The 55872-nt window shown below is 68.0% G+C and carries 51 protein-coding genes and 1 tRNA gene (1 of these 52 only partly in view); 30 read left to right on the top strand and 22 right to left on the bottom strand.

Translation table 11 applies throughout. The features are described 5' to 3' along the window. Positions 1 to 401, bottom strand: the 5' portion of a protein-coding gene (gene ruvC, locus ACK4IU_RS06600) for a crossover junction endodeoxyribonuclease RuvC (protein ID WP_409732869.1). The gene continues 109 nt to the left of window position 1, outside the view; 401 of the gene's 510 nt are visible here — the first part of the coding sequence; it begins with the start codon at positions 399 to 401; the stop codon falls past the left edge of the window. Positions 402 to 722: 321 nt separating this feature from the next. Between ruvC and ACK4IU_RS06595 the strand changes: the two genes are divergently transcribed. Then, positions 723 to 926 (top strand): DUF1127 domain-containing protein, encoded by a 204-nt coding sequence (locus ACK4IU_RS06595; protein WP_409732867.1) that lies wholly within the window; start codon positions 723 to 725, stop codon positions 924 to 926. A 121-nt stretch (positions 927 to 1047) separates the two neighbouring features. On the opposite strand, the gene ACK4IU_RS06590 is transcribed toward ACK4IU_RS06595, so the two are convergent. The 4 genes from ACK4IU_RS06590 to ACK4IU_RS06575 all read right to left on the bottom strand — a co-directional run bounded on the left by ACK4IU_RS06590 (position 1048) and on the right by ACK4IU_RS06575 (position 4417). Then, complete coding sequence (locus ACK4IU_RS06590) at positions 1048 to 1395, bottom strand: hypothetical protein (protein WP_409732865.1); 348 nt, start codon at positions 1393 to 1395, stop codon at positions 1048 to 1050. A gap of 119 nt (positions 1396 to 1514) precedes the next feature. Continuing rightward, positions 1515 to 2387: a 50S ribosomal protein L11 methyltransferase gene (locus tag ACK4IU_RS06585; protein ID WP_409732863.1), complete on the bottom strand. Its 873-nt coding sequence runs from the start codon at positions 2385 to 2387 to the stop codon at positions 1515 to 1517. Positions 2388 to 2475: 88 nt separating this feature from the next. Further along, complete coding sequence (msrA, locus tag ACK4IU_RS06580) at positions 2476 to 3129, bottom strand: peptide-methionine (S)-S-oxide reductase MsrA (protein ID WP_149588888.1); 654 nt, start codon at positions 3127 to 3129, stop codon at positions 2476 to 2478. A 52-nt stretch (positions 3130 to 3181) separates the two neighbouring features. Further along, entirely contained in the window at positions 3182 to 4417 is a 1236-nt protein-coding gene (locus tag ACK4IU_RS06575; RefSeq protein ID WP_409732860.1) for an MFS transporter, read from the bottom strand. A 158-nt stretch (positions 4418 to 4575) separates the two neighbouring features. Here ACK4IU_RS06575 and ACK4IU_RS06570 point away from each other — a divergent pair, with 158 nt between their 5' ends. From ACK4IU_RS06570 to ACK4IU_RS06560, 3 genes are all read left to right on the top strand, one after another. Continuing rightward, the gene (locus tag ACK4IU_RS06570) at positions 4576 to 5316 is read left to right on the top strand and encodes a YebC/PmpR family DNA-binding transcriptional regulator (RefSeq protein WP_409732858.1); all 741 of its coding nucleotides are present in this window, start codon (positions 4576 to 4578) and stop codon (positions 5314 to 5316) included. A 128-nt stretch (positions 5317 to 5444) separates the two neighbouring features. Further along, positions 5445 to 5861 (top strand): c-type cytochrome, encoded by a 417-nt coding sequence (locus ACK4IU_RS06565; RefSeq protein WP_409732976.1) that lies wholly within the window; start codon positions 5445 to 5447, stop codon positions 5859 to 5861. A 201-nt stretch (positions 5862 to 6062) separates the two neighbouring features. Further along, the gene (locus tag ACK4IU_RS06560; RefSeq protein WP_409732856.1) at positions 6063 to 6269 is read left to right on the top strand and encodes a cold-shock protein; all 207 of its coding nucleotides are present in this window, start codon (positions 6063 to 6065) and stop codon (positions 6267 to 6269) included. Between the two features lie 57 nt (positions 6270 to 6326). On the opposite strand, the gene ACK4IU_RS06555 is transcribed toward ACK4IU_RS06560, so the two are convergent. Continuing rightward, positions 6327 to 7202 carry a LysR family transcriptional regulator ArgP gene (locus ACK4IU_RS06555; protein ID WP_409732973.1) on the bottom strand — a complete coding sequence of 292 codons (876 nt, stop codon included), beginning with the start codon at positions 7200 to 7202 and terminating at the stop codon, positions 6327 to 6329. A gap of 82 nt (positions 7203 to 7284) precedes the next feature. Here ACK4IU_RS06555 and ACK4IU_RS06550 point away from each other — a divergent pair, with 82 nt between their 5' ends. From ACK4IU_RS06550 to ACK4IU_RS06525, 6 genes are all read left to right on the top strand, one after another. Beyond that, positions 7285 to 7665, top strand: a complete 381-nt coding sequence (locus ACK4IU_RS06550; RefSeq protein WP_409732854.1) for an ACT domain-containing protein — start codon at positions 7285 to 7287, stop codon at positions 7663 to 7665. A 22-nt stretch (positions 7666 to 7687) separates the two neighbouring features. After that, positions 7688 to 8260, top strand: a complete 573-nt coding sequence (locus tag ACK4IU_RS06545; protein WP_409732852.1) for a LysE/ArgO family amino acid transporter — start codon at positions 7688 to 7690, stop codon at positions 8258 to 8260. A gap of 21 nt (positions 8261 to 8281) precedes the next feature. Then, positions 8282 to 9175 carry a DMT family transporter gene (locus tag ACK4IU_RS06540; RefSeq protein ID WP_409732850.1) on the top strand — a complete coding sequence of 298 codons (894 nt, stop codon included), beginning with the start codon at positions 8282 to 8284 and terminating at the stop codon, positions 9173 to 9175. 227 nt (positions 9176 to 9402) lie between these two features. Further along, on the top strand, positions 9403 to 11877 hold the full coding sequence (locus tag ACK4IU_RS06535) for a DUF2793 domain-containing protein (protein WP_409732849.1): 2475 nt from the start codon (positions 9403 to 9405) through the stop codon (positions 11875 to 11877). Position 11878: 1 nt separating this feature from the next. Beyond that, positions 11879 to 12250, top strand: a complete 372-nt coding sequence (locus tag ACK4IU_RS06530) for a hypothetical protein (RefSeq protein WP_409732847.1) — start codon at positions 11879 to 11881, stop codon at positions 12248 to 12250. Positions 12251 to 12327: 77 nt separating this feature from the next. Continuing rightward, positions 12328 to 13632: a UDP-glucose dehydrogenase family protein gene (locus ACK4IU_RS06525; RefSeq protein WP_409732845.1), complete on the top strand. Its 1305-nt coding sequence runs from the start codon at positions 12328 to 12330 to the stop codon at positions 13630 to 13632. On the opposite strand, the gene ACK4IU_RS06520 is transcribed toward ACK4IU_RS06525, so the two are convergent. The 4 genes from ACK4IU_RS06520 to ACK4IU_RS06505 all read right to left on the bottom strand — a co-directional run bounded on the left by ACK4IU_RS06520 (position 13633) and on the right by ACK4IU_RS06505 (position 20091). Beyond that, on the bottom strand, positions 13633 to 14997 hold the full coding sequence (locus tag ACK4IU_RS06520; RefSeq protein ID WP_409732971.1) for a sigma-54-dependent transcriptional regulator: 1365 nt from the start codon (positions 14995 to 14997) through the stop codon (positions 13633 to 13635). Positions 14998 to 15059: 62 nt separating this feature from the next. After that, positions 15060 to 15578, bottom strand: coding sequence for a hypothetical protein (locus ACK4IU_RS06515; protein ID WP_409732843.1), 519 nt, complete (start codon positions 15576 to 15578; stop codon positions 15060 to 15062). Positions 15579 to 15664: 86 nt separating this feature from the next. Further along, a complete protein-coding gene (locus ACK4IU_RS06510) occupies positions 15665 to 17551 on the bottom strand; it encodes a propionyl-CoA synthetase (RefSeq protein WP_409732841.1) in 1887 nt (628 codons plus the stop codon). 260 nt (positions 17552 to 17811) lie between these two features. Further along, entirely contained in the window at positions 17812 to 20091 is a 2280-nt protein-coding gene (locus tag ACK4IU_RS06505) for an NADP-dependent malic enzyme (RefSeq protein ID WP_409732839.1), read from the bottom strand. A 128-nt stretch (positions 20092 to 20219) separates the two neighbouring features. On the opposite strand from ACK4IU_RS06505, the gene ACK4IU_RS06500 reads away from it, so the two are divergent. The 7 genes from ACK4IU_RS06500 to ACK4IU_RS06470 all read left to right on the top strand — a co-directional run bounded on the left by ACK4IU_RS06500 (position 20220) and on the right by ACK4IU_RS06470 (position 26603). After that, entirely contained in the window at positions 20220 to 21302 is a 1083-nt protein-coding gene (locus tag ACK4IU_RS06500) for a cupin domain-containing protein (protein ID WP_409732837.1), read from the top strand. A gap of 113 nt (positions 21303 to 21415) precedes the next feature. Beyond that, positions 21416 to 21829 carry a cytidine deaminase gene (locus tag ACK4IU_RS06495; protein WP_409732835.1) on the top strand — a complete coding sequence of 138 codons (414 nt, stop codon included), beginning with the start codon at positions 21416 to 21418 and terminating at the stop codon, positions 21827 to 21829. Continuing rightward, positions 21826 to 23136: a thymidine phosphorylase gene (locus ACK4IU_RS06490; RefSeq protein WP_409732833.1), complete on the top strand. Its 1311-nt coding sequence runs from the start codon at positions 21826 to 21828 to the stop codon at positions 23134 to 23136. Before ACK4IU_RS06495 ends, ACK4IU_RS06490 begins: the two co-directional genes overlap by 4 nt. Position 23137: 1 nt before the next feature. Continuing rightward, entirely contained in the window at positions 23138 to 24346 is a 1209-nt protein-coding gene (locus ACK4IU_RS06485) for a phosphopentomutase (RefSeq protein ID WP_409732831.1), read from the top strand. 73 nt (positions 24347 to 24419) lie between these two features. Further along, the gene (locus tag ACK4IU_RS06480) at positions 24420 to 25397 is read left to right on the top strand and encodes an adenosine deaminase (RefSeq protein ID WP_409732829.1); all 978 of its coding nucleotides are present in this window, start codon (positions 24420 to 24422) and stop codon (positions 25395 to 25397) included. A gap of 1 nt (position 25398) precedes the next feature. Continuing rightward, positions 25399 to 26031, top strand: a complete 633-nt coding sequence (gene upp, locus ACK4IU_RS06475; protein ID WP_149589358.1) for a uracil phosphoribosyltransferase — start codon at positions 25399 to 25401, stop codon at positions 26029 to 26031. Then, on the top strand, positions 26031 to 26603 hold the full coding sequence (locus ACK4IU_RS06470; protein WP_409732827.1) for an SPOR domain-containing protein: 573 nt from the start codon (positions 26031 to 26033) through the stop codon (positions 26601 to 26603). The genes upp and ACK4IU_RS06470 overlap by 1 nt, the downstream gene beginning before the upstream one ends. Positions 26604 to 26649: 46 nt before the next feature. Here ACK4IU_RS06470 and ACK4IU_RS06465 read toward each other — a convergent pair whose 3' ends face one another. Then, positions 26650 to 27672 (bottom strand): hypothetical protein, encoded by a 1023-nt coding sequence (locus ACK4IU_RS06465; protein ID WP_409732825.1) that lies wholly within the window; start codon positions 27670 to 27672, stop codon positions 26650 to 26652. A gap of 185 nt (positions 27673 to 27857) precedes the next feature. Here ACK4IU_RS06465 and ACK4IU_RS06460 point away from each other — a divergent pair, with 185 nt between their 5' ends. Then, positions 27858 to 28805, top strand: a complete 948-nt coding sequence (locus tag ACK4IU_RS06460; RefSeq protein ID WP_409732823.1) for a DMT family transporter — start codon at positions 27858 to 27860, stop codon at positions 28803 to 28805. Here ACK4IU_RS06460 and ACK4IU_RS06455 read toward each other — a convergent pair. Next, the gene (locus ACK4IU_RS06455; protein ID WP_409732821.1) at positions 28766 to 29356 is read right to left on the bottom strand and encodes a thymidine kinase; all 591 of its coding nucleotides are present in this window, start codon (positions 29354 to 29356) and stop codon (positions 28766 to 28768) included. The genes ACK4IU_RS06460 and ACK4IU_RS06455 overlap by 40 nt on opposite strands. A 365-nt stretch (positions 29357 to 29721) precedes the next feature. On the opposite strand from ACK4IU_RS06455, the gene ACK4IU_RS06450 reads away from it, so the two are divergent. Next, the gene (locus ACK4IU_RS06450; protein ID WP_409732819.1) at positions 29722 to 30174 is read left to right on the top strand and encodes a hypothetical protein; all 453 of its coding nucleotides are present in this window, start codon (positions 29722 to 29724) and stop codon (positions 30172 to 30174) included. 78 nt (positions 30175 to 30252) lie between these two features. Here the strand turns inward: ACK4IU_RS06450 and ACK4IU_RS06445 are convergent, their stop codons facing one another. Further along, positions 30253 to 31602 carry a DEAD/DEAH box helicase gene (locus ACK4IU_RS06445; RefSeq protein ID WP_409732817.1) on the bottom strand — a complete coding sequence of 450 codons (1350 nt, stop codon included), beginning with the start codon at positions 31600 to 31602 and terminating at the stop codon, positions 30253 to 30255. A gap of 342 nt (positions 31603 to 31944) precedes the next feature. Here ACK4IU_RS06445 and ACK4IU_RS06440 point away from each other — a divergent pair, with 342 nt between their 5' ends. Both ACK4IU_RS06440 and ACK4IU_RS06435 read left to right on the top strand, forming a co-directional pair. Then, complete coding sequence (locus tag ACK4IU_RS06440; RefSeq protein ID WP_409732815.1) at positions 31945 to 33042, top strand: efflux RND transporter periplasmic adaptor subunit; 1098 nt, start codon at positions 31945 to 31947, stop codon at positions 33040 to 33042. After that, positions 33039 to 36188 (top strand): efflux RND transporter permease subunit, encoded by a 3150-nt coding sequence (locus ACK4IU_RS06435; RefSeq protein WP_409732813.1) that lies wholly within the window; start codon positions 33039 to 33041, stop codon positions 36186 to 36188. The genes ACK4IU_RS06440 and ACK4IU_RS06435 overlap by 4 nt, the downstream gene beginning before the upstream one ends. 130 nt (positions 36189 to 36318) lie before the next feature. Here ACK4IU_RS06435 and ACK4IU_RS06430 read toward each other — a convergent pair. Next, positions 36319 to 36394 (bottom strand) — tRNA-Ala (locus ACK4IU_RS06430). 103 nt (positions 36395 to 36497) lie between these two features. Beyond that, a complete protein-coding gene (locus ACK4IU_RS06425) occupies positions 36498 to 36833 on the bottom strand; it encodes a TIGR02300 family protein (protein ID WP_409732811.1) in 336 nt (111 codons plus the stop codon). Between the two features lie 124 nt (positions 36834 to 36957). Here ACK4IU_RS06425 and ACK4IU_RS06420 point away from each other — a divergent pair, with 124 nt between their 5' ends. From ACK4IU_RS06420 to ACK4IU_RS06405, 4 genes are all read left to right on the top strand, one after another. Then, positions 36958 to 37650: a M48 family metallopeptidase gene (locus ACK4IU_RS06420; protein ID WP_409732809.1), complete on the top strand. Its 693-nt coding sequence runs from the start codon at positions 36958 to 36960 to the stop codon at positions 37648 to 37650. A gap of 31 nt (positions 37651 to 37681) precedes the next feature. Then, the gene (locus ACK4IU_RS06415; RefSeq protein ID WP_149589348.1) at positions 37682 to 38329 is read left to right on the top strand and encodes a GntR family transcriptional regulator; all 648 of its coding nucleotides are present in this window, start codon (positions 37682 to 37684) and stop codon (positions 38327 to 38329) included. A gap of 183 nt (positions 38330 to 38512) precedes the next feature. Further along, on the top strand, positions 38513 to 39424 hold the full coding sequence (locus ACK4IU_RS06410; RefSeq protein WP_409732807.1) for a pirin family protein: 912 nt from the start codon (positions 38513 to 38515) through the stop codon (positions 39422 to 39424). 117 nt (positions 39425 to 39541) lie between these two features. Next, complete coding sequence (locus tag ACK4IU_RS06405) at positions 39542 to 40288, top strand: class I SAM-dependent methyltransferase (protein WP_409732805.1); 747 nt, start codon at positions 39542 to 39544, stop codon at positions 40286 to 40288. On the opposite strand, the gene ACK4IU_RS06400 is transcribed toward ACK4IU_RS06405, so the two are convergent. Together ACK4IU_RS06400 and ACK4IU_RS06395 are read right to left on the bottom strand one after the other, a co-directional pair. Next, positions 40285 to 42798, bottom strand: a complete 2514-nt coding sequence (locus ACK4IU_RS06400; RefSeq protein WP_409732803.1) for an ABC transporter permease — start codon at positions 42796 to 42798, stop codon at positions 40285 to 40287. The genes ACK4IU_RS06405 and ACK4IU_RS06400 overlap by 4 nt on opposite strands. Next, a complete protein-coding gene (locus ACK4IU_RS06395; RefSeq protein WP_409732801.1) occupies positions 42795 to 43490 on the bottom strand; it encodes an ABC transporter ATP-binding protein in 696 nt (231 codons plus the stop codon). Before ACK4IU_RS06395 ends, ACK4IU_RS06400 begins: the two co-directional genes overlap by 4 nt. A 19-nt stretch (positions 43491 to 43509) precedes the next feature. Here ACK4IU_RS06395 and ACK4IU_RS06390 point away from each other — a divergent pair, with 19 nt between their 5' ends. The 3 genes from ACK4IU_RS06390 (at position 43510) to ACK4IU_RS06380 (ending at position 48605) form a co-directional block, all read left to right on the top strand. Then, positions 43510 to 44187, top strand: coding sequence for an arylesterase (locus ACK4IU_RS06390; RefSeq protein ID WP_409732799.1), 678 nt, complete (start codon positions 43510 to 43512; stop codon positions 44185 to 44187). Between the two features lie 64 nt (positions 44188 to 44251). Further along, entirely contained in the window at positions 44252 to 47830 is a 3579-nt protein-coding gene (locus ACK4IU_RS06385; protein WP_409732797.1) for a hydantoinase B/oxoprolinase family protein, read from the top strand. 85 nt (positions 47831 to 47915) lie between these two features. Then, entirely contained in the window at positions 47916 to 48605 is a 690-nt protein-coding gene (locus ACK4IU_RS06380; RefSeq protein WP_409732795.1) for a tellurite resistance TerB family protein, read from the top strand. On the opposite strand, the gene ACK4IU_RS06375 is transcribed toward ACK4IU_RS06380, so the two are convergent. Next, positions 48602 to 49432 carry an SDR family oxidoreductase gene (locus ACK4IU_RS06375; protein ID WP_409732793.1) on the bottom strand — a complete coding sequence of 277 codons (831 nt, stop codon included), beginning with the start codon at positions 49430 to 49432 and terminating at the stop codon, positions 48602 to 48604. The genes ACK4IU_RS06380 and ACK4IU_RS06375 overlap by 4 nt on opposite strands. A 26-nt stretch (positions 49433 to 49458) precedes the next feature. Beyond that, positions 49459 to 50097, bottom strand: coding sequence for an SH3 domain-containing protein (locus ACK4IU_RS06370; RefSeq protein ID WP_409732791.1), 639 nt, complete (start codon positions 50095 to 50097; stop codon positions 49459 to 49461). Positions 50098 to 50238: 141 nt separating this feature from the next. Here ACK4IU_RS06370 and parC point away from each other — a divergent pair, with 141 nt between their 5' ends. Next, entirely contained in the window at positions 50239 to 52554 is a 2316-nt protein-coding gene (gene parC / locus ACK4IU_RS06365; RefSeq protein WP_409732789.1) for a DNA topoisomerase IV subunit A, read from the top strand. A gap of 3 nt (positions 52555 to 52557) precedes the next feature. On the opposite strand, the gene ACK4IU_RS06360 is transcribed toward parC, so the two are convergent. From ACK4IU_RS06360 to ACK4IU_RS06350, 3 genes are all read right to left on the bottom strand, one after another. Beyond that, entirely contained in the window at positions 52558 to 53217 is a 660-nt protein-coding gene (locus tag ACK4IU_RS06360; protein WP_409732787.1) for a Fe2+-dependent dioxygenase, read from the bottom strand. 3 nt (positions 53218 to 53220) lie between these two features. Next, on the bottom strand, positions 53221 to 54069 hold the full coding sequence (locus tag ACK4IU_RS06355) for a hypothetical protein (RefSeq protein WP_409732785.1): 849 nt from the start codon (positions 54067 to 54069) through the stop codon (positions 53221 to 53223). Positions 54070 to 54227: 158 nt separating this feature from the next. Further along, positions 54228 to 55586 (bottom strand): cytochrome P450, encoded by a 1359-nt coding sequence (locus ACK4IU_RS06350; RefSeq protein ID WP_409732783.1) that lies wholly within the window; start codon positions 55584 to 55586, stop codon positions 54228 to 54230. 165 nt (positions 55587 to 55751) lie between these two features. Here ACK4IU_RS06350 and ACK4IU_RS06345 point away from each other — a divergent pair. Then, the coding region (locus ACK4IU_RS06345) for a GTP-binding protein (protein ID WP_409732969.1) at positions 55752 to 55872 on the top strand (121 nt) is incomplete at its 3' end.

Raw genomic sequence — 55872 nt, 5'->3', positions numbered from 1 at the left:
ACCCCCGGCAGATGCAGCCTCACCATGTGATCCACCTGCACCTTCGCCGCATGCCCCACGCCCACGACCGTCTTCTTCACCGCATTCGGCGCGTATTCGCCGACCGAAAGGCCGAACTGCGCCGGCACCAGAAGCGCGATGCCCCGCGCCTGGCCCAGTTTCAGCGTCGCCACCGCATCCTTGTTGACGAAAGTATGCTCCACCGCCGCTGCCTCGGGTTGCCAGCGCCGAAGAACCTCGGTCAGCTGGGCATGCAGCGACATCAGCCGCACCGCCAGATCGCCCTCGGACCCCTCCGAGTGACAGATCCCGTTGGCGACGTGGGTCAGGCGCGACCCCGCAACGTCGATGACCCCCCAGCCCAGGTTCCTCAGCCCCGGATCGATGCCTATGACCCGCATCTTGTCCCCGTGTTCCTGCCTGCCACAACGGCTAGCACGAAAAGGGAACATCCGCCAATGGGTTTCGCGGATCCCGCACGATGTGGCTGCTGCATTTTGCACTTGCAGAATGCGACTGGCTGTCGCAGAACTACGACGCAGTCAGGAGGTTCTTTCGGAACCAACTGAAAAAATGGACAAAATTTTGCCACACGTCATGCGTCTGCTGCATGGCGGAGTTGCCTTGGCCGCGCTTGCTTTGCGCATGCAGCAACACTATCTGGCGATGCGTGAGGGAATGAGCCCTCATTCTGAGCAGTATGTGAACAAGGAAGAACCGCCATGGCCGCTGTCGAGACGACCCGCCCGGCGCCCTACGGCGCCATCACCACCTACCGTGCCATCAATGCCCTGTCGAACGTCGCGCTGGCGTTCCGGGCCTGGAACGATGCCCGCGTTACCCGCAAGGCGCTGAACAAGCTGTCCGACCGCGAGCTGGACGATATCGGCCTGTGCCGCGGCGACATCGAGTTCATCGGTCGCTGAGTTCTGAGCCGCCGGCGTCCGTCACCGGCGCAAGCGTTGTGATCTAAAAGAAACACGAAATCGGGCCGCATCGAGTGATGCGGCCCTTCGTCACTGAATACGCTACAACAAAACCGGACGATCAGCGCGGAAGCAGGGACTGCAACTGCGACGAGACCATCAGCGTCACGGGGTCGGCATGCATCAGCCATGCGCCCACCGGATCGAAACCGTCACCCGCTGCCAGCGCGCTGACCCGGTTCTCGTAGGTCTGTGCGCCAACGAAGTAGTGGATGACGCCCTTGATCCCGATACCCATGGCAAGGACGAGGACAACCGGTTTGACAAGCTTCAGAAGGCGGCTTCCGCCCCGACCAGCCGCCTTGCGACCAACCGTGCCCGCCGCCTCGAAGCCGTAGCCCTTGGCGTGAGACTTCTCGATCCGCGCGACGCGGCTGTAAAAGTCATTAAGATTCGGATCAACCCACATATCTCTCACCCAGAGTAGCAGCTCTGATGTTTAATTTCTGCCGCATGCTTATGGCGAAATTGCGGCGTATTCGTCAGGCTGGGATCAGTCCCGTGTAGAGTCAAGAATTGTCCACGATTTCAGGCCCGTTGTAGAACAAGCGTCGACCATTCGCCGATATCGTCCCTATTTTCCAAACAAAGTCCGGCGGCCTGATAGGCGGCGATGACCGAATCTGCTTGCACAGCGAGAAGGCCGGACAGGATCGCTCTGCCCCCGGTTGCAAGGTGAGTCGAAATTGCGGGGGCAAGTTCGATCAGGGGGCCTTTCAGGATGTTGGCGAAGATCAGATCGAAGGGTGCGGCCGCCACAATCCTGCGGTGATCGAGGCCGGCGGCCTCCAGACACTCCAAGCGCCCCTGGAGGCCATTGATCGCCACATTCGCCTCGGCCACGTCCACGGCCACCCGATCGATGTCACTGGCGATGACGAGCGCGTCGGGCAGCGTTGCCGCCGCCGCCATGGCCAGGACGGCGGTGCCGCAGCCGATGTCCGCCACCTTCGCCGGCCTCCAGCCCTCGGTCAGCAGGCGGTCGAAGGCCAGAAGGCAACCCAGCGTCGTGCCATGATGCCCAGTCCCGAACGCGACCGTCGCCTCGATCTGCAACGGCACCCGCCCGGCCGGAACCTTGTCGGCGTCGTGCGAGCCATAGACGAAGAAGCGCCCGGCATCGACCGGCGCCAGTTCCCTTCGCACCTTGGCGACCCAGTCGATGTCGGGCAGTTCGGACAGCGCAAACGGCCGGGCACCGAAAGCGGTGGCGAGCACCTCCAGCATCACCTCGTCCGGCGGTTCCAGGAAATAGGCGCCGACTTCCCAGAGGCCGGAACCGTCCTCGATCTCGAAGACACCGACGCCGGTCGGCTCGGGGTCCATCCGCTCCATCGCGGCAGCCAGGGCCTGCGCTGGGTCTTCACCGGGCAGGGTCGTCAGGGCGGAATAGGTGGGCATCGGCAGGCACTCCTTTGCCTTGGCCCTTACGCCGCCGAAGGCAGGGAGACAAGCACGGAGCGGCCTGGGGACCGGCCAGAGGAGCCGGTCAGGCCCGGACGCCGGTCCCGATCGGGCAGGTCACGCCCGTGCCGCCGACGCCGCAATAGCCGCCGGGGTTCTTGGCCAGATACTGCTGGTGGTAGTCCTCGGCGAAGTAGAAGGTCGGTGCGGGCAGGATCTCGGTGGTGATCGGACCCATGCCGGCGGCCCGAAGAGCTTGGGCATAGACGGCCTTCGAGGCCTTCGCGGCCGCCATCTGCGCCTCGTCGTAGCAGTAGATGCCCGAGCGGTAGGTCGAGCCCACGTCGTTCCCTTGCCGCATGCCCTGAGTCGGGTCATGGCCTTCCCAGAACACCTTGAGCAGGTCTTCGTAGCTGACGACCGCCGGGTCGTAGATCAGCCGGACCACCTCGTTGTGGCCGGTCAGCTGGGTGCAGGTTTCCTTGTAGGTCGGGTTCGGCGTGTAGCCCCCGGCATAGCCGACCATGGTCAGCCAGACGCCCGGTATCTGCCAGAACTTCCGCTCGACCCCCCAGAAGCAGCCCATTCCGAACATGGCCTCTGACATGCCCTCGGGCACCGGCGATTTCAGCGGGATGCCCGACAGGAAATGCGTCTCTGCCGTCGGGATCGGCTCGGCCCGCCCGGGCAGCGCCTTGTCCGGTGTGACCATTTCGGTGGACTTGCGGGTGAAGAACATGGCGGACCTCCGTTTCCGTGCGAATATAGGGCGCGCCGGTCCGGGTGCCAGCCTACTCTGCCGGCTGCGGCAGGCCGCGGGAAAAGACCGTCTCGTATCCGGGCGAGGGATTCCGGGGGATCAGGCAGATCAGGGCAAAGGCGAACAGGGCCATTCCCGCGCCCAGAAGGAAGACGTTGTCGGGCGAACGGGCCCAGAGATAGCCAAGCGCGGCGGGCAGGAACACGGCCGCGATATGGTTGATCGTGAAGGCCACCGCCGCCGTGGGGGCGATGTCGCGCGGATCGGCGATCTTCTGGAAATAGGTCTTGAGGCTGAAGGACAGGGCAAAGAAGAGCTGATCGAGGATGTAGAGCCCCCCGGCGATCACCAGACCCCAACCGAACCAGTAGAGCCCGCCATAGGCCAGGAACACCAGCGTCAGGCCGATGTACTCGAACCCCATCACGTTGCGTTCGCCATAGCGGCCAAGCGCACGGCCCATCGCCGGGGCAACCGCCATGTTGATGAGGTAGTTCACGAGAAGAAGGGCCGTCATCTCGGAAACCTTCATCCCGAAGCGTTCCACCATCATGAAACCCGCGAAGACGACAAAGATCTGCCGCCGGGCGCCGGCCATGAACTGCAGCGCGTAGTAAAGCCAGTAGCGCCGGCGCAGGACCATGTGCCTGTGCTGCGGATGCGGCGACTGGAACTGCGGGTAGGCGAGGGCTGCAAACAGCACGATCAGCAGCGTCAGCCCGCCCGAGGCCAGGTAGACCGTATTGTAATCCAGCCCCAGCGCATCCCACAGCGCAACGATCGCACCATAGGCGGCCAGTGACGCACCCGCGCCCACCGCCACGATCCGGCCCAGCACGATCGGCGCGTGGTCCTTGTCGATCCATTGCAGTTGCAGCGACTGGTTCACCGTCTCGAAGTAATGAAATCCGATCGAGGACAGAAGCGTGCAGACCAGAAGCCCGGTGAAGGAGGGAAACCAGGCCGTGACCGCCGTCGCTGCCCCGAGAAGCGCCAGCGCGATCAGGGCCAGCACCTGTTCCCGCATGACCAGAAGGATCAGGATCACCCCGATGGCCAGGAAGCCCGGAATCTCGCGCTCCGTGTGCAGCCAGCCGATCTCCTTTCCGGTAAAACTGGCGACCTCGATGACGAAATTGTTCAGAAGCGCCGACCAGGTGGCAAAGCTCAGCGGCATCGCCGCGGCCATGAGGTAGAGCAGCGCCTCGGGCCGCTGCCAGCGCGGCAGGGTCCGGGTTTCCGAAAGGGGCATCAGCGAGCGGGTCATCGTTCCGCAATACAGGCCCCTGCGCCGCTGGCAAAGCCAAAGCTTGTCACGGGAACAATCCGCGGCTGCGGCCCCGGGGTGTCCGGGGGCGGGGTTGCCCTTCTGCCCGTGCCGGGTGTAGAGGGGCGCATCACCGAAACGGGACCGAGGGTAGGGCCATGGCAGGCCATTCGAAATGGGCGAACATCCAGCATCGCAAGGGCAAGCAGGACAAGCTGCGCTCGAAGATGTTTTCCAAGCTGTCGAAGGAAATCACCGTCGCGGCCAAGATGGGTATGCCCGACCCCGACATGAACCCGCGCCTGCGTCTGGCGGTCAAGGCGGCGAAGGCGGCCTCGATGCCGAAGGACGTGATCGACCGGGCGATCAAGAAATCCCAGATGGGCGACGGGGCTGACTACACGGAGATCCGCTATGAGGGCTATGGCGTGAACGGCATCGCGATCATCGTCGAGGCGATGACCGACAACCTGAACCGCACCGCCTCGAATGTCCGAAGCTATTTCACGAAGTGCGGCGGCAACCTTGGGACGACCGGCTCGGTCAGCCACAGCTTCGACAGGGTGGGCGAGATTTCCTATCCGGCTTCGGTCGGCTCGGCCGACGACGTAATGATGGCGGCGCTGGAGGCAGGCGCGGACGACGTGGAATCGGACGAGGACGGCCATTGGATCTATTGCAAGGTCGAGAACCTGTCCGAGGTCTCGGATGCGCTGGAAAAGACTCTGGGGGAGTCGACGGAATCCAAGCTGGTCTGGAAACCTCAAAGCCGGACCGAGGTCGATCTGGAAACCGCGCAAAAGCTGATGCGGCTGATCGACCTTCTGGAAGAGGACGACGACGTGCAGACGGTGACGCACAACTTCGACGTCCCCGAGGACGTGGCTGCCCAGCTCTGATTGCGTGCCAAGCCGTAACGGAAGGCCCCCTCGACGGGGGCCTTTTGCATTTCCCGGAATGACCTGCGTCAAGGACCGTGCCGCCGGGTGGCGCTATCCTTTTTTGGGTGGCCTTCACGCGGGAGGGGATGATGCGCGGGATCGGAATGGTGGCGGTTCTGGTCGGGCTGGGCGGCATGGCCTGCGCCGAAGGCGAAACGCAGGTCGGCGATGCGGTGGCGGGCGAGTCCCTCTACCAGGTGCATTGTGCGGTCTGTCACGGCACGAAGGCCGATGGTCGCGGGCCTATGGCCCCGGTGCTTCTGGTCCAGCCTGCCGATCTGACGACGCTTGCTGCGCGGCACGGTGGGGCCTTCCCGCTGGAGCGGGTGACCGCGCGGATCGACGGCCGCGACCCGCTGGTGTCGCACGGCAGCGACATGCCGATCTACGGGCAGTTTTTCGAAGGTCGGGACGTGACCCTGCGCACCGACGCGGGCCAGCCGATGCTGACCAGCCAGCCGATCGCCGACCTTGTGGCGTGGCTGCGGACGATCCAGCAGTAACTGATGCCCGCCGCGTCCAGCCGGGGCAGCGGTGAGCTTTCTTTTCGAATGTCCTTGCAATCCCCTGCTGGAAGGCGTATCTGCGCCGGGCAAGGTTTCTTCTTTCGTCTTCTGTCTGCTTCGGCCTTCAGCTTCGATCGACACGACACTTGGGCCGGGCCACCGCATGTCGCGGGTGGCAAAATGACAGGAGTTATCACGATGGCCAATGGCACCGTGAAATGGTTCAACGCCACCAAGGGTTTCGGCTTCATCGCCCCCTCAGGCGGATCCAAGGACGTTTTCGTCCACATCACCGCTCTGGAACGCGCGGGCATCCGCTCGCTGCCCGACGGGCAGGCCGTGACCTATGACATCGAGCAGGATCGCAACGGCCGTGAATCGGCCGTGAACCTCGCTCTGGCATAAGCCTTCCCGTTCGTCGGGAGCGATCCGGGGGTGGCGCAGGCCGCCCCCGTTTCCGTTTCAGACCAGCATTTCTGCCGCCGCCCTGCGGATGGCCTGCGTCAGCGGCGCCAGCGCCGGGGCGGCAAGGCGGGTGAACTGCCAGTAGAGCGCCACGTCCAGTGCTGTTCCCGGCACCAGCTCGACCAGCGCCCCCGAGGCCAGATGTGGCGCAACCAGCGGCTCGGGGTTCATGCTCCATGCCATCCCCAGCAGGCAGGCGGTGACGAAGGCCTGCGACGATGCCATGCGGTGGGTCGGCAGGACCGGCGGATCAAGACCGCGCGCGGCGGCCCAGAGCGTCTGCAGGCGGTCGTTGTCGGAAAAGGTCAGGGCAGGGGCACGGGTGAGGGTCTCGGTGGCCACGCCGTCCGGGAACCAGCGCGCCATGAAGGCGGGCGAGGCGGTGGCCCGATAGCGCAGCGCACCCAGGGGGATCGTGTCGCAGCCTTGCAGCGGGCCGGGATGGGCGGTGATCGCCGCCACGACTTCGCCGCGCCGCAGCCACTCCTGGCTGACGTCCTGATCGTCGATCACCAGGTCGAACAGAAAGCCCGGCGTTGCGGCCAGAGCGGGCAGAGCCCAGGTCGCAAGGCTGTCGGCATTGACCGCGATCCGCAAGGTCGAGGGGCCGGAGGACAGGCCGGGCAGATCCTCGGCCAGCGTCTGCTCCAGCAGTGCTATCTCGTCATAATGCCGGATCAGGCGCAGCCCGGCCTCGGTCGCCCGGCAGGGCTGGCCCCGGCGGACCAGAAGCGCGCCGGACTTCTCTTCCAGCGCCTTGATCCGTTGGCTGACAGCCGACGGGGTCACATGCAGCTCGGCCGCCGCAAGCTCGAATGAGCCGCGCCGGTGGACGGCGGCAAGCGCGGCAAGCTGCGCGGGGTCCAGCATCAGTTTCGCTAATTCGTTCACAAAAGGATTAACTTGATTGTGGCAGCCTTCCTTGCGAGGTCAAGCAGGATCGGGAGGATTGGACATGGCCGAAAGCGATCTGGCGACCCTCTTGCAGACACTGGAGCCCGTGCTCTTTCCGCAGCCCTACGGCTATGCCGTCTGTGATGTGCCCCCATCTTTTCCCGTCTTTGCCACGGTGGCTGAAGTCGAGGGAATGACGGTGGTGGCCGTGCTTGCCGATCTGGAGTCAGCCGGGTTTCGGTCGGCCCCTTGGGCGCGGATCAGCCTGACGGTGCAATCCGACCTCGCGGCCGTGGGGCTGACGGCGGCCTTTTCCGGCGCGCTGGGGCGGAAGGGCATAAGCTGCAACGTGATCGCCGGGTTCCATCATGACCACCTCTTCGTGCCCTGGGACCGGCGCTTTTACGCCATGGCCGCGCTGGAGGCTCTGAGCCATTCTTGAGGCGGCGCTGAGCGGCTATCTGGTGGCGCTGAGCCTTATCCTGGCGATCGGGGCGCAGAATGCCTTCGTGCTGCGCCAGGGGTTGCGGCGGGAACATGTGGCGGCGGTGGTGGCGGTCTGCGCGCTGTCGGACGCAGTGCTGATCGCGGGGGGGGTGGCCGGGTTCGGCGCGATCTCGGCCGCGCTGCCCTGGTTCGGCGCGTCGATGCGCTGGCTGGGGGTCGGCTTCCTGCTGGTCTATGGTGCCCTGAGGTTCCGAGCTGCCGCGCGAGGAGGCGAGGCGCTGCGGCCCTCGGCCTCGGACCCTGCGCCGCTGGGTCGGGTGCTGGCGACCTGTCTGGTGCTAACCTGGGCGAACCCGCATGTCTATCTGGACACGGTGGTGCTGATCGGGTCGATCTCGGCCCAGCATGCGCCGCATCAGCTGGCCTTCGGGGTGGCGGCGGCGATGGCCAGCCTGAGCTTTTTCACAGCGCTGGGCTTCGGAGCGCGGCTCCTGGCGCCGGTCTTCGCGCGCGCATCGGCCTGGGTCTGGCTGGAGATCGGGGTGGGGATCGTGATGTGGGTGATCGCGGCGGGGCTTGCCTTCGGCTGAGGCTTGGGCTTCTGTCCGCGCATGCGCGCGCTGACCGACCTTGGCCGCCCCGTCGAAGGGGTTCTGTGGATGCTGGCCACCACCCTGGCCTTCGTGGGGGTCAACGGGATCGTCCGCTACCTTGGCACCGACCTGCCGGCGGCGCAGTCGGCCTTCATCCGCTTTGCCTTTGGCCTGCTGTTCCTGGCCCCTGCCCTGTGGTCGATGCGGGGGATGCGGCTGCCGCAGGGGATCTGGCCCCTGTTCCTCTGGCGCGGAACCCTGCACGTCGCGGCGGTGATCCTCTGGTTCTGGGCCATGGCCCGGGTGCCGGTGGCCGAGATGGCGGCGATCGGCTTCCTGAATCCGGTCATCGTGCTGGTAATTGCGGGTCTGCTCCTCGGCGAAGGGCTGGGGCGCGGTCGCGTGGTCAGCGTGCTGGTCGCGCTCGTCGGAGCGCTGATCGTGCTGCGACCCGGCCTGCGCGAGGTCACGACCGGACATCTGTCGCAACTGGCCGCCACGCTCTGCTTTGCGGTCAGCTACATCTTCGCCAAGCGGCTGAGCGGGATGGCCCCGGCTTCGGTGGTGGTGGCTGTCCTCTCGGTCACGGTGGCGGCGGGGCTCGCTCCGATCGCGGCCTGGGTCTGGCAGCCGGTCAGCCCGGCGCAGCTGGCCTGGCTGGCGGCCGTCGCGGCCCTGGCCACCCTGGGCCACTACACGATGACCCGCGCCTTCCGCGCCGCGCCCCTGGCCGTCACCCAGCCGGTGACCTTCCTCCAGATCCTCTGGGCGACCCTCCTGGGCATGCTGGTCTTTGCCGAGCCGGTGGACGGCTTCGTCATCCTGGGCGGGGCGCTGATTGTGGGGGCGGTCAGCCTGAACACCTGGGCCGAGGCCCGCAAGGGCCGGATTCCGCCGCAGCCCGAGCCTTGAGGCGCGGGCCTGTCCACCGTGGACAGAATCGGAAAATCAAATGAAAGCATGGGCTTGGAATTTTCCGTTAGGGGTTTCTTAAGACCCTTGCCGCGGCATGTCAGTGCCCCTGCCGATCGCGTCTGAGGGGCGTTGCGTCGGGCCGGTTCAGGGCGCGCGGAGTGGTGAGGGGCCTTGAACAAAGCTTTCCTAGGGTCGCGGGCCAAGGCGATCCCCGGAGGTTCCTGATGCCCGACGATACGACGATCCTGTCGCTGCCCCTGATCCTTCCGGCTCAGGCGCAGAAACATGTCACCCACAACGAGGCGCTGGTGAAGCTGGATCTGCTGGTCCAGCTGGCGGTCATCAACCGGACCCTGACCACCCCCCCGGCCCTGCCCGCGTTCGGAGACCGGCATATCGTGGCGACGGGCGCGACGGGACCCTGGGTCGGACAGGCCGGGCGCATCGCGCTGTTCACCGAGGCCGGCTGGCAGTTCACCCAACCGCTGCCGGGCTGGCAGGCCTATGTGATGGCCGAAAGCCAGATGGCCTATTTCAACGGCCTGACCTGGGTCGCCCTGTCGGACGGGCCGTTCACGGTGGGCCGGCTGGGCATCTCGGCCACGCCGGACACCACCAACCGGCTGACGGTCTCCTCTCCCGCGACGCTGCTGAACCATGCCGGGTCGGGCCACCAGCTGAAGCTGAACAAGGCGGTGGCCTCGGACACGGCGAGCCTTCTGTTCCAGACCGGCTTCGGCGGCCGGGCCGAGATGGGCACGGCCGGAAGCGACGATTTCAGCGTCAAGGTCAGCGCCGATGGGTCGGGCTGGTCGGTCGCGCTGGTCTCGGACGCGGCCACGGGCGAGGTCACGCTTCCCCAGCCGCTGCATCTGGGCGGTCAGGCGACCGATCCGGTCACCCCGGCGGATGGCACGATCTGGCTGAACACCACCACCGGCGAGGTCCGGGTGCGCAGCGCCGGGACGACCCAGGTCGTCGGCGGTGGCGCGGGCGGCGGGGTCAGCGACGGCGACAAGGGCGACATCACGGTCAGCGGGTCGGGGACGGTCTGGACGATCGACGCGGGCGCCGTGACGCTGGGCAAGCTTGCCGACGTGCCCACCGACAGCTTCCTTGGCCGGGACAGCGCCGGGGCCGGAGCGCCCGAGGTGCTGACCCCGGCCCAGGCGCGCGGCATCCTGAACGTGGCGGACGGAGCGACCGCGAATGCCCCGGACGCAAGCTTGCGCGACCGGGCGACGCATACCGGCACTCAGCCGGCCGCGACGATCACCGGGCTTGCCGCGGTGGCCACCAGCGGATCGGCCGCCGACCTGACGGCCGGCACCCTTCCGCCGGCCCGGTTCGACGATACCGCCCATGGCAACCGCGCGGGCGGCGCGCTGCACGCAACGGCGACGACGGGCGCCGCAGGATTCATGTCCGCCGCCGACAAGACCAAGCTGGACGGGGTGGCGACGGGGGCCAACAACTACAGCCACCCGAACCACACCGGCGACGTGACCAGCGCGGGCGACGGCGCGACCACGATTGCCGCCGGTGCCGTGACCAACGCCAAGCTGGCCAGCGTGGCAACGGCCACGATCAAGGGGCGGGCCAGCGCGGGCACCGGCGCCCCGGAGGACCTGAGCCCGACGCAGGCAACCGCGCTTCTGGACACGTTCACCAGCGGCGCGAAGGGGCTTGCCCCGGCCTCTGGCGGGGGCACCACAAACTTCCTGCGCGCGGATGGCACCTGGGCGGCACCGCCCGGCGGTGGCGGTTCGCCCGGCGGAGCATCGGGGGAAATCCAGTTCAACAACGCGGGCGCCTTCGGCGGCGCAGCCGATGTCGAGATCGAGGGCGGCCAGTTGCGCCTGCCGACCATCGCGACGCCTGCCGCCCCGGTCGCGGATGGACTGAAGCTGTTCGGGCGCAAGGTCGGCGGGCGCGCCATGCCTGCCTTCATGGGGCCGAGCGGCCTGGACAGCGCCCTGCAACCCCTTCTGGCGCGCAACAAGATCGGAATGTTCCTGCCGCACGGCAACGGCACCGCAGGCACGCAGTGGGGCTTGACCTATTCCAGCACCGGCACGGCCACCACGGCGACCGTCGCGACCACGAACCTCTACAGCTACACGCGCAGGATCGAATACCTGGTCACGACGGCCAGCGCGACGGCAGTCGTCGGGTTCCGGGGCGCGGCCCTGCAATGGACGCTTGGCGGGCCTTCTGCCGGACTGGGTGGCTTCCACAACATCTTCCGCTGGGGGCCGGCAACTGGGGTGGCCACCGCCACGACGCGCGCCTTTGCGGGCATGCGTGGGGCCACGACCGCGCCGACGGACGTGAACCCGTCCACCCTGACCAACATCTGCGGCATGGGCTGGGATTCCGGCGACGCCAACATCCAGTTCATCCACAACGACGGAACCGGAGCGGCGACGAAGATCGACCTTGGCGCAAGCTTCCCGCGACCGACAGTTGACCGCACGGCTTTGTATGAGATCGCGCTTTTCGCGCCGCCCGGAACGACGCAGATCCTTGATTACGAGGTGGTGGACCTGGTGTCGGGCGCCGTGGCCACCGGCACGGTCACGACCGACCTTCCGTCCACGACCACGCTTCTGACGCCTTGGAGCTGTTTCAGCGTCGGCGGCACCTCATCGGTCATCGGCATGGCCGTCATCAGCCACAGCATCGAAAGCGACTACTGACATGACCCTGCACGTCCTGTTCACCGAAGACGGCACTCCCGGCTGGATCGGCGATACCCCGCGCGCCGGCAGCGAGCCGGTCGAGGATCTGATGATCGAGTTCCTGGCCGCGCATCGCCGGACCGCTCGCGGAAAATGGGTGGCGCGCGGCCCGGTGAAGCCCGAGGCGCCAACGCCGGAAGCGGAGGCCGAAGCCGCCGAGGCGGAGTATCAGGCGGCCTTGCAGCAGCGCAGCGAGGCGGTGCGCGAGGCGCTGAGCATCGAAGCGGATCCGCAGTTCTTTCGCTGGCAGCGCGGCGAAGCTTCGCGCGAGGACTGGCTGGAGGCGGTGGCGCGGGTGAAGGCCCGGTTCCCGAAGCCGGAGCGGCTCTAGATCGCGGGCCGGTCCGGGGATTTGACACCCCTACGCCCGCTGCATAGACATGCGCCCATGTTGGAAGGGGTTTTGTCATGCGCATCGCGATGATCGGGACGGGATATGTCGGGCTGGTCTCGGGCGCGTGCTTTTCGGATTTCGGGCACGAGGTGATCTGCGTCGACCGCGACGCGGGCAAGATCGAACGGCTGAACCGCGGCGAAGTGCCGATCTTCGAGCCGGGGCTCGAGGCGCTGATCGCCAAGAACGCGGGCGCGGGGCGGCTGAGCTTCACCACCGATCTCGCCGCCGCGGTGGATGGCGCCGAGGCGGTGTTCATCGCCGTGGGCACGCCCACGCGCCGCGGCGATGGCCATGCGGACCTGACCTATGTCATGGCCGCGGCGGCCGAGATCGGACGGGCGCTGACCGGCTATGCGGTCGTCGTCACCAAGTCCACCGTGCCGGTCGGCACCAACCGCAAGGTGGCCGAGGCGATCCGCGAGGCCAACCCGTCGGCTGACTTCGATGTCGCCTCGAACCCCGAGTTCCTGCGCGAAGGGGCGGCGATCGACGATTTCATGCATCCCGACCGCGTGGTGGTCGGCGTCGAGACCCCGAAGGCGCGCAAGGTGATGGCCGAACTCTACCGGCCGCTGTCCCTGCGCGAGTTCCCGATGGTGTATACCGGGCTCGAAAGCGCCGAGCTGATCAAGTATGCGGCGAACGCCTTCCTGGCCACCAAGATCACCTTCATCAACGAGATCGCCGCCCTGTGCGAGAGGGTGGGTGCCGACGTCAAGACCGTGGCCAAGGGCATCGGCATGGACGGGCGCATCGGCGACAAGTTCCTGCACGCCGGCCCCGGCTATGGCGGCAGCTGTTTTCCCAAGGATACCAAGGCTCTGGCCCGGATCGGGCAGGATCATGCCGTGCCGATGCAGATCGTCGAGACCGTGATCAAGGTCAACGAGGAGGTGAAGCGGCGGATGATCGACAAGATCGTCGATCTCTGCGGCGGCTCGGTCCGCGACAAGACGATCGCCGTCCTCGGTGTCACCTTCAAGCCCAACACCGACGACATGCGCGAGGCCCCTTCGCTGACCATCGTCCCGGCGCTGGTGGGCGGGGGCGCGAAGGTGCGGGTCAGCGACCCGCAGGGCCGGCACGAGGGCGAGGCGCTGCTGCCCGGCGTCAAGTGGATCGACAACCCCTATCAGGCCGCCAACGAGGCCGATCTGGTCGTCTTCCTGACCGAATGGAACGAATTCCGCGGTCTCGACCTGGCGAAGCTGGCCCGCAAGATGGCCACGCCGCAAATGGCCGACCTGCGCAACATCTACGACCCGGTCGAGGTGCGCGCGGCAGGCTTCACGGCCTATGTCGGAGTGGGCCGCTAGCTAGCTGGCCTTGGCGTTCCAGGCCTCTATCTTGCGGTAAAGCGTCGAGGGCGAGACATCCAGCACCCGCGCGGCCTTGGGAATCGAGCCACCGTGCAGCGCCAGCGTCGCCTCGATCAGGCGGCGTTCGGCTTCGGCGAGCGGCAGGCCAAGAAGGCTGTCGGCGCTGAGCGTATCCGGGGCAGCCATCGGCATCGGCAGCGGTTCGGGGTCGCGCCCTTCCTCTGCCAGGCCGGGCGGAAGCATGTCGGGTGTGATCCAGCCACCCTCGTTGAGCACCACCACGTTGCGCATGACGTTCAGCAACTGGCGGACATTCCCGGGCCATGGCAGCGACTGCATGAGCGCGCGGGTCTCGGGCGCGAGGCCGTGAAAGGTGCGTCCCTCTTCCTGGGCGAAGCGGGCCAGCGCGGCCTCGGCGATCTCGATGACATCCTGCCCGCGCTCGCGCAGGGGGGGCATGTGGATCGGCACGACGTAGAGCCGGTAATAGAGGTCCTCGCGGAAATGGCCGCGCCGCACCGCGTCGAGAGGATCGCGGTTCGTCGCGCAGACGATGCGGACGTTGACCTTGCGCGGCCGGGTCGCGCCCACCGGCTGGACGGTGGAAGTCTGGAGAAAGCGCAGCAGTTTGGTCTGCAAGGCCGGCGCCATCTCGCAGATCTCGTCAAGGAACAGCGTACCGCCATCGGCGGCCTGGGCGGCGCCCTGCTTGTCGGAAATCGCGCCGGTGAAGCTGCCCTTCATATGGCCGAACACCTCGGATTCCAGCAGGTCCTGCGGGATCGCGCCGCAGTTCAACGCGATGAAGGGACCATTGGCGCGGTTGGAATTGGCATGGACAGCCAGGGCGCACAGCTCTTTCCCGGTGCCGCTTTCGCCGGTGATGAACACCGTCGCCATCGAGCGCGCGACCGAACCGATGGTCAGGTGGATGCGCTTCATCGCATCGGACGAACCGATGAAGCCCGAGTTTTCCGCGACTTCGGCTGGGTCGCGGCTGCGCGTGGCGACCTGTGGGTCGGCCTTTCCGGTTTCGCGCAGGTTCGCCTCGGCCAGGGCATTCTGAACGACGGACAGGAAGCGCCCCTCGTCGAAGGGCTTGACCAGGAAGTCGTGCGCGCCGGCGCGCATCGCCTCGACCGCGCGGCGGGCCGCGCCGGGGGCGGTGATCGCGATCACCCGGGTTTCCGGCTGGATCGCCTGGATGTCACGCATCAATTCCAGCCCGTCGCGGTCGGGCAGGATCAGGTCAAGCAGCACGACCATCGGCCGATGCATCCGGAACTGTTGCAGTCCGTCATCGGCCGTGCCCGCAACGGCCACCCGGTGCCCGGCGGTGGCCAGGATCGAGCGATAGACCATTTGCAGGGACAATGTGTCCTCGACCAGAAGGACGGATGGCCGGGAAAGGGAGGTGACGGGTTTCACGCGGCAGACCCTTCGGGTGGCTTGGTGGATCGGATCAGGCGGATCAGCACGGCAAGTTCGCCCGCAAGCGGCGGCATCAGCCGGTCGAGCGCACCGTGGTCCCGGGCATGGGCTATGGCGTTCAGGCTTTCCGCCATCTCCTGCAACGAAATCGCACCGACCGACCCGGACAGGGAGATCAGCACATGGCTACCCTCGCGCAATGCCTTCCAGTCAAGATCGCCCGCACCCTTGGCCAGCTTGGCCTCGGTGGCGGTCAGGTCTTCGGTCAGGCGCGCCAGCAACTCGGCAGCAAGCTCGGGTCCCGTGATCTGCAAGAGGTGGTGCAGCCGCGTGGCATCGAACTGTTTCAGTCCCGAGGCAAGCGGGGGGGCCGAGTCGGCGAGGCGCACCATCGTCTCTTCGATCAACTGAAGCGCAGCCTGCTCGTCTGACGTGGTCAGGAACGGTCGCACCGCCGCCACCGCCTGATACAGCCCGGTCAGGGCCTCCAGCTTGCCAAGCGGTTGCGTCATCCGAGAATCGTCCCGAAATGCGAAGGATTTCTTTGCATAATGCAAAGATTGCCGCAGATCCGGGCGCCTGTCCAGCGCGTTTCGCGTTAACCGCGCGCGAGGCCGAGCGATTGCAACGCCTGGGTGATCTCGTCCAGGATTGCCGGGTCGTCGATGGTTGCGGGCATCTTCCAGGGCTGGCCGTCGGCGATCTTGACCATGGTGCCGCGCAGGATCTTGCCGGATCGGGTCTTGGGCAGGCGGTCCACCACGACGGCGCGCTTGAAGTCGGCGACAGGGCCGATCCGGTCGCGGACCAGTTGCACGCATTCCTTCACCACCTCGTCATGCGGGCGGTTGGAGCCCTTGTTGAGGCAGAGGAAGCCCAGCGGCGACTGGCCCTTCAGCTCGTCGGCGACGCCGATCACGGCACATTCGGCCACGTCCTTGTGGCTGGCGAGGACTTCCTCCATGGCGCCGGTGGACAGGCGGTGGCCCGCGACGTTGATGACGTCATCGGTGCGGGCCATGATGTAGAGATAGCCGTCCGCGTCGATATAGCCCGCGTCGCCGGTCTCGTAATAGCCGGGGAAGTGGTTGAGGTAGGACTTGCGGAAGCGGTCCTCGGCGTTCCAGAGGGTGGGCAGGGTGCCGGGGGGCAGCGGCAGCTTGATCGCGATGGCGCCGAGCGTGCCGGGTGAGACCGGGTGGCCGCCTTCGTCGAGGACCTGCACGTCGAAGCCGGGCATGGGGACGGATGGCGAGCCGATCTTGACCGGCAGGTGTTCGATCCCGAGGGGATTGGCGGCAATGGCATAGCCGGTCTCGGTCTGCCACCAGTGGTCGATCACCGGGACCTTGAGGTGGGCCTGCGCCCAGTGGATCGTGTCGGGGTCGGCGCGTTCGCCCGCCAGGTAGAGCGCCTGGAGCGTGGGCAGCGGCGGGACCAGCTTGCCGTCCGGGTCGTCACGCTTGATGGCGCGAAGGGCGGTGGGTGCGGTGAAGAAGCTGCGCACCTTGTGTTCGTTGATGACGCGCCAGAAGGCGGCGGCGTCGGGGGTGCCGACGGGTTTGCCTTCATAGACCACAGTGGTGCAGCCGGCGATGAGGGGGCCGTAGCAGATGTAGCTGTGGCCGACGACCCAGCCCACGTCCGAGGCGGCCCAGAACACGTCGCCCGCGCCGCAGTTGTAGATCGCGCGCATGGTCCAGTTGAGGGCCACGAGGTGCCCGGCGGTGGGGCGGACCACGCCCTTGGGCGCTCCGGTGGTGCCAGAGGTGTAAAGGATATAGGCCGGGTGGTTGCCCGCGACGGGGGTGCAGTCGGCCGGGGTGACGCCGTACTGGAATTCGTGCCAGGCGATATCGCGGCCGGGGGTGAGCTTGGCCACCTCCTGCTCGCGCTGGAAGATCACGCAGAAGTCCGGCTTGTGGCTGGCCTGGTCGATGGCGGCGTCGAGGAGGGGTTTGTAGTGGACGACGCGGGAAGGCTCGATCCCGCAGGAGGCGGCGATGATCGCCTTCGGCGTGCAGTCGTCGATGCGGACGGCGAGTTCATGCGCCGCGAAACCGCCGAAGACGACGGAATGGATCGCCCCAAGCCGGGCGCAGGCGAGCATCGCCTCCAGCGCCTCGGGGACCATGGGCATGTAGATGATGACGCGGTCGCCCTTTTCGATGCCGCGGGCCTTCAGCGCCCCGGCGAGGCGGGCGACGCGGTCCCGGAGTTCGGCGTAGGTGATGACGTGTTTCGTGCCGGTGACGGGGCTGTCGTGGATGATGGCGGGCTGCTTGCCGCGACCGGCGATGACGTGGCGGTCCACGGCGTTCCAGCAGGTGTTCACCTCGGCGTCGGTGAACCATTCGTAGAGGGGCGCACGGTCGGCGTTGAGGGCTTTCATGGGCTTCCTCACCCAGTCGATGCCCCCTGCGGCGGTCAGCCAGAAGCCCTCCGGGTCCTGCTGCCACTGACCGTAGACCTGTGCGTAGCTCATCGCGATCTCCCCCCGCTGATGCACTGATGGGTTCGTATGCGAAGGGATGCCGGTCGCGCAACGGTGTTACCGTTAGCGGGCTGCGACAGATTTGCAGAATTTGCGATTGATCGGGACAAATATTTGCAAACCGACCAAAGCTTGCAAAGCGGTCTGGCATCCCTGCGTACGATTTGCAAAAGGCGGCGGAGTTTTCGAAAACTCCGCACCGGAGCCTTTGAAGGCTCCGGTCCGATTTCTTCGAAGAAATCGGCCCCGACTCAGCCGTAATGCGCCACGGGCGTCCCGGCGATGGCGGACATGTTCAGCAGGCCGCGCGCGGTGATGGCGGGGGTCACCACATGCGCCTTGTTGCCCATGCCCATCAGGATCGGGCCGACCTCCAGCCCCCCGGCCTTGACCTTCAGGATGTTGCGCACGCCTGACGCCACCTCGGAGGAGGCGAAGACCAGCACGTTGGCCGCCCCTTCGTAGCGCGAGCCGGGCAGCAAGCGGTCGCGGATCGACTGGTCGAGGGCCGCGTCGATGTTCATTTCGCCCTCGTAGGCGAAATCGGGTTCGCGCAGGTCCAGAAGCTCGAGCGCGTCGCGCATCCGGCGGGCCGAGGCGTTGTCCATGTTGCCGAACTGGCTTTGCGTGCAGAGCGCGATCTTCGGCGTCAGGCCGAAGCGGCGGACATGCCGCGCTGCGCCGATCACGGTCTCCATGATCTGCTGCGGCGTGGGTTCGGGATGCACATGGGTGTCGGCGATGAACAGGGGGCCGTCCTCGAGGATCATCATCGACAGCGCCGCCACCGGGTGCAGCCCGCCGCGGGCGAGGATCTGGCGGACATAGCCCAGGTGCCAGTTGAATTGCCCGAAGGTGCCGCAGATCATGCTGTCGGCTTCCTCGCGGTGGACCATGATCGCGGCGATGGCGGTGGTATTGGTGCGCATCACGGCGCGGGCGATGTCGGGCGTCACCCCGCGCCGGGCCATCAGGTCGTGATAAGTGCCCCAGTAGTCGCGGTAGCGGTGGTCGTTCTCCGGGTTCACCAGATGGAAGTCGCGGCCCGGGCGGATCGGCAGGCCATAGCGTTCGCAGCGTGCCTCTATCACCTCTGGGCGGCCGATCAGGATCGGAACCTCGGTGGTCTCCTCGAGGATCGCATTGGCCGCGCGCAGCACCCGCTCGTCCTCGCCTTCCGCAAAGACGATCCGGCGCGAGGCGGTGCGGGCGGCCTCGAACACCGGGCGCATGAGAAGCGCGGACTTGAACACCGAGCCGTCGAGCTTGCGCTTGTAGGCGTCGAGGTCGGCGATGGGGCGGGTAGCAACGCCGGTTTCCATCGCCGCACGCGCGACCGCCGAGGCGACGGTGCCGATCAGGCGGGGATCAAAGGGTTTCGGGATCAGGTAGTCGGGGCCGAAGGCCAGCGTCTCGCCCCGGTAGGCGGCGGCGGCCTCGGCCGATGTGGTGGCGCGGGCAAGGGCGGCGATGCCTTCGATGCAGGCGATTTCCATCGCGTCGTTGATCGTGGTGGCACCCACGTCCAGCGCACCGCGGAAGATGAAGGGAAAGCACAGGACGTTGTTGACCTGATTGGGAAAATCGCTGCGACCTGTGGCGATGATCGCGGTGGGGGCAACCTCGCGCACGGCATCGGGCAGGATTTCGGGGGTGGGATTGGCAAGGGCGAAGATGATCGGGTTCGGAGCCATCGCCTTGATCATGTCCTGCGTCAGGACGCCGGGGCCGGACAGGCCAAGGAACAGGTCGGCACCCGGGATCACGTCGGCCAGCGTTCCCGGAGAGCTGCCCTGCGCAAAAGCCGCCTTTTGCGGGGTCATCTGTTCGGGGCGGTCCTTGTAGACCAGCCCGTCAAGGTCGCACAGCCAGACATTCTCGCGCCGGACGCCCAGTTTGACCAGCATTTCAAGGCAGGCGATGCCCGCAGCGCCGCCGCCGGTCGAGACAACCTTGATGTCCTGGAACCGCTTGCCCGCGACGATCATCGCATTGGTCGCCGCCGCGCCTACCACGATCGCGGTGCCGTGCTGGTCGTCGTGAAAGACGGGGATGTTCATCCGCTCGCGGCAGAGCTTCTCGACGATGAAGCAGTCGGGGGCCTTGATGTCCTCGAGGTTCACCGCGCCAAAGGAAGGTTCCAGCGCGCAGACGATCTCGGCCAGTTTCACCGGGTCGGGTTCATTCACCTCGATGTCGAAGCAGTCGATGTTGGCGAATTTCTTGAACAGGACGGCCTTGCCTTCCATGACGGGTTTGGAGGCCAACGCGCCGATGTTGCCAAGGCCGAGGACCGCGGTGCCGTTCGAGATGACAGCGACGAGGTTGCCCCGCGAGGTGTAGCGGCTGGCCGTCGCCGGGTCGGCCTTGATTTCCAGGCAGGCCTCGGCCACGCCGGGAGAATAGGCGCGGGCGAGGTCGCGGCCGTTGGCAAGGGGCTTTGTCGCGCGGATTTCCAGTTTTCCCGGTTTGGGAAACTCGTGGTAATCCAGCGCCGCCTGCCGCGCGTTGTCGTTCCTGGCCTCGTCCATCAATCCCTCCCGCAAAACTGGTTCAGCGTTGAACCAGTATTTCCAGACCGCCAAGTTGCGGCTTTCCGCAGCCGGCTTGCAAATCGGCCTGGCGCCGATCACCATGGCGCCATAGCACGGGGAATGCCATGACGGAAACACGCGCGGAAGTTCGGCTGCCGACGAAAGAGCTTCGTGAGGATCTGCCCTTCTACACGAAGACCCTCGGGTTCAGGCTGGACATGATCTTTCCCGCCGACAACCCCGAGGTGGCGGTGCTGTCCGGCCACGGGCTGCGGCTGCGCATCCAGAAGGGGGCGCCCGAAAGCCCCGGCACGCTGCGCATCCTTACCGACGACAAGGGCTTTGCCGGGGGTGCGAAGGAGCTGGTCGCGCCGAACGGCACGCGGGTGGAGATCGACGAGCTGAACCCTCCGGTGGTCACGCCCGCGACCGAACATGCCTTCGTGGTGCGCCGCCTGGCCGACCAGGCGCCCTGGGTTATCGGGCGGGCGGGGATGGAGTATCGCGACCTGATCCCGACGCGGCTTGGCGGGGCGATGATCGCCAGCCACATCCGCGTGCCGGATGGTCCGGTGCCGGACATGGTGCATTTCCACAAGGTCGGCTTCCAGCTGATCTTCTGCGTCGCGGGCTGGGTGGACGTGCTCTACGAGGATCAGGGCGACGTGCGCCGCATCCATGCCGGCGACTGCTTCATCCAGCCGCCGGGCATCCGCCACAAGGTGCTGCATTCCGAAGGCGTGCAGGTGGTGGAGATCGGGGTGCCTGCGGAACACGTCACCGAGATCGACCACGAGATGACCCTGCCGACCCCGCATTACCGGCCCGAGCGGGAATGGGAGGGGCAGCGTTTCGTCCACGACATCGGGGCGGAGGGCGTGTTCCGTCCTTTCCGCATTCCAGGCTTCGAGGCCCGCGACACCACGATCATGGCGGCGACGAAGGGCGTGGCATCGGTGATGGTGGCCCGGCCCACGGGCAAGCCGGCGCCCTGGACGGTGCATGAGGGCGACATCCTCTTCACCTTCGTGATGCAGGGCGGCATGGTGCTGGAGGGCGAGGGGAAGGAGCCATACCGGCTGGAACCGGGCGATGCCTTCGTGATTCCGCCCGGGATGGCCACGCGCTACGCCGATCCGACGCCCGACCTGGAGCTTCTGGAAGTGACGCTGCCGGGTAACCCGATGACGCGGGTGGTCGAGAGCTGAAGCCTCCTCCTGCGCCTTCGGCGCGTCGTCGGGGACGGCGACGAGAAGCCGAAGGCGCACGAGGAGCAGAGCCGGCTTGCGGAAATCGACGCGTCGCCGCACACTCTGACCAAATGGTCAAAGAGGGAATGTCGATGACGCTGAAGGAGGCCGCGACGGCGGTGCGGGAAAGGGCCTATGCCCCCTATTCACGCTTCAAGGTGGGCGCGGCGCTGCGGTCCACCAGCGGCGCGGTGCATGTCGGCTGCAACGTGGAGAACGTGGCCTATCCCGAGGGCACCTGCGCCGAGGCCGGGGCGATCGCGGCGATGATCGCGGCGGGCGATGCCCGGATCGCCGAGGTCTGCGTCATCGCCGACAGCCCCGATCCCGTGCCCCCCTGCGGCGGCTGCCGCCAGAAGATCGCCGAGTTCGCCGATCAGGACGTCCGTGTCACGCTGTGCACCACGGACGGGAAGGAGAAGGTAATGACCGTGGCCGAGCTGCTGCCAGGCGTCTTCACGGCGGCCCACATGGAGCGGACGTGACCGACGCGCGCGCCATCATCGCGGCGATCCGGGACGGCCGAAGGCCGGCGCCGGAAGAGCTGCGCTGGTTCGCGGCCGGGCTCGCCTCGGGCGAGGTCACCGATGCGCAGGCCGGCGCCTTCGCCATGGCGGTCCTGCTGAAGGGCCTGGGCGAGGAGGGCCGCGTCGCCCTGACGAAAGGCATGCGCGACAGCGGCAAGGTCCTCGCCTGGGACCTGCCCGGCCCGGTGGTGGACAAGCATTCGACCGGGGGGATCGGCGATTGCACCTCGCTGCTGCTTGCGCCGGCGCTGGCGGTCTGCGGCGCCTATGTGCCGATGATCTCGGGCCGGGGCCTCGGCCATACCGGGGGCACGCTGGACAAGCTGGAGGCGATCCCGGGCTTTCGCACCGGGCTGTCCGAGGCGGCCCTGCGCCGGCAGATGGCCGAGGTGCATTGCGCGATCGTCGCGGCCTCGGCCGATCTCGCCCCTGCGGACAAGCGGCTTTACGCGATCCGCGACGTGTCGGGGACGGTGGAGTCGATCGACCTGATCACCGCCTCGATCCTGTCGAAGAAGCTGGCGGCGGGGCTTGAGGCGCTGGTGCTGGACGTGAAATGCGGCAGCGGCGCCTTCATGAAGACGGCCGAGCAGGCCGAGGCGCTGGCCCGCGCGCTGGTGACGACGGCGCAGGGCGCGGGCTGCATGACCTCGGCGCTGATCACCGACATGTCGCAGCCGCTGGCCACCGCGGCGGGCAATGCGCTGGAGGTGATCGAGGTGATGGAGACGCTGACCGGCACCTCGGTCAATGCGGCGCTGTGGGATGTGACCGTGGCGCTGGGCGGCGAGGCGCTGGCGCTGGCGGGGCTGGCGGCGGATGCCGAGGACGGCGAGGGACGGATTGCCGAGGCGCTGGAATCGGGAGCCGCGGCGGAATGTTTCGGGCGGATGGTCGTGGCGCAGGGCGGGCCGGCCGATTTCGTCGAGCGCTGGCCGGACCGGCTGCCCTCGGCCCCGGTGATGATGGAAGTGCCGGCGCTGGCCGATGGCTTCGTGGCGCGGATCGACGCCGAGGCGCTGGGTCTTGCGGTCGTCCATCTGGGCGGGGGCCGCCTGCGCGAGGGCGACCGGGTCAACCCCTCGGTTGGCCTGTCGGACCTGGCCGGGATCGGCGAGGAGGCGGGGGCGGGCGTGCCCCTGGCGATGGTCCACGCGGTGACCGAGGACGCGGCGCGCACCGCGGTCAAGGCGGTGCAGGCGGCCTACATGATCGCCCCGTCGGCGCCCGAGGAACCGGCGCTGGTGCAGAAGAGGATCGGCTGAGATGGCACAGGGGCATGGACGCGCCTTTCTGGTGGTGATGGATTCGGTCGGCTGCGGCGGGGCGCCGGATGCGGCGGCCTTTGGCGACGAAGGTGCGAACACGCTGGGCCATATCGCCGCGGCCTGCTCCGAGGGCCGGGCGGAGGCCGGGCGCAGCGGCCCCCTGCGGATGCCGAACCTCGACCGGCTGGGGCTCGGGGCGGCGATCCGGCTGGCCTCGGGCGCGCCGACGCCGGGGCTCGAGGCGGTGCCCGAGGGGTTGTGGGGCGCGGCCGAGGAAGTGTCGAAGGGGAAGGACACCCCGTCCGGGCACTGGGAGCTGGCCGGCGTGCCGGTGCCCTGGGACTGGACCTATTTCCCCGACGCGGTGCCGGCCTTCCCCGACGACATCGTGGCCGAGGTCTGTCGGCTGGCGGGGACCGAGGGGATCCTGGGGAACTGCCATGCCTCGGGGGTGCCGATCATCGCCGAGCATTGCGAAGAGCACCTGCGCACCGGCTGGCCGATCTGCTACACCAGCGCCGACAGCGTGTTCCAGATCGCCGCGCATGAAGAGGCCTTCGGGCTGGAGCGGCTGTTGAAGCTCTGCGCCGACCTGGCGCCGATGCTGCATGCCCGGAAGGTGGGCCGGGTGATCGCGCGCCCCTTCACCGGCACTTGCGGCGACTTCAGGCGGACGGCGAACCGGAAGGACTTCGCCATCGCGCCGCCGGCGCCGACGCTTCTGGACTGGGTAGCGGGAGCTGGCCGCGCCACCCATGCAATCGGCAAGATCGGCGACATCTTCTCGATGCGCGGGATCGGGACGCTGCACAAGGGCAAGTCGGATGCCGACCTTTTCGAACATCTGGTGCGGCTGGGGGCCGAAGCGGAGCCCGGTTCCTTGACCTTTGCGAACTTCGTCGAGTTCGACACGCTGTATGGCCACCCGCGCGACGTGTCGGGCTATGCCCGGGCCCTGGAATGGTTCGATGCCCAGGTGCCGCGGTTCCTGGCCAACCTGCGGCCCGGAGACCTGGCGATCTTCACGGCCGACCACGGCAACGATCCGACCTGGCGCGGGACCGAGCACACGCGCGAGCGGGTGCCGGTGGTGGGCTGGGGGACGGGTCCGCGGGCGGTGGGTCTGCGCGGATTCTTGGACGTGGGGGCGAGCGTGGCGGCGCATCTGGGGGTCGCCTCGCAAGGGCCGGGGCGGAGTTTCCTGTGACCTGCTCCCGGGGGTTTCACACCCCCGGACCCCCGTGGGATATTTTCGGACAGATGAAGGCAGGGAGGGTTTCGTGAGCGGATTGCCGAAGGTCGAGTTGCATCTGCACCTGGAGGGGGCGGCGCCTCCTGCCTTCATCGCGGGGCTGGCGAAGGAGAAGCATCTGGACATATCCGGGGTGTTCGATGCGGCCGGGAACTACCGCTACAGGGACTTCCGGGACTTCCTGAAGGTCTACGAGGCGGCGACCTCGGCCTTGCAGAGCCCCGATGACTATGCGCGGCTGACCCTGGCGGTGCTGGAGGAATCCGCAGGTTCGGGGGTGGTCTATTCCGAGACCTTCCTGTCGCCCGATTTCTGCGGCGGGCGCGATGTCGGCGCCTGGCGGGAATATCTGCACGCAATGCGCGAGGCTGCCGATCTGGCCGAGCGGCGGATGGGGATCATCCTTCGCGGGATCGTCACCTGCATCCGACATTTCGGCCCGGAGAAGGCGCGCGAGACGGCGGTCTGTGCGGCCGAGACGGCGGGAGACTGGATCGTCGGGTTCGGGATTGCGGGCGACGAGAAGGTGGGGGCGCCGAAGGACTTCCGCTGGGCCTTCGACTGCGCGCGCGAGGCAGGGCTGCGGCTGACGGCGCATGCCGGGGAATGGGGCGGGCCGGAGAGCGTGCGGGACGCGGTGCGCGATCTGGGGGTGGAGCGGATCGGGCACGGGGTGCGGGCGATCGAGGATCTGGCCCTTGTGGACGAACTGGCGGAGAAGGGGATCGTGCTGGAGGTATGCCCGGGGTCGAACGTGACGCTGGGGATCTATCCGAGCTTCCGCGCCCATCCGATCCACGAGCTTGACCGTCGCGGGGTGAAGGTCACGATCAGCACGGACGATCCGCCCTTCTTCCACACCACGATGGCCCGGGAATACGAGGAGCTGCACCGCGCTTTCGACTGGGACGAGGGGCAATTCCGGCGCATCGCGCGGCAGTCGCTTGACGCGGCGTTTTGCGATGCCGATACCAAGGCGAGGATCGGAAAGCTCTTGGAGGCCTGAAATGCTGGATCACCTGACCGTCGTCAGTCACCCGTTGGTCCAGCACAAGCTGACCCTGATGCGCGAGAAGGACACCTCGACCGCGTCGTTCCGCAAGCTTCTGCGAGAGATCAGCCTGCTTCTGGCCTACGAGGTCACGCGCGAGCTGCCGATGACGACCAAGCGCATCGAGACTCCGCTGGAGGAAATGGACGCGCCCATGATCGAAGGCAAGAAGCTGGCGCTGGTCTCGATCCTGCGGGCGGGCAACGGCCTTCTGGACGGGATCCTGGAGCTGATCCCGGCGGCACGGGTGGGGTTCATAGGGCTTTACCGCGACCCCGAGACGCTTCAGCCGGTGCAGTACTATTGCAAGCTGCCCGAGCACATGGAGGACCGCATCGCCATCGTCGTCGATCCGATGCTGGCCACGGGCAATTCCAGCGCGGCGGCCGTGTCCCTGCTGAAACAGGCGGGGGCGAAGCAGATCCGCTTTCTCTGCCTTCTGGCGGCGCCCGAGGGCATCGCACGAATGAAGGAGGCCCATCCCGACGTGCCGATCGTCACGGCGGCGGTAGACAGCCACCTGAACGACCACGGCTACATCGTGCCCGGCCTCGGGGATGCCGGAGACCGGATGTTCGGGACCAAGTGATGCGTGCGGTCGTGACGACGGCCGCCCTGATCGCGCTGGCCGCGCCTGCCCTGGCCCGTGACCCGATCCGCCCGGCCGAAGTGCCGCCGCCGGATTATGCCGGCGAGCAATACGTCGATTCCAGGGGCTGCATGTTCGTGCGCGCGGGGACCGCCGCGCAAGTGGTCTGGGTCCCCCGGGTGAGCCGCGACGGGACGCCGTCCTGCGGCAATCCGCCGTCCGGGCGCCGGGTTCCGGTGGCCGAGGAAATCGGCGTTCAACCCTATGCTCCCGGGCAAGCCGCATCTGCGGCGCCGGTGACAGCGGAAGCGGGAGACCCTGCCCCGGGCGGCGGTGACAGCGGCGGGTATTTCGTCGATGTCGGCCGTTTCGGAGATGCCGGGAATGCGGAACGGGCCGAGGCGAAGCTGATGTCCCTGGGTCATTCGGTGGTGCGGGGCAGGGTCCAAGGCGGCAGTTCGACCCTGATCACGGTCTTTGCCGGCCCGTTCCCGGATGCAGCGGCCGCAGAAAAAGCCCGCGCAGCCTTGCGAGACGCCGGGTTTCCCGACGCGGCCGTGATGGGGCGCTGACCGGCAACCCTCCGGACCGCGCGCCGCCGCGACCGGGACGGCCGGTCTAGGTGCCGCAGATTCCCTGCAGGGCCACCCAGGAGTCGTCGGGGATCAGCGGCGACGGTGCGAGCCCCTTGTAGGGGTCTGCGGCCAGAAGCCCGGCAGTTGCCTTGCCTTCCGGGTCGATCGCAAGGGCGTAGGGCGTCGCAGGGATCTGCGCGGCCTCGAAGGCGGCGAGAATCTGGGCATCCGGCACATCGACCGGTGCGGCCCGCAAGGCGGCTTCTCCGTAGCCGACGATGGCGTCGTCCGGCAGGGCGGCCGTGGTCAGAAGCGCCAGCGTCGCGCGCAGTCCGGCATGGTTCAGCAGGGGGATGATTGGATCGCGGGCCCGGGCGCGCAACCGCTCGACCAGGGCCGCCCCGGCCGCAGCCTCGGGGCCGTTCGCCTGTTCGATCAGCCGGCGCGGCAGCACGATCACGTCGCCGGGCAGGTGCAGGGGCTGCTCGACCCCTGCGGGCATGACGTAGAGGATCGGCGTGTCGACCGGGCCGAACACCCGCTCTGCCAGAGCCGCCAGCGCCTGAAGCCCCAGCCGGTTGTTGCAGTTCGCGCCCGTGACCCGCGCCAGATCGTCCAGGGCGCGCTGGCCGATGTCGGCCCGCTGCGCCGGGGGCACCACCGAGGCTGTATGCCGGACCAGGGCGCCCGGCAGCCAGAACACGCCAACCGCGACCACGGCCAGCGCCGTGGCACCGAGGATCGCCCCCCGCAGCCGACCCGGCCGGGCGGTTGCCGCCTGGACGGCATGGCGTACCGCGGCCAGCGCCTCGATCATGTCGGGATCGGTCAGTTCCAGGCTTTCGGCGGCATCGGGACCCGGGGCAAAGACCGGGGGATCCTCGCCCCGGTTGACCCTTTCGATCGCGGGAAGCGACCAGTGGCTGATCGCGGTGCCGCTTTTCGGATCGGACAGGACCAGCGTCGCGTCGCCGAAGCGCACCAGCACCTCCCGCCGCTGATCCTGCGGCGTCTCGCGCCACAGGCCGCCACATTCCAGCCTCTGATACTTCTTCAATGCCGTCATCGGCCGGGGGGTCTCTGCCTGTTTGGCGCAAGTCTATCCGGCCCCTGCGGCGGCGACAATCACCCTTCCCGGACCTCCGTGCCGAAGGTGCATCCGCGACCGGGATTTGCCTTGCGGCGTCGCGTTCGGGCTGGAAGGGCCCGGAAAGCCCGGTCATTCAGGAGGAAACGAACCCGAGCAGGACCATGAACGCACCGCAGAACCGAACCCTGGCCGCCTTCGGTGCGGTGCTGGTCTATGCCTTCGTGATCGCCTTCACCGACAATTTCGTGCGGGTGATCGCCCGTGACGGCGGCCTGTGGCAGTTCCATGCCACGCGCACCGCCATGGCCTTCGTCCTGCTGGCGCTGGCGGCGGTGCCGTTCGGGCTGAGGCTCTGGCCCAGACGCCCCGGTCCCGTGCTGGCCCGGTCCGCGATCCATGCGGCGGCGATGGTAATCTACTTCGGCGCGCTGGCCTTTCTGCCGGTAGCGCAGGTCGCGGCGGGCCTGTTCACCGCGCCGATCTTCGTTCTTCTGATCCAGCGGTTCCTCTATGGCCACCCGATCGGCGCGCTTCAGGTCCTGGCCGTGTTCACCGGTTTTCTGGGCGTGGTGCTGGTGCTGGGCCCCGAGGCGATGACCGGAGCCACCTTCGCGGCGCTGTTGCCAGTCATTTCGGGTGCGCTTTATGCCATGGGCAACATCGCCACGCGGGAATGGTGCGCGGGCGAGACGGCCGAGACGATCCTGGCCGGCTTTTTCGGCATGCTGGGGGTGATCGGGCTGGTGGGCATGGCGGTGCTGTGGCTGGTGCCGCTGCCGGTGGCCGAAGGCGCGGAGGGGTTCCTGCTGCGCGGGCCGGTCTGGCCGACGGGGGAGTTCCTGTGGTGGACCTTCGTGCAGGCAGCGGGTTCGCTTCTGGGCGTGGGGATGATCGTGAAGGCCTACCAGATCGCCGAGGCCTCGCGGGTGTCGGTCTTCGAATATGTGATCCTGCCCGCCTCGGCCGCCTGGGGGCTGATCCTGTGGGGCGAACGGCTGAGCTGGATCGCCATGGCCGGCATGGGCCTCATCGTGCTGGCCGGCGTGCTGATTGCCCGACCGGCGCCGAATCAGTCGCCCGCACGATCTTCCACGGCCTCGCGCCAGTGACGGCGGCAGAGGCTGACGTAGGTCTCGTTTCCGCCGATCACCACCTGTTCGCCTTCCTTCAGCGCCCGCCCGTCGGGACCGCGGCGGATGACCATGGTGGCCTTCTTGCCGCACTGGCAGATCGTGCGCACCTCGCGCATCTCGTCGGCCCAGGCAAGGAGGGCGGCCGAGCCGGGAAAGAGGTTGCCCTGGAAATCGACCCGCAATCCGTAGCACATGATCGGCACACCGAGGTCATCCACCGCGCGGGCCAGCTGCCAGACCTGCGGCTTGGACAGGAACTGCGCCTCGTCGATGAAGACGCAGGCCACGGGCCCGGCTGCGAAGCGCGACTTCAGCTTTTCGAACATGTCCTCGTCGGGCGAGAAGGTATCGGCCTCCTCGCCGATGCCGATGCGGCTGGCGATGCGGCCCTGGCCGGCGCGGTGGTCGAGGCGCGCGGTGATGAGGTAGGTCTGCATCCCGCCCTCGCGGTAGTTGTGCGAGGCTTGCAGCAGCGCGGTCGATTTCCCCGCGTTCATCGTCGAGTAGTGGAAATACAGCTTGGCCATGGCGTGAAGCCCTAGCCGATGACCGGGCCGCGCTGCAAGACGCCACGCGCGACCCGGTTTACCGCAGGAAACCACCCAAGGGCGGGACCGCAGGCCCGGAACGACACACACACACAAACGCGGAGCTGATCCGCCTACTGGTAAACACGGGCCCGCCGCGTTTCGTCGGCTCCGCCGTCATACCTTTGCAAGGGATGATGCGACGGGCCCCACCCTTGCCGATGCTGGGGACATCGGCCACTCGCTAACGTTCCGGATTGCCCGGAACCGCTTTATCCATGACAAAGCCTTCCCATCCGATTAATGGGAAAAAAATGACGGGTTTCCCCGGGGCTTGACGCGGGGGCAAGGCAGTGGAGTTGGTGATGTCGGTCGCGTCCTACCTGAAGAAGCACACCGAGGCGCTGGTCAAGGATGTAGGGATCGAGGCGGCCTGCGAGTTGACCGGCAAGTCCAAGGCGACGCTCGGTCGCTATTATTCCGACAGCGACGAACATTACGACCGGTTCATGCCGATCGACGTGGTGGCCGCGCTGGAAGGCGCGAGCCGCTTTCCGCATGTGACCGCCGCCCTGGCCGACCTTCGGGGCATCACGCTGTCCTATGACGGCGAGCGGCGCAATTCGACCAGCTCCGGGGTGAACCACGATGTCGTGGCCCTGGCGCAGCGGTTCGGGATCCTGATGGCGGAATACAACCAGGCCATCGGCGACGGAAAGATTTCCGTCAACGAGGCCAAGCGGCTTCTGCGTGAGACGCTGGCGATCCAGCAAGTGCTGTTGGAAATGAAGCTGAACCTCGAAGAAGAGGCGGGCTGAGGCGGTCAGGCGCGGCCAAGAATTTTCTCGAGAATTCTCGGCGATGTCCTGCCGCCGGGATCGGCCCGCCTGGCCGCCTTAGCGTGCGTCGCGGCGCGGGGCGAAGCTGCCGCCTTGCGGTTTCGCCGGGCGCTGGCCGCCGGGCTTGCCCTGGCCCTGGGGCCGACTCTGGCCGCCGGGCTTGGCCGGGCGTGCGCCCTGCGGCTTCGCCGTCAGCTTCTGGCCCTGGCGTCCGCCGTTGCCTTGCCTCTGCCCGCGATTCTGGCCCGGACGCGGGGCCGCCGCGACCACATCCGCCGCCCAGGGAGCGCCACCCACCACCGGCAGAGGCTTCTTCAGAAGCTTCTCGATGGCTTGCAGTTCAACCATCTCGGCGGGCGCACAGAAGCTGATCGAGGATCCCTCGGCCCCCGCCCGCGCGGTGCGGCCGATGCGGTGGACGTAGTTTTCCGGCACGTTCGGCATGTCGTAGTTGTAGACGTGGCGCACCGTCGGAATGTCGATCCCCCGCGCGGCGACATCGGTCGCGACCAGCACATCCAGTTCGCCCGCCCTGAATTCACCCAAGGTCCGGTCGCGCTGGTTCTGGCTCTTGTTGCCGTGGATCGAGCCGACCTTGAAGCCCCAGGAGGCCAGCAGCTTCGCGAGCTTCTCGGACCCATGCTTGGTGCGGCCGAAGACCAGGGCCTGCTCGCCCGGGTGCTTCTTCAGATACTCTTCCAGAAGCTTCGCCTTGTCGCCGTTCGGGATGAAGTGGACGCCCTGGCTGATCCTGTCGGCGGGCTTGCCGGGCGGCGCGACCTGCACCTTGACCGGGTCGCGCAGGTAGGTGTCGGCGATCTCGCCGATGTCCTTGGGCATGGTGGCGCTGAACAGCAGCGTCTGGCGACGCAGCGGGATGTGCCTGGCGATCTTCCGCAGGGAATGGATGAAGCCCATGTCGAGCATGTGGTCGGCTTCGTCCAGCACCAGGTAGCCGCATTTCTCCAGGCTCACGTCGCCGCGTTCCAGGAGGTCGATCAGGCGGCCGGGGGTGGCGACCAGCACATCGGTCCCGCGCAACAGCGCCTGGGCCTGCTTGAACAGCGAAGCGCCGCCGACGACCATCGTCACCTTGACGGCGGTGCCCTTGGTGAAGACCTCGAAGTTGTCCTTGATCTGGCCGATCAGTTCCCGCGTCGGCGCGAGGATCAGCGCCCGGACGTGCTTCGGCCCCGGCGGGTGGCCGATGTCGAGCAGGCGGTGGAGGAGCGGCAGGCCGAAGGCCGCGGTCTTGCCGGTGCCGGTTTGCGCCAGGCCCATCAGGTCGCGACCCTGCATGATGTGCGGGATCGCCTGCGCCTGGATCGGCGTGGGGGTCTTCAGCGTGGTCTTTTCCAGCGCCTTCAGGATTTTCGGCGACAGGCCGAGGTCGGCAAACGTGGTCATGGGTTCATCCATTCGTCAAAGGGCCCGCGACCCTCGCCCCGGACCAATGCCCGTGACCGTGCCGCGCGGCGGCGCCCCTGCGTGATGGTGGGAACCTTTCATCCGGGCCATACGGCGCCTCACGCGGGCGCTGGCTCCGGACAGAGGGGAGATGGGGGCAATCGCGGCCCAAGTCAATGCCAAAGCGCTTGCACAAGCGGTCTGGACCTTGAAACGCGCCGGGCGTATCACTTGCCGCACCAGCGTATCGGGTCTCTCGTCTTGCCCGGCGACCGTGCATTGCCGCGATCGCAGACCATAGAAGTTCCGTAGATTCAACCACTTGTCCGGATGCTGCCTGCCATGCCGAAATTTCATCGTATCGCCGCCATCTGCGTCCTGGTCGCCGCCGGAGCCTGGATTGCGACCGGAGAATTCTCTTCGGTCGGCAGCGCGCAGGTCGCCGAGGGTAAGGAAATCCCGACGCCCGAGACCCCGGTGCAGGACCCTGCGCCGCTGGTGCGCACCGTGGCAGCGGTCGAGCCGGCCTTTGTCGATCATGCCCGCGCCATCCGTCTGTCCGGCATCACCGAGGCCGACAAGCGCACCGATCTGGCCGCGCGGGCCGAGGGCGTGATTGCCGCGCTGGCCCTGACCAAGGGTGGCGTGGTCGCGGCGGGGCAGGTCGTCATGGAGCTGGAAGGCCCCGAGACGGTCGCACAGGAAGAGATCGCCCGCATCGCCCTGGCCCAGAAGGAACGCGACCTTGAAGTTGCGGAGCGGCTTTACGAGGGCGGCAGCACGTCGGAGTCGAACCTGACCAATGCGCGCTCGGCGCGCGACGCGGCGCAGGCCGAACTGAATCGCGCCCGCGCTGCCGCCGACCGACTGCGGCTGAAGGCGCCCTTCGCCGGGGTTGTCGATACCGTGTCGGTGGAACTGGGCGAATGGGTGCAGACCGGGACGCCGGTTGCCACGATCCTGTCGCTGGACCCGATCCTGGTGAAGGCCGAGGTAAGTGAGGTCGATCTTGCGGCGGTCACGGTCGGTTCCACCGCCAAGGTGCGGTTGGTCAACGGGACCGAGATGGACGGGACCGTGCGGTTGGTGGCACGGGAAGCCTCGGCCCAGACGAGGACCTTCCCGGTCGAGATCGCCTTGCCGAACCCGCGCATGGCGCTGCCCTCGGGGATGACGGCGCAGGTCACGGTCTTTGCCGCGCCAGTCCGGGCCGTAGTGGTGCCCCGGTCGATCATTACCCTGTCGGACGAAGGCAAGCTTGGCCTGCGCGTGGTGGGCGACGACAACATCGCGCAATTCGCCGCCGTCACGATCATCGACGACACGCCCGAGGGTCTTGTCGTCACCGGCGTCCCTGAAGGCGTGCGGATCATTACTGCCGGGCAGGACCTGGTGCGCAACGGGGATACCGTCAAGGTCGCCGCGGGGATCGGCCAATGAGACTGGTCGAAACCGCCATTGCCAATGCCAGGCTGACGATTTCGGTCCTGCTGTTCCTGATGCTGGCCGGGGCGATGGCCTATGTCTCGATCCCGAAAGAGGCCGAGCCGGACATCCAGATCCCGATCCTCTACGTCAGCCTGCACTACGACGGCATCTCGCCCGAGGACAGCGAGCGGCTCTTGCTGCGGCCGATGGAGACGGCGCTGAAGTCGATCACCGGCATCAAGAAGATGACCTCGACCGCCTATCAGAACGGCGGCAACGTGGTGATCGAGTTCCAGGCCGGCGCCGACCTGAAGAAGGCGCTGGATGACGTGCGGACCAAGGTGGACCAGGCGCGGCCCGAGCTGCCTTCTGGCGCCGACGAGCCCACGGTCAACGAGGTCAACATCTCGGAATTCCCGGTCCTTGTCATCACCCTGTCGGGCGACGTGCCGGAACGGGTCATGGCGAAGGCCGGGCGCGAGCTGCGCGACCGGATCGAGGAACTGCCCCAGGTGCTGAACGCCGACCTTCAGGGCGTGCGCGACGATCAGGTCGAGGTGGTGATCGACCCCGGCAAGCTCGCGAGTTACGGGCTGCGCCCGGACATCCTGATCGCGGGCTTTGCCGCCGGAAACCAGCTGGTCGCGGCGGGGGCCTTGCAGGGCGCCGAGGGTCGCTATGCGATCAAGGTGCCGTCGCTGCTGGAAACGATCGAGGATGTGGCCAATCTGCCGGTGGTGTCCACCGGGACGGCCACGGTCCGCGTGCGCGACATCGCCGACATCCTGCCCACGCTGAAGGAACCCGAGACGGTGACCCGCCTGAACGGCGCCCCGGCCATCGCCATCGAGGTGTCCAAGCGCACCGGCGCGAACCTGATCGAGACGGTGGACCAGGTTAAGGCCGTCACCGAGGCGTTCCGCAGGTTCCTGCCCGAGGGGACGGAAGTCACCTTCAGCCAGGACAAGTCGAAGGACATCCGGCAGCTGCTGTTCGACCTGCAGAACTCGGTCCTGACGGCGGTGATCCTGGTGTTCATCGTCATCCTTTACGCCCTGTCGGTGCGGGCCTCATTGCTGATCGGGCTGGCGATTCCTGCATCCTTCCTGATGGGAATGCTGGCCCTGTCGCTGATGGGCTACACGGTGAACATCGTCGTGCTGTTCAGTCTGATCCTCGCCGTGGGCATGCTGGTCGATGACGCGATCATCGTCACCGAATACGCCGAGCGCCGGATGACCGAGGGGATGGAAAAGCGCGAAGCCTTCGCGATGGCCTCGCACCGGATGACTGGCCCGGTGGTGGCGGCGACCATGACGCGGGTCGCGGCCTTCTCGCCACTCTTGTTCTGGCCCGGCATCGTCGGCGAGTTCATGAAATACATGCCGATCACGCTGATCGTCACGCTGTCGGCCTCGCTGGTCTATGCGCTGATCTTCGTGCCGACGCTGGGCGCGATCATCGCCAAGCCGTTCAAGCACCCGCCCCAGCACAGGGACGGGCCTTACATGTGGGTTGCCGGCAAGGCGGTGCGGCATCCCTGGATCATGCTTTTCCTGGCCGTCGCGCTCCTGGTCTCGGTCCCCTATGCCTATGCGAAATACGGCAAGGGCGTGATCTTCTTCCCTGACGTGGAGCCCGAGTATGGCCTTCTCTACGTCAAGGCACGGGGGAACCTGTCCATTGCCGAGAAGGACGCTCTGGTCGCGCAGGCCGAGGCGCGCATCCTGGGCTGGCCGGGGATCGAGACAGTCTATACCCGCACCGGCGCAGGCGGCGGGATGGGCAACGAGGTCGATGCCGACGTGATCGGGGTGATCCAGTACGAATTCGTCGACTGGCGCGAACGGAAGAACGCCAATGCCATCCTCGCCGACCTGCGGCAGGCGATGGTGGGGATTCCGGGCGTGGATATCCAGGTCTCGGTCCCCCAGGCGGGGCCGCCGACCGGCAAGGCGATCCAGCTGCAACTGTCGGCCGACGACCCGACCCACCTGAACGAGGTCGCGGTGCAGGTGGCGGCGAGGCTGGCGCAGGTGCCGGACGTGATCGACATCTCGAACGGCCTGCCGCCCCCCGGCGTGGACTGGGAGCTTCAGGTCGACCGCGCGGCCGCCTCGCGCTATGGCATCGCGCCCGCGACCGTGGGGGCGATGGTGCAGCTGGTGACGGGGGGCCTCAAGCTGTCGGATTACCGGCCGGCCGGGGCCGATGATGCAGTGGACATCGTGCTGCGCCTTCCCGTGGACCAGCGCACGATCTCGGCGCTGGACCAGCTGCGTATCCAGACGGCGGAAGGCTCGGTCCCGATCTCGAACTTCGTCACCCGCAGCGCCGCCCCGACGACCGGCACGCTGACCCGGCTTGACGGGTCGAGGACCGTCACGGTGCAGGCCGGCATCCGCGAGGGGGTGCAGGCCGACGCGGTCTATGCGCAGATCACCAGAGAGATGGAGGCCGCGGGGCTGGACCAATACGGCATCCGCTGGAAACTGGCCGGCGAGGATGCCGAACAGGCCGAGGCCGGCGCCTTCCTGTCAAAGGCCTTCGCGGCGGCGATCTTCCTGATCTTCGTCGTGCTGCTGGCGCAGTTCAACAGCTTTACCCTGGTCGGGCTGGTGCTGTCGGCGGTGGTCATGTCCACCATCGGCGTGCTTCTGGGCCTGATGATCATGGGGCAGCCCTTCACCATGGTGATGACCGGCATCGGCATCATCGCGCTGGCGGGCGTGGTGGTGAACAACAACATCGTGCTGATCGACACCTACGACACGCTCCGCCGCGCGGGGCGGCCGAAGATCGAGGCGATCCTGCAGACCTGCCGCGAACGCGCCCGCCCCGTGGTCCTGACGGCGCTGACCGCGATCCTCGGCGTGCTGCCCATCGCCTTCGGCCTGAACCTGGAACTGCTCAGCCACGAAGTGACCATCGGCGCGCCCTCGACCCAGTGGTGGATCGCGCTGTCGTCGGCCATCGTCTACGGCCTGGCCTTTGCCACGGTGCTGACGCTGATCATCATCCCGTCGCTCCTCATGCTGGTGACGCGGGCCGACCATCCGAAGCCCTGGTTCTGGCAGCGCGAGAAGCGCCGCGCCTGGTATGCCGAGCATCGACCGGAGAAGCTGCGGGGCAGGGGCCGCGCGCAGCCGGCGGAATAGGGCGACTGCTGTGCCATGCCGCCCCATGCCGTGCGCAGGCTTCGCTGCGCGGCGGCCCGGGGTCAGCCGTGGGACGGGGCCACGGAAATGAAAAAGGGACGGCAATGCCGTCCCGCTTTCAGTCTCTTGTTGGTGGAGCCAGGGGGAATCGAACCCCCGACCTCTTGAATGCCATTCAAGCGCTCTCCCATCTGAGCTATGACCCCACCGGAGAGAAGCATCGCACCGTTTCCGCCGCGATGCCGGCTATCTAGGACAGGTCGCCGGGGGCCGCAAGGGGAAAATCGCCCCTTTTCCCGGCGCCCGATGTCAGACTTCCTCCTCGTCGCCCGGCACGTCCGCCAAGTCGTCGAGCGAGACGTTGTCGTCGGCATCGTCTTCCAGAAGATCGTCGTCCATCTCGGTGTCGTCGGCGACGGCACCGTCCAAGAGGACGTCTTCGGTTTCCAGATCCTCCACCAGGACGTCGTCATCCTTTTCGGGAACGGCGCGCGAGATGACCGAGGCGGCCATCTTGCGGCGGACAGATTCGATGTCCACGATCTCGCCCGTGTAGGGGCTGACGATCGGGGTCTTGTTGAGGTCGTAGAAGCGTTTGCCGGTCGTTGGGCAGATGCGCTTCGTGCCCCATTCTGCTTTGGGCATGGTGGTCCCTTCGGGTAGTGGGTCAGCAGGAAAACTGCCGCTTGCCACAGGTGCAGGCGACTGTCAAAGCCTTTTGTGTGCCGAGCGAAGTGGCTATGGTCGCGGCAGGTTTCAAGGGGTTTTCATGGCCGTCCTGCCCGGTTCTCCGCCCGTCGAGGTGCATCTCAGGCGTTCCGCCCGGGCACGCAGGTTCTCGCTGCGCGTGTCGCGGCTGGACGGCAAGGTCACGCTGTCGATGCCGCTGCGCGCGCGCGAGGGTGAGGCGCTGGCCTTCCTGAAGGGCCACGAGGGCTGGCTGCGCGAGACGCTGGAGGCGATGCCCGGCTCGACACCGCAGCGTGTGGGGCTGGGGGCGCGGCTGCCGGTCCAGGGGCGGGAACTGACGATCCTGCCGGGAACCGGGCGGCGCATCCGCGTGGAGGGCGAGACGCTGCTGGTCCCGGGTGACGCTGCGGGCGTCGGTCCGCGCGTCGCAGCCTGGCTGAAGGTCCTGGCCCGCGACCGGCTGGCGGAGGCGTCCGCCAGCCATGCCGCCGCGGTGGACCGCCGCTTCAGCGCGATTGCCCTGCGGGATACAAGGTCGCGCTGGGGGTCCTGCTCGCCGGACGGTCGTCTGATGTATTCCTGGCGCCTGATCATGGCCCCGCCCGCGGTGCTGGACTATGTGGCCGCGCATGAAGTGGCGCATCTGGTGGAATTGAACCATTCGCCGGCCTATTGGGCGGTGGTGTCCCGCATCTGCCCGGACTGGAAACGGCAGCGTGCCTGGCTGCATGACCAGGGCCAGACATTGCACCGCCTGCGCTTTCAGGATTGACCGGGCCCGGACCGGGGTGTTCCCTTCGCGCATGGTGACGCCCCGCCCCCCAGATCCGAACGCCGCCGCGCATGAACGGCTCTATCGCACCCTGCGCCAGCAGGTGATGCACGGCGAGCTTGATGCCGGCCAGGCATTGACGCTGCGTGGCCTCGGCAAGCAGTTCGGCGTCTCGATGACGCCGGCGCGCGAGGCGGTGCGGCGGCTGGTCGCCGAAGGGGCGCTGACGTTGTCGTCCTCGGGACGCATCTCGACGCCGGAACTCACGCCCGAGCGGATCGAGGAACTGGCGGCGATCCGGGCGCTGCTGGAGCCGGAGATGGCCGCCCGCGCGCTGCCGCGCGCCCATTTCGCGCTGATCGAGCGGTTGACGGCGATCAACATGGCCAATGCGGAAGCCGCCGTCAAAGGCGACGCGGTTGCCTATGTCCGCACGAACCTGGAGTTTCACCGAACGCTTTACCTGCGCGCCCAGTCGCCCGCGATGCTGGCCCTGTGCGAGACGGTCTGGCTGCAACTGGGGCCGACGATGCGGGCGGTCTATGCGCGGCTGAAGCGGCGGGAGCCTCCGATGCACCACCGGGCGATCCTTGCGGCCCTGAAGGCGGGGGATGAGCCGGGCCTGCGGCTGGCGGTGCGAACCGATGTCACCCAGGGGCTGCGGCATCTGACTGGATAGCCGCCGGAGGCCACCCGGGTTGCATCCCCGGCCGCAGCGCATGACCCGGTGATCGCGCGATCCCGGATACCGCGCCCTGGCGGGGCCTTGGTGCATTTCCGCACAGATACTCCCTGCGTTTGCGCCTTGGCGCGCGGACCAGATCACCCCATCTTCAGCCCAACGCAAATTCAGGAGAGACCCATGTCCATCCGTCCCGTCATCGAGACCCGCCGCGCCCAGCCGCATATCGAGGGCGCAGGCGTCCACCTGCACCGCGCCTTCGGGTTCCAGGACCCGACCGAGGCGGACCCGTTCCTGCTGTTCGACGACTTCCGGGGCGATCACCCCCGCGATTACTCGGCCGGCTTCCCCTGGCACCCGCACCGGGGGATCGAGACGATCACCTATGTGCTGGCAGGGACCGTGGAGCATGGAGATTCGTTGGGCAACCGGGGGATCCTCGGGCCGGGATCGCTGCAACTGATGACCGCCGGCCGGGGCATCCTGCACCAGGAGATGCCGAAGGGCGACGACCAGGGCCGGATGCATGGCTTCCAGCTTTGGGGGAACCTGCCCGGGCGGCTCAAGATGACCGCGCCGCGCTATCAGGACATGCCGGCCGAGGCGCTGCCCGAGCGGCAAGAGGATGACGGCACCTCGATCCGGGTGGTGATCGGCGACTATCGGGGCGTGAAGAGCCCGGTCGAAGGCATCGCGGCGGACCCGCAGTATCTGGATGTCTTCGTCCCGGCGGGCAAGCGCAAGACCTTCAAGGTGGACACCCGCCGCCGGGCCTTTGCCTATGTCTTCGAGGGCGCCGGGAACTTCCGCGACGCGGCGCGGCCCGAGGGCGTGCTCCTGGAAAAGGAAGTGCGCGGGCAGGAGGTCAACATCCGCGACCTGTCCGGCAACCGGACGCTGGTGCGTTTCGGCGCGGGCGACGAGGTGACGGTGACGGCGGGGCCGGAAGGGGTGCGCTTCCTGTTGATCTCGGGCGCGCCGATCGAGGAGCCGGTGGCCTGGGCCGGTCCCATCGTGATGAACACCGAGGCCGAACTGCGCCAGGCCTTCACCGAACTGCGCAACGGGACCTTCATCCGTCCGGCGCACTGAGAAGCGGCCCAAGAATTTTCGCCGAAGATCCTTGGGCGCCACGCGACTTGCGGCGGAGTGGCTTGCACGGGCGTGCGCAGATGGGCAGGCTGGGCGCGTTCACAACGGGACCGCCACATGTTCGTCAGACCCTTCGGCCTTCGCTATCACCGCTTTCTGCGGCGACTGCACCAGGCCTGCCTCTTCGACTGGTATCTGGAGATCGGATGCCGGACGGGCGAGAGTTTCGCTCCGGTGCGGTCCAAGACCCTTGCGGTGGATCCGTTCTTTCGGGCAGAGATCAACATCATCGGCTCGAAGCCGGCGCTGCATGTCTTTCAGCAGACCAGCGACGATTTCTTTGCCGGCGGCTTCATCGCCCGCAACGGCATCCGGCTGGGCCTTGCCTTCCTCGACGGGATGCATCTGTTCGAGTTCCTCCTGCGCGACTTCATCAATACCGAGGCGGCGATGGACCCGAACGGGGTCATCATGATGCACGACTGTGTGCCCTATGACCTGGGGATGACGACGCGCGACCTAGCCAACCTGCCGCGGGGGGCCTGGACCGGGGATGTCTGGAAGCTGATCCCGATCCTGCAAAGGTGGCGGCCGGACTTGCAGGTCACGGTGCTCGACTGCCGGCCGACGGGCCTGGTCTGCGTCTCGGGCCTCGACCCCGAAAACCGGGTCCTGCGCGAGAATTACGACCGGATCCTGGCCGAGTTCACCGAACTGGACATCGAAGGCTACGGGGTCCAGCGGTTCTTCGACAGCTTCGCCATGGCCAGCGGGAAGGACGAGCAGGAAGCGGGATTTCCATTGTTCCGCCCCGCCACCCTGCCCGAAGAGATGGCATTGGTGCCGCAGAAGGTCTCGCCCTAGTCCTGGGCGCGCAGCGTCCCTGACGGGCGCGCAGCCAGAGGGCGCAGCGCGAAGGCAAGGCCGGCGATGAGCGTGGCGAACACTCCGCCCGCGACGATTCCGATGGCTGACAGGGGCTCGAACCGGTAGGACGACTCCATGACGAAGGTCATCACCGCCCAGCCGGAAAGCCCGCCCGCGACCACCGCGACGACGCCGGCCGCCGCCCCCATCAGGGCCGAGCGGAGCGCGAAGCTGGACAGGATCCTGCCGCGTGTCGCGCCCAGCGTCTTGAGGATCGCGGATTCGTAGATCCGGGCCCGTTCGCCCGCCGCCGCCGCGCCGATCAGCACGACGAAGCCCGTGACCAGCGTCCCCGCTGCCGCCCAGGCGGTGGCGGTGGCGATGGCCGACAGCGCCTCGGCCACGCGGTCCACCGCCTCGCGGATGCGGATCGCGGTGATGTTGGGCCAGGTCTGCGTGACCTCGCGCAGGATCGCCGCCTCGGCCTCGGGCGGGGCGTAGACGGTGGCGATATGGGTGTGCGGCGCCCCGGCCAGGGCCGAGGGGTTCAGCGTCATGACGAAACCCATCCCGGCGTTCGAGAAATCGACCTCGCGAAACGAGGTGACGGTGGCGGTCAGGTCGCGGCCCAGGATATTGACGGTCATCCTGTCGCCAAGCTTCAGGCCTATTTCCTCGGCCTCTTCGGCGGCAAAGCTGATCTGGGGGTCGCCTGCGTAGTCCTCGGGCCAGAACTTCCCTGCGGTGATCCGGGTCTTGGGCCCCGGCGTGGCGGCATAGGTGATGCCCCGGTCGCCGCGCACGACCCAGTGGTCGCCGGCGACTTCGCGGGCGGGGCGACCGTTGATCTGCGTAATGACGCCGCGCAGCATCGGCGCGGTCTCGGTTTCGCTCACGGCGGGATTGGCGCGGATCAGGGCGAGGAAGGGGTCGATCTGGTCGGGCTGGATGTCGATGAAGAAGAAGGCCGGCGCCCGGGTCGGCAGGTCGGTCGCGATGGCCTGGCGCAGGTTCCAGTCGATCTGCCCCACGGCGGCAAGGACCGATAGCCCGAGGCCGAGGGACAGGACGACCGAGGTTGCGTCCGACCTTGGGGCGCCGATGGCGGCCAGCGCGGCGCGGGTGGCGGGCCGGCCCCGGGCGATCCGGCTGCGCGCCAGCCGACGCGCGACGAGGCGCAGGGCAAGTGCCGCGAGCCCCAGCACGAGGAGCGCCCCCAGCACCCCGCCGGCCGCGCCAAGCGCGAGTTCCGGGATGCCGGAGGCCCAGGTCGCGCTGCCGATCAGCGCGGCAGAGAGCAGCGCCAGCGCCGCAAGATAGCGCTTGCGCGGCCAGGCGCGGGTGCCAGTCCCGCCGCGATAAAGCGCGGCAGGGCGGATCGTCTCGGTCCGGGCCAGCGGCAGGAGGGTGAAGATCAGCGCCGAGAGCGCGCCGTAGAAGGCGGCCTCGACCAGCGCCATGGGCGCAAGGCGGATCGTGGCGGGGAAGGGCAGCGACGCCTCGATCAGCGGCGCGGCCAGGATCGGGACCACGGCGCCGAGAGCAACGCCAATCGCGATGCCGAGACCGGACAGGATCGCCGTCTGCCAGAGGTAGCTGCGGAAGATCAGCCCGCCCTCGGCACCCAGCGTCTTGAGCGTGGCGATGGTCGCCACCTTGCCGTCGAGATAGGACCGGATCGCGGCCGAGATGCCGACCCCGCCCACCGCAAGGCCCGCAAGGCCCACCAGCACGAGGAAACTGCCGATCCGGTCCACGAAGCTCTCGATCCCCGGAGCTGCGTTGCGGCTGTCGGTCCAGCGCATCCCCTTGTCGCGGAAGGTGTTTTCCGCCTGCCGCTTCAGCTCGTCCAGGTCGGTGCCGGGGGGCAGGAGCAGCCGGTACCGGGTTTCGTACATCGACCCCGAGGCGAGGAGGCCCGAGTTCGCCAATGCGTCCGACCGGACGATGGTGCGCGGGCCGAGCGTGAAGCCGGTCGAGGCGCTGTCAGGTTCGCGCGTGAGCGCGGCGGTCAGGCGGAAGTCCTGCGTGCCGAGGCGGAAGCTGTCGCCGATCTTCAGGGACAGCCGGTCGATCAGCACCGGGTCCATGATCGCACCGGGCAGGCCGCCCTGATCGGCCAGCGCCTCGGCCACCGGGATCTCGGGCGACAGTTCGGCCGCGCCGGTCAGGGGCCAGGCGCCATCGACGGCCTTGATCTGGGTCAGCGCCTGGTCGTCCCCGGTCAGCGCCATGGAGCGGAAATCATACACCTCCGACACCGCCGTTGCCGTGCGTGCCATCCAGGCGCGTTCCTCGGCATCGGCGGCGCGGTAGGTAAAGCGCATCTCGGCATCGCCGCCCAGGATCACCGCGCCCTGGTCGGTCAGGCCCTGCTGGATGCCCGCGCGCAGGGTGCCGACGGCGGCAATCGCGGCCACCCCCAGTGCGAGGCAGGCGAGAAAGACGCGAAATCCACGCAGGCCGCCGCGCAACTCGCGCCGGGCGATGGTGAGGGCGAGGCTCATTCCGCGGCCCGGGCCACGGTCTCGGGCGCAAGCCGGCCATCGGCCAGCCGGATCACCCGGTCGCAGCGTGCCGCCAGTTCCGGGGCATGGGTCACGAGGACCAGCGTCGCCCCGTGCCGGTCGCGCAGGCCGAAGAGCAGGTCCATGATCGCCTGTCCGTTCGCGCCGTCGAGGTTGCCAGTGGGCTCGTCCGCCAGCAGGATCGCCGGACGCGGCGCGGCGGCGCGTGCCAGCGCCACGCGCTGCTGTTCGCCCCCCGACATCTGGCTGGGGTAGTGGTGCATCCGCGCGGCCAGCCCCACGGCGGTCAATTCCGCCTCGGCCCGGTCGAAGGCATCGCCCGCTCCGGCCAGTTCCAGCGGCAGCGCCACGTTTTCCAGCGCGGTCATCGTCGGAATCAGGTGGAAGCTCTGGAACACAACCCCCATATTCCCCCGACGGAAGCGGGCGAGCGCGTCTTCGTCCATCGTCGTCAGGTCCTGCCCCAAGGCCAGCACCTGCCCGCCGGTGGCACGTTCGAGCCCCCCCATGAGCATGAGGAGCGACGACTTGCCCGACCCCGACGGCCCGATCAGCCCCACGGTTTCGCCCCGGTGGACCGATAGCGTGATGCCCTTCAGGATCTCGACCGGCCCGGCATTCCCGGCAAGGGTCAGCCGCGCATCGGTGAGCGCAAGGATCGGGTCGGTCATGCGGGGCGTCCTTCGGGCAATGGTTGCAAAGGGATATGGCGCGCTTGCCCGGCTGCGCAATGGTCTGGCAGTCACGTTCCTGCTGGCAGGAGTGGCCGCGGCCGAGCCGGTGACGGTGGTGGCGCTGGGCGACAGCCTGACGGCGGGTTACGGGCTGGCGGACGCCTCGCAGGGTCTGGTGCCGCAGCTTGAGGCCTGGCTGAAGGCGCGCGGACATGACGTGGTCGTACAGAATGCGGGCGTTTCGGGCGACACGACGGCCGGGGGGCTGGCGCGGATCGGCTGGGCGCTGGGGCCCGAGGCCGATGCGCTGATCGTCACGCTGGGCGGCAACGACCTGTTGCGCGGGATCGACCCGGCCGCCTCGCGGCAGAACCTGGACGGCATCCTGAAGCAGGCTGCGGCGCGCAACCTGCCGGTGCTGCTGGTGGCGATGAAGGCGCCGGGGAACTTCGGGCCGGAGTACAAGGCCGCCTTTGACGCGATGTATGGCGATCTGGCCGCACAATACGGGGCGGTGCTGGCCGACGATTTCTTCGCCGGCCTGCGCGCGGCGGGGGCGGACCCGGCCGATCCGGCCTCGCTGGCCGCCTTCATGCAGGCGGACGGGCTGCACCCGAACCCGGAGGGCGTGCGGCTGGTCGTCGAGGGGCTGGGCCCGAAGGTCGAAGAGCTGCTGGCGCGCGTGAAGGAGTAAGCCGGCCGCCCCTTGCATCCCGCCCCGCCCCGGGCCACGAAGAAGGGGCAGGGGGGCTGGGCTGATGGGCGCTTGGGAATTCTGGATCGACCGGGGCGGCACCTTCACCGATGTGGTGGGCCGCGCGCCGGACCGGCGGCTGGTGACGGCGAAACTTCTGTCAGAGAACCCCGAACGCTATGCCGATGCCGCCGTGCAGGGGATTCGCGACTGTCTGGGACTGCGCAAGGGCGAGCCGATCCCGGACGGGGCAATCTCGGCGGTCAAGATGGGCACCACGGTCGCCACGAATGCCCTCCTGGAGCGGAAGGGCAAACGGGTGGCGCTGCTGATCACCGAGGGGTTCGGCGATCTTCTGCGCATCGGGACGCAGGCGCGGCCTTCGCTGTTCGACCTGAACATCCGCCGCCCGGATCTGCTTTACGAACAGGTATTCGAGATCCCGGGCCGGCTGGATGCCGAAGGCTGCGAGATCCGCCCGCTTAACCTGACGGCGGTAGCCGATGCCCTGGCAAGGGTGCGCGGGGCGGGCATCGGCGCGGTGGCGGTTGCGCTGATGCATGCCCATGTCAATCCGGCGCACGAGGCCGAGATCGGCCGGATGGCGCGCGAGGCCGGGTTCGCCCAGATTTCCCTTTCGCATCAGGTCTCTCGCCTTGCAAAGCTGGTGGCGCGGGGCGATACGACCGTGGTCGATGCCTATCTCTCGCCGATCCTGCGGCGCTATGTGGCGCAGGTCGAGGGCGCGCTGGACATGGGCCGGGCGACGGGGCGGCTTCTGTTCATGCAGTCGAACGGCGGGCTGACCGAGGCCGGGCGCTTTCAGGGCAAGGACGCGATCCTGTCCGGCCCGGCGGGCGGTATCGTCGGCATGGTGCGCACGGCCGAGGCGGCGGGGTTCGACCGGCTGATCGGCTTCGACATGGGCGGCACCTCGACCGATGTCAGCCATTATGCCGGGCAATACGAACGGTCGTTCGAAACCGAGGTCGCGGGCGTCCGTATGCGTGCGCCGATGATGGACATCCACACTGTTGCGGCGGGGGGCGGGTCGATCTGTTCCTTCCGCGACGGGCGGTTCCAGGTCGGCCCGGAAAGCGCCGGTGCCAATCCCGGCCCGGTGTCATATCGCCGGGGCGGGCCGCTGACGATCACCGATTGCAACGTGATGCTGGGCCGCATCTCGCCCGCGCATTTCCCGGCGGTCTTCGGCCCCTCGGGCGACCAGCCGCTGGACGCCGAGGCGGTGCGGCGTGCCTTCGCGACCCTGGCCGAGGAGGTGGCTCAGGCGACCGGCCAGAGCGAGCGGCCCGAGGCGATCGCGGAGGGCTTCCTGCGCATCGCCATCGACAACATGGCCAATGCGATCAAGAAGATCAGCGTCCAGCGCGGGCATGACGTGACAGGCTATGCCCTGCAATGCTTTGGCGGCGCGGGTGGGCAGCATGCCTGCGGGGTTGCGGACGCGCTTGGCATGAAAACAGTTTTCATTCATCCCCAGGCCGGGGTTCTGTCGGCCTTCGGCATGGGCCTGGCCGAGCTGCGAAGCTTGCGAGAGGCGCAGTTCGATGCGCCCCTGTCGGCGGTGGACACGGCCCGCGACAGGATGGCGGCGTTGGCGGAGGAGGCGACCGCGGCGCTGGTCGCCCAGGGCGTGGCGGGGCCGCGACTGACGCTGACGGCGCATCTGCGCTACGAGGGGCAGCACCAGTCGCTGGCGGTGCCCTTCGGCGAGGCGGAGGCCATGGCCGAGGCCTTCGCCGCGGCGCATCGCGCGCGGTTCGGGTTCACCTCTCCCGAGCGGGCGCTGTGGTTCGAGATGCTGGCGGCCGAGGCGGAAGGCGGCGGGGCGGACCTGCCGGAGCTGGCGCCCGGTCCGGGCGCGGGCCAGCCGGCTGGGCAACTGCGCCTCTGGGCCGGAGGGCGCTGGCAGGAGGTGCCGCTCTACCGCCGCGAGGACTGCGGGACGGCGACGCGGATCGCGGGGCCGGCGGTGATCGCCGAGGCGACGGGGACGGTGATCGTCGAGCCGGGATGGGAGGCGACGGTGGACGCAGGCGCCAACCTGATCCTGCGCCGGGTGGCCGAGGTGACGCGGGAGGCGGCGGTGGGCACGGCGGTGGATCCGGTGCGGCTGGAACTGTTCAACAACCTCTTCATGTCGGTCGCCGACCAGATGGGCGCGACGCTGGCCAATACGGCCTGGTCGGTCAACATCAAGGAAAGGCTGGACTTTTCCTGCGCGATCTTCGACGCGGCCGGGGATCTCGTGGCCAATGCCCCGCATGTGCCGGTGCATCTCGGGTCGATGAGCCATGCGGTCAAGATCGTCATCGCGGCGGTCGGCGCCACGGCGCGGGAGGGCGATGCATGGATGCTGAACTCGCCCTGGAACGGCGGTACGCATCTGCCGGATGTGACCGTCATCACGCCGGTCTTCGTGGACGGGCGGCCGGCCTTCTGGCTGGGCTCGCGCGGGCATCATGCCGACATCGGCGGGCGGACGCCGGGCTCGGGCCCGCCGGACAGCCGCACGATCGAGGAGGAGGGGGTGGTCATCGACCTCTTCCACCTGGTGCGGGAGGGCAGGCTGGCCGAGGACGAGACGCGGGCGCTTCTGGGCTCGGGCCGCTGGCCCTGCCGGTCGCCGGATCAGAACATGGCGGACCTCAAGGCGCAGGTCGCGGCGAACGAGACCGGGCGGCGGGAACTGATGCGCGTGGTGGCACAGCATGACGCCGACGTGGTGGCGGCCTACATGGGCCATGTGCAGCGGAATGCCGAGGAATGCGTGCGTGCGGTGATCGACCGGCTGTCGGACGGGGCCTTCCGCCTGCCCCTCGACATCGGCGCCGAGATCGCGGTGCGGGCGACGGTGGACCGGGCCACGCGATCGGCGAAAATCGATTTCACCGGCACCAGCGCGCAGCATCCGGGCAACTACAACGCCCCGCAGGCGGTGACGCGGGCGGTCGTCCTTTACGTCTTCCGCACGCTGGTCGGCAAGCCCATCCCTCTGAACGAGGGTTGCCTGAAGCCGCTGCAGATCGTGGTGCCGGAAGGGACGCTGTTGAACCCGCGCCCGCCGGCGGCGGTGATCGCTGGGAATACCGAGATCAGCCAGTCGGCCTGCAACGCGCTTTACGGCGCGCTGGGGGTCGTGGCGGCGTCGCAGGGGACGATGAACAACTTCATCTGGGGCAACGCCCGCTTCCAGAACTACGAGACCATCGCCGGGGGCACCGGGGCGGGGCCGGGCTTTGCCGGCTGTGACGCGGTGCAAAGCCACATGACCAACACCCGGATGACCGACCCGGAGGTGCTTGAGAAACGCTTCCCCGTCCGGCTGGAGGCGTTCGGGATCCGGCAAGGCTCGGGCGGGGCAGGGCGCTGGCCGGGCGGCAACGGCGCGGTGCGGCGTCTGCGGTTCCTGGAGCCGGTGACGGTCACGACGCTCTGCGGCAGCCGGAAGGTCGCGCCCTTCGGCGCGGGGGGCGGGGGCGCAGGCGCGGTGGGCGAGAACCTGGTGCATTGGCCGGACGGGCGGATCGAGCGGCTGGAGGGCAATGACGAGCGCGACCTGCCGGCGGGTGCGCTGTTCGAGATGCGCACCCCGGGCGGCGGAGGCTGGGGCAAGGCATAGGCGGCGGTTGGCCGGGATCGCGGGCCGTCATTGCCCTGTTGCAGTCGGCTTCCCATATTGGGTGCGACATCCCGAGGAGGCCCCGATGCTGAACGCGAAATCCCTGCTGGACGACCTGATGGGCGGGCTGAACCAGCTGACCGGAAGCCAAGGGGCCAAGGGTCTGACCGACAAGGCAAAAGAGACCTGGAATAACCAGTCGGCCCTTGGCAAGGGCGCTATCGCAGGCGGGCTTCTGGGGTTGATCCTGACCAGCGGCGGGCGGCGGATGCTGGGCACCTCGCTGAAGATCGGCGGCATGGCGGCGATCGGCGGGCTGGCCTACAAGGCCTACGAGGACTGGAAGGCCGGGCGCTCGGGCGGTGGGACGGCGGCGCTGCCGAGCCCCGAGGGCACCGAGTTCCTGCCCTCGGATCCGGCGGCGGCGGACGAGTTGGCGACGCACCTGTTGCAGGCGATGGTCTCGGCGGCCAAGGCCGATGGACATGTCACACCGGATGAGCGCGCGCGGATCGACGGGCAGCTGGGCAACCTTGGCCTTGGCGACGAGGCCGCGGCGCTGATCGCGGCCGAACTGGACGCGCCGCTCGATGCCGCGCGGATTGCGGCGCTGGCGAACTCCGAGGCCGAAGCGGTGCAGCTTTACGCGGTCTCGCTGCTGGCGGTGGACCCGGATACCGAGGCAGAGAGGGCCTATCTCGCCGAGCTTGCCGGTGCGCTGAAGCTGGACGCCGGCTTGGTCGAGCGCCTGCATGCCGAGGCGGCGCGGCTTTAACCCTTCGCGATGGCGCGGTCCAGGAGGCGGGTCGGCAGGATCCGCCGCAGGAAACCGGCGATGTAGGTCGGCGTGGTGACGTAGTAGCGCGCCCTGGGGCGGCGATGTTCCAGCGCGTGGATAAGCTTGGCCGTCACCGCGTCGGGGCCAAGCTCGAAGGCGTCCTTATTCGTCTTCTTGTCATAGAGCCGACCGCGCAGCGCGGCATACTGGTCGCGCCGGGCGGACTGTTCCCAGTCGATCCAGCGTTCGAAATGCGGCACGGCGTTTTCGCGGATCTTCGTCGCGATGGGGCCGGGTTCGATCAGGATCACCTCGATCCCGGTGCCGCGCATTTCCAGCCGCAGGACATCCGACAGCCCCTCCAGCGCGAACTTGGTCGAGACATAGGCCCCGCGCCAGGTGGCCCCGACAAGGCCCAGGACGGAAGAGCAGTTGACGATCCGGCCGTGCCCTTGCGCGCGCATAAGCGGGATCACCCGGCGGGTCAGGTCGTGGGTGCCGAAGAGGTTGGTCTCGAAGATCTCGCGCAGGGCGCCGCGGGGGATGTCCTCGACCGCGCCGGGGCAGGCGAAGGCACCGTTGTTGTAAAGCGCGTCCAGCCTGCCGCCCGTGCGCGCGACGACCTCGGCCACGGCGGCGGCGATGCTGTCCTCGTCGGCGAGGTCGAGGCGGAAGCTTTCCAGCCCCTCGGCGGTCAGGCGGTCGCAGTCGGCCTGCTGCCGGCAGGTCGCGAACACGCGCCAGCCGCGGGCTTTGAGGGTGCGGGCGGCATCAAGGCCGATGCCCGACGAACAGCCGGTGATCAGGACGGAACGCTGTGGCATCTGGGCTCCTGCGCGGGACGGCCCGCCTACGGAGCCTCGGGGCTGAGGTAGCGCATCGCGACGAAGCCTTCCACCCCGTCGCCCTGGATGACGATGCGCGCCCAGTCCTTGTTGACCGCCTGCACCAGAAGCGCCGCCTCGCCCGAGCCGAGCTTGCCCAGCACTTCCGCATCGGTCGAGGGTTCGGCGCGGACGTTCACCGAATTGGCGACGACGTACCAGATGGTGCCCTCGCCGCCCTCGGCGACTTCGGGCACGGGCTCGGCCGCTGCTTCGCCGGGGACGGGTTCGGTGCCAAGCGAGGCCAGCGAGAACACCGGCTCTTCCACGCGCGTCACCAGCTGGCGGACCGGCTCGACATAGGGTTGCGGCGCGACGGCGGGTTGCGGCGCGACCGGCTCGGCTGCGGCGCTGGCCACGGTCGGCGACGGCGCGGACGCCGAGGGTGCGGGCGTGCCGGGTTTCGTCACTGGAGCGGCCGAGACCACGGTCACCGCCTCTTCAGGTCGGGTCGGCGCCGCCGATTCGGCCAAGGTATCCCCGCCGGCGGCCGCAAGCCGGGCCGCCGCATCGGCAAGCCCCGGGCGCAACTGGCCCCGGTCTTCACCGGCAATCATAAGGGCCGCATAAAGCCCCGCACACAAAATCAACGTCAGGCGCAGCATCTGGAATCCGTTTCCCGGTTTCGCCTCTCATACCACAGGCATCTGAGGGGCGTGCAGGAAAAATGCGCGACGATCGACTTCGGTTCCCTGCCCTGTCATTGCCATCTGGACCGGGCGGCCGGATTTCCCTACACAACATCCATGACGAGTGATGACGACGAGCCCAAGATCGAGGGGCGGGACGACCTGACCACCTCGGAACCCCTGTCCCGCGCGATCGGGGAGAGGTATCTGACCTATGCGCTGTCGACCATCATGCACCGCGCGCTGCCCGATGCGCGCGACGGATTGAAGCCGGTCCACCGGCGAATCCTGTGGGCGATGCGGCGCTTGCGGCTGACGCCCACGGGGGGGTTCCTGAAATCGGCGAAGATCAGCGGCGACACGATGGGGGACTTCCACCCGCACGGCGACGCCGCGATCTACGACGCGATGGCGCGGCTCGCGCAGGATTTCAACATGCGCTACCCGCTGGTCGACGGGCAGGGCAACTTCGGCAACATCGACGGCGACAACCCGGCGGCCAGCCGCTACACCGAGGCCCGCGTGACCGCCGCCGCCGAGGCGCTGATGGAAGGCATCGACGAGACCGCCGTCGATTTCCGCCCGAACTACGATGGCCGCCTGGAAGAGCCCGTGGTGCTGCCGGCGGCCTTCCCGAACCTGCTGGCCAACGGCTCGTCGGGCATCGCGGTGGGGATGGCCACGAACATCCCGCCGCACAACCTGGATGAGCTGATCGACGGCTGCCAGGCCTTGCTGGAAGACCCGAACCTGTCGGACGAGGCGCTGGTCGCGCTGATCCCCGGCCCGGACTTCCCGACCGGCGGGGTGATCGTGGAACCGCGTGACAGCATCCTGGAAGCCTACAAGACCGGCCGCGGCGCCTTCCGTACCCGCGCCAAGTGGCAGGTCGAGGATCTGGGCCGCGGCACCTGGCAGATCGTGGTGACGGAAATCCCGTTCCAGGTGCAGAAGTCGAAGCTGATCGAGAAGCTGGCCGAGCTTATCCAGATCAAGAAGGTTCCCCTTCTGGCCGATGTCCGGGACGAATCCGCCGAGGATATCCGGCTGATCCTGGAGCCCCGCGCCCGAAACGTGGACCCCGAGGTGCTGATGGGAAGCCTGTTCCGCAACTCGGACCTGGAAGTACGCTTCAGCCTGAACATGAACGTGCTGATCGACGGAAAGGTGCCCAAGGTCTGTTCGCTGAAAGAGGTGCTGCGGGCGTTCCTCGACCACCGGCGCGACGTGCTGCGGCGGCGCAGCCAGCACCGCATCGAGAAGATCGACGCGCGGCTCGAGGTGCTGGAGGGTCTCCTGATCGCCTTCCTGAACCTCGACCGCGTGATTGACATCATCCGATATGATGACGACCCCAAGGCCGCCTTGATGGCCGAGGACTGGTCGAAATCGCACATCCGGGCGACGTCGGAGAAGGACTACAGATCTCCGGCCAGGGGGGGCGAGGGCCAGCTGACCGAGGTGCAGGCCGAGGCGATCCTGAACATGCGGTTGCGCAGCCTGCGGCGGCTGGAAGAGATGGAGCTGAACGCCGAGCGCGACGCGCTGATGAAGGAACGCGCCGATCTGGCCGACCTTCTGGACAGCGAGCGCCGCCAGTGGAAGCGGATCGGGAAAGAGCTGGACGAGGTTCGCAAGCTTTATGGCAAGCACACCGCGCTGGGCGCGCGGCGGACCCAGTTCGCCGACGCGACCGAGGTCGAGGAGATCCCCTACGAGGCGATGATCGACCGGGAACCCATCACGGTCATCTGCTCGAAGATGGGTTGGATCCGGGCGATGAAGGGCCATGTCGATCTGGCGGCGGAACAGAAGTTCAAGGACGGCGACGGCCCGCGCTTTGCCTTCCATGCCGAGACGACGGACAAGATCCTGCTGGTGGCCGAGAACGGGCGGTTCTACACGCTTCTCGGCGCGAACCTGCCCGGCGGGCGGGGTATGGGCGAACCCGTGCGTCTGATGGTGGACCTGCCGAACGACACCGGGATCACCGATCTTCTGGTCTGGCGGGCGGGGCAGAAGTATCTGCTGGCCTCGTCGGCGGGCGACGGGTTCATCGTGCCGTCCGAGGAACTCTTGGCGCAGACCAAGGCCGGAAAGGCCGTGCTGACGGTGCGGGACGGGGTGAAGACGGCGGTCTGCACCTTGGTCAGCGGCGACATGGTCGCGGTCGTGGGCGACAACCGGAAGATGCTGGTCTTCCCGCTGGCCGAACTGCCGGAGATGGCCAAGGGCAAGGGCGTGCGGTTGCAGAAGTACAAGGACGGCGGGCTGTCGGATGCGATCACCTTCAACAAGGCCGACGGTCTGTCGTGGAAGGACCCCGCCGGGCGGACGCGAACCGAGACCGACCTTCTGGAATGGACCGGCGCCCGCGCCAGCGCCGGCAAGATGGCGCCGCGCGGCTTCCCGCGCGACAACCGGTTCACCTGAGGCTCAGGTCTCTGCCCACATCCGGATGAGATTGGCCCGGGTCTTGGCCAGCCGGTCGAACTGCGCGCTCTTGCCCTCCCGGGAATGGGCGGCCTCGACCGCCTGATCCAGGTCGAACAGGATCTCGCGCTGGTCAGCCCGGCGGATCTGGCTTTGCACCCAGCCCACCACCGCCAAACGTTCGCCCCGCGTCACCGGCTCGACCCGGTGCAGCGTGGTCGAGGGATAGAGGATCAGATCGCCGGCACCTGGCCTGATCGCGCGCGTCTCCAGCGTGTCCTCGATGACGAGGGCCCCGCCATCGTAGCTTGCCGGATCGCACAGGAAAAACGTGAAGGAAAGGTCGGTCCGCAGCCCCCCCATCACCGCATCATCGACGTGCAGCCCGTAGGTCTGGCCCTCGCGGTAGCGCGACAGGATCAGCGGACTGATCGCGCGCGGCCGGGCCGCCGAGCGGAACAGGCCGTTCTCCCGCAGGGCCCGCTCGACCCGGGCAAGGATCGCCTCCCGCTCGGGCGAGGGGGCGGCCTGATCATTGGCCTTGACCTCGCGCGCAAAGCGGCCGGCCGTGGCCTTTCCGTCGGCAAAGTCAAGCTCGCGCGCCGCCTCGCGCAAGACTGCCGCCTCGGCCGGCGGGATCAGCCCCTGGATCACCAGCATCATGGCCTATCGCACCGAGGAAAGGGCCAGTTCCACCCCGGCGGCTACGGCGAGCAGGATTGCCGGATCCCGGGCCTCGAGCGTCGGGGCGGACAGGTCGCCGAAGGCTTCGCCTGCGTCCTGCAGGGCGGCCAGAGCCTTGCTCGCCTGCGCCGCAGCAGCCGGATCAGTCGCCAGGGCTTCGGCCTGCCGGCGAGCGAGCATAACGAAGGCTGCGGCTTCGTGATAGGCGTAGGGATCCGTGACCCTCGTGTTCTCGATGCTTTCGTCATACTCATGCGCGGCGGCGCGGACCAGCAGCGCAAGCGCATCGGCCCGGGCGCGCAAGTCGTCGGGTCCGGCGGCCGCCGCTGTCGCGAATGCGGTCTGGACCGCCGCCAGGGCGGTTTCGACCTCGGCGAGCGGAGCCTTCGCTTCCATCGCAGCCGAGAAGGCCGCCATCGCCGGGGTCACGTCCGGCACGCCCCGCGCGGCGAGATTGGCGCGAACCTCCTCCATCATCTCGGCCTCGGGATGCCAGGACAGGCCGACCGCCTCGTCCACCATGCCCTTGCGGTAGAGGTCCAGGGCCGCGACCAGGTGGCCTTCCACGATCGCCAGCTGCGCCAGATAGGCCACGTTCGCGTCGGCCCCGGCGATCGCACCGGCCTCGCCCCCTTCTCCGCCTTCGGCCTGGGCCAGCCAGACCATGCCTTGCGATGCCTTCTCCGGCGTCGCTGGCGGTGCAACAAGCCCCTGTGCAAGAGCCGGAGCCGTCGCAAGGGCGATGGCGCTGCCGGCGGCGATACCCGTCCAGAGCCGGGGCGCGACGGGCCGGGGCCGCGTCGGGCGAGGCGTCGAGGGAGGGAAGGTCATGGAAATACTCCTGAAAGATGACTGATAAACTCGGGAATAGTGCCACCCGCCTCGGGGAGTCAATAATGTTGATTAAAATAATCGGAAATATGGTCCAATCGGGCCAGGCCGCAGATGACAGGGCAACCGCGCGTCGGGATGCGCTGGGACCTTGGGCTTCAGGCCCGCTCTACCTTCAACCAGACGCCGCCCTGCGGGCGCAGGGTCAGGATCATGACCGGCTTCGGTTCCTTCCCCGGGATGGGGGTGAAGCGGAAGCGGGCGAGGAGTGTCGCCAGCACGATCACCGCCTCTTGCAGCGCGAACGACGCGCCGATGCAGATGCGGGGGCCGTCGCCGAAGGGCAGGTACTGAAAGCGCGGGATCGCCTTGGGGTCGGCGAAACGGTCGGGGCGGAAGGCGTCGGGGTCCTCCCACAAGAGCCGGTGCCGGTGCAGCGCGTAAATCGGCAGGATCACCGTGTCGCCGGGGCGGACCTCGCGGCCGCAGAGGGTATCGGCGGCCATCGCGGTGCGCGACAGGAAGGCGGCGGGGGGATACATCCGCAAGGCCTCGTCCACGATCCGGCGGGTCAGGGGCAGGGACGCGAGGTCGGCCACCGTCGCCGCCCGGTCGCCCAGGGCCGCCTGCGCCTCGGCCCGGGCGGCGGTCTGCGCGTCCTGGTCGAAGGCGCAGAGATAAAGCGCCCAGGCCAGGGTCAGCGCCGTCGTCTCGTGCCCTGCGACGATGAAGGTGAGAAGGTTGTCGCGCAGTTCCGACGTCGTCATCCGTCGCCCGCTTTCCGGGTCGGACCCGGCCATCAACAGGTCGAGGAGGTCAGGAGGCGTCTTCCCGCCCTCGGCCTTCCGGGCCTCGATCGCCCGGTCGGCCAGGCGCTTGGTGTCACGCATCGCGCTGCCGGTGAACAGGCGGTTCGGGCGGGGCACCCAGGGCGGCGCGCCGAGGACGTCGAGAAGCGAGACCTTCGCGGTGTCGGCGATGTACTGCTCAATGGCGGCATGCACCGCGCCCCGGTCGAAGCCCGACCCGTCCGAGAAGGTGACATCCGCGATCACCTCGAAGGTCGCAGTCACCATCTCGTCGAAGAGGTCCGCCGCCCTGCCCACGGCGCGGTCGAGCCGCGCGACCGAGCGTTCCGCCGCCGCCGTCATCACCGGGCCAAGGGCCGAGACGTTGCGGTGGGAGAACACCGGCGCGGCCGTCCGGCGCTGCCACATCCACTGCGCGCCTTCCGCGACGAACAGGCTGTCGCCGATCGCGGGTTCAAGGATCAGCTTCGTCACCACCGATTTCGGATAGTCGTCCACCCGGTCGCGCAGCACCTGTTTCAGCCCGTCGGGGTCCATCAGCATGTGCCAGCGCTTGCCGGTGCGGCCCGACAGGATCGGCACACGGGTCGCGATCTCGGGGATCAGTTCCAGCACGTTGCGCTGCGCCGCGCGGAAGCTGGCCCAGACCCCCATCGGCTCGGTGTGGAGGGGAACGCGGGCGGGAAGGGCGGGCGGGGCGTCGAGCATGTGGGGGAAGATAGGACAGAGCGGCCTTTCGGCAAAGCGCGGCACTGACGCAGGCCAGACTGTCGGGCCGATCAGGCTTGAATTTCCCGCACGCGCGGGCTAAGTCGCCGCGCGTGTAATCTCGGGCTCCCCGCGGGCCCGATCTGGACAAGGGCGGACAACGCGATGGCGAAGGCAAAGTTTGAACGGACGAAACCGCATGTGAACATCGGGACCATCGGTCACGTTGACCACGGCAAGACGACGCTGACGGCGGCGATCACGAAGTATTTCGGCGAATTCCGCG

This window comes from Tabrizicola flagellatus (assembly GCF_046295235.1).
Classification (GTDB): domain Bacteria; phylum Pseudomonadota; class Alphaproteobacteria; order Rhodobacterales; family Rhodobacteraceae; genus Tabrizicola; species Tabrizicola flagellata_A.
Note: the sequence above shows the minus strand (reverse complement) of the source record. Positions and strands in the feature narration are given on the sequence as shown.

Bases quoted from the DNA above. Each gene is read 5' to 3' on its own strand.
- ACK4IU_RS06595 (WP_409732867.1), top strand. From the start codon at position 723: ATGGCCGCTGTCGAGACGACCCGCCCGGCGCCCTACGGCGCCATCACC.
- ACK4IU_RS06590 (WP_409732865.1), bottom strand. From the start codon at position 1,395: ATGTGGGTTGATCCGAATCTTAATGACTTTTACAGCCGCGTCGCGCGG.
- ACK4IU_RS06585 (WP_409732863.1), bottom strand. From the start codon at position 2,387: ATGCCCACCTATTCCGCCCTGACGACCCTGCCCGGTGAAGACCCAGCG.
- msrA (WP_149588888.1), bottom strand. From the start codon at position 3,129: ATGTTCTTCACCCGCAAGTCCACCGAAATGGTCACACCGGACAAGGCG.
- ACK4IU_RS06575 (WP_409732860.1), bottom strand. From the start codon at position 4,417: ATGACCCGCTCGCTGATGCCCCTTTCGGAAACCCGGACCCTGCCGCGC.
- ACK4IU_RS06570 (WP_409732858.1), top strand. From the start codon at position 4,576: ATGGCAGGCCATTCGAAATGGGCGAACATCCAGCATCGCAAGGGCAAG.
- ACK4IU_RS06565 (WP_409732976.1), top strand. From the start codon at position 5,445: ATGATGCGCGGGATCGGAATGGTGGCGGTTCTGGTCGGGCTGGGCGGC.
- ACK4IU_RS06560 (WP_409732856.1), top strand. From the start codon at position 6,063: ATGGCCAATGGCACCGTGAAATGGTTCAACGCCACCAAGGGTTTCGGC.
- ACK4IU_RS06550 (WP_409732854.1), top strand. From the start codon at position 7,285: ATGGCCGAAAGCGATCTGGCGACCCTCTTGCAGACACTGGAGCCCGTG.
- ACK4IU_RS06540 (WP_409732850.1), top strand. From the start codon at position 8,282: ATGCGCGCGCTGACCGACCTTGGCCGCCCCGTCGAAGGGGTTCTGTGG.
- ACK4IU_RS06535 (WP_409732849.1), top strand. From the start codon at position 9,403: ATGCCCGACGATACGACGATCCTGTCGCTGCCCCTGATCCTTCCGGCT.
- ACK4IU_RS06530 (WP_409732847.1), top strand. From the start codon at position 11,879: ATGACCCTGCACGTCCTGTTCACCGAAGACGGCACTCCCGGCTGGATC.
- ACK4IU_RS06525 (WP_409732845.1), top strand. From the start codon at position 12,328: ATGCGCATCGCGATGATCGGGACGGGATATGTCGGGCTGGTCTCGGGC.
- ACK4IU_RS06520 (WP_409732971.1), bottom strand. From the start codon at position 14,997: ATGGTCTATCGCTCGATCCTGGCCACCGCCGGGCACCGGGTGGCCGTT.
- ACK4IU_RS06515 (WP_409732843.1), bottom strand. From the start codon at position 15,578: ATGACGCAACCGCTTGGCAAGCTGGAGGCCCTGACCGGGCTGTATCAG.
- ACK4IU_RS06510 (WP_409732841.1), bottom strand. From the start codon at position 17,551: ATGAGCTACGCACAGGTCTACGGTCAGTGGCAGCAGGACCCGGAGGGC.
- ACK4IU_RS06505 (WP_409732839.1), bottom strand. From the start codon at position 20,091: ATGGACGAGGCCAGGAACGACAACGCGCGGCAGGCGGCGCTGGATTAC.
- ACK4IU_RS06500 (WP_409732837.1), top strand. From the start codon at position 20,220: ATGACGGAAACACGCGCGGAAGTTCGGCTGCCGACGAAAGAGCTTCGT.
- ACK4IU_RS06495 (WP_409732835.1), top strand. From the start codon at position 21,416: ATGGTCAAAGAGGGAATGTCGATGACGCTGAAGGAGGCCGCGACGGCG.
- ACK4IU_RS06485 (WP_409732831.1), top strand. From the start codon at position 23,138: ATGGCACAGGGGCATGGACGCGCCTTTCTGGTGGTGATGGATTCGGTC.
- upp (WP_149589358.1), top strand. From the start codon at position 25,399: ATGCTGGATCACCTGACCGTCGTCAGTCACCCGTTGGTCCAGCACAAG.
- ACK4IU_RS06470 (WP_409732827.1), top strand. From the start codon at position 26,031: ATGCGTGCGGTCGTGACGACGGCCGCCCTGATCGCGCTGGCCGCGCCT.
- ACK4IU_RS06465 (WP_409732825.1), bottom strand. From the start codon at position 27,672: ATGACGGCATTGAAGAAGTATCAGAGGCTGGAATGTGGCGGCCTGTGG.
- ACK4IU_RS06460 (WP_409732823.1), top strand. From the start codon at position 27,858: ATGAACGCACCGCAGAACCGAACCCTGGCCGCCTTCGGTGCGGTGCTG.
- ACK4IU_RS06455 (WP_409732821.1), bottom strand. From the start codon at position 29,356: ATGGCCAAGCTGTATTTCCACTACTCGACGATGAACGCGGGGAAATCG.
- ACK4IU_RS06450 (WP_409732819.1), top strand. From the start codon at position 29,722: ATGTCGGTCGCGTCCTACCTGAAGAAGCACACCGAGGCGCTGGTCAAG.
- ACK4IU_RS06445 (WP_409732817.1), bottom strand. From the start codon at position 31,602: ATGACCACGTTTGCCGACCTCGGCCTGTCGCCGAAAATCCTGAAGGCG.
- ACK4IU_RS06440 (WP_409732815.1), top strand. From the start codon at position 31,945: ATGCCGAAATTTCATCGTATCGCCGCCATCTGCGTCCTGGTCGCCGCC.
- ACK4IU_RS06435 (WP_409732813.1), top strand. From the start codon at position 33,039: ATGAGACTGGTCGAAACCGCCATTGCCAATGCCAGGCTGACGATTTCG.
- ACK4IU_RS06425 (WP_409732811.1), bottom strand. From the start codon at position 36,833: ATGCCCAAAGCAGAATGGGGCACGAAGCGCATCTGCCCAACGACCGGC.
- ACK4IU_RS06420 (WP_409732809.1), top strand. From the start codon at position 36,958: ATGGCCGTCCTGCCCGGTTCTCCGCCCGTCGAGGTGCATCTCAGGCGT.
- ACK4IU_RS06415 (WP_149589348.1), top strand. From the start codon at position 37,682: ATGGTGACGCCCCGCCCCCCAGATCCGAACGCCGCCGCGCATGAACGG.
- ACK4IU_RS06410 (WP_409732807.1), top strand. From the start codon at position 38,513: ATGTCCATCCGTCCCGTCATCGAGACCCGCCGCGCCCAGCCGCATATC.
- ACK4IU_RS06405 (WP_409732805.1), top strand. From the start codon at position 39,542: ATGTTCGTCAGACCCTTCGGCCTTCGCTATCACCGCTTTCTGCGGCGA.
- ACK4IU_RS06400 (WP_409732803.1), bottom strand. From the start codon at position 42,798: ATGAGCCTCGCCCTCACCATCGCCCGGCGCGAGTTGCGCGGCGGCCTG.
- ACK4IU_RS06395 (WP_409732801.1), bottom strand. From the start codon at position 43,490: ATGACCGACCCGATCCTTGCGCTCACCGATGCGCGGCTGACCCTTGCC.
- ACK4IU_RS06390 (WP_409732799.1), top strand. From the start codon at position 43,510: ATGGTTGCAAAGGGATATGGCGCGCTTGCCCGGCTGCGCAATGGTCTG.
- ACK4IU_RS06385 (WP_409732797.1), top strand. From the start codon at position 44,252: ATGGGCGCTTGGGAATTCTGGATCGACCGGGGCGGCACCTTCACCGAT.
- ACK4IU_RS06380 (WP_409732795.1), top strand. From the start codon at position 47,916: ATGCTGAACGCGAAATCCCTGCTGGACGACCTGATGGGCGGGCTGAAC.
- ACK4IU_RS06375 (WP_409732793.1), bottom strand. From the start codon at position 49,432: ATGCCACAGCGTTCCGTCCTGATCACCGGCTGTTCGTCGGGCATCGGC.
- ACK4IU_RS06370 (WP_409732791.1), bottom strand. From the start codon at position 50,097: ATGCTGCGCCTGACGTTGATTTTGTGTGCGGGGCTTTATGCGGCCCTT.
- parC (WP_409732789.1), top strand. From the start codon at position 50,239: ATGACGAGTGATGACGACGAGCCCAAGATCGAGGGGCGGGACGACCTG.
- ACK4IU_RS06360 (WP_409732787.1), bottom strand. From the start codon at position 53,217: ATGATGCTGGTGATCCAGGGGCTGATCCCGCCGGCCGAGGCGGCAGTC.
- ACK4IU_RS06355 (WP_409732785.1), bottom strand. From the start codon at position 54,069: ATGACCTTCCCTCCCTCGACGCCTCGCCCGACGCGGCCCCGGCCCGTC.
- ACK4IU_RS06350 (WP_409732783.1), bottom strand. From the start codon at position 55,586: ATGCTCGACGCCCCGCCCGCCCTTCCCGCCCGCGTTCCCCTCCACACC.